Origin of the sequence: Ihubacter massiliensis (assembly GCF_024125305.1) — a bacterium.
Lineage (GTDB): Bacteria > Bacillota > Clostridia > Peptostreptococcales > Anaerovoracaceae > Hominibacterium > Hominibacterium faecale.
In genome coordinates, this window is record NZ_JAMXVH010000001.1 from 4,086,037 (window position 1) to 4,143,707 (window position 57,671).

The 57,671-nt window shown below is 44.4% G+C and carries 53 protein-coding genes, 6 tRNA genes and 2 pseudogenes (2 of these 61 only partly in view); 54 read left to right on the plus strand and 7 right to left on the minus strand.

Features of this window, described 5'->3' with window-relative positions; genetic code table 11:
* The 30 genes and pseudogenes from NIA71_RS18705 to NIA71_RS18845 form a co-directional block, all read left to right on the plus strand.
* Positions 1-211: the 3' portion of a YicC/YloC family endoribonuclease gene (locus NIA71_RS18705; RefSeq protein WP_148395679.1), read on the plus strand. 674 nt of this gene lie to the left of the window's left edge; the window shows 211 of its 885 coding nt (coding positions 675-885); the start codon falls outside the window, past its left edge; the stop codon is at positions 209-211.
* A gap of 105 nt (positions 212-316) precedes the next feature.
* Positions 317-925: a guanylate kinase gene (gene gmk / locus NIA71_RS18710; protein WP_148395680.1), complete on the plus strand. Its 609-nt coding sequence runs from the start codon at positions 317-319 to the stop codon at positions 923-925.
* The gene (gene rpoZ, locus NIA71_RS18715; protein ID WP_148395681.1) at positions 926-1,123 is read left to right on the plus strand and encodes a DNA-directed RNA polymerase subunit omega; all 198 of its coding nucleotides are present in this window, start codon (positions 926-928) and stop codon (positions 1,121-1,123) included. It abuts the gene before it with no gap.
* Positions 1,124-1,418: 295 nt separating this feature from the next.
* A complete protein-coding gene (locus NIA71_RS18720; protein ID WP_253021184.1) occupies positions 1,419-1,778 on the plus strand; it encodes a LytTR family DNA-binding domain-containing protein in 360 nt (119 codons plus the stop codon).
* A 167-nt stretch (positions 1,779-1,945) separates the two neighbouring features.
* On the plus strand, positions 1,946-2,728 hold the full coding sequence (gene rpsB / locus NIA71_RS18725) for a 30S ribosomal protein S2 (protein ID WP_148395683.1): 783 nt from the start codon (positions 1,946-1,948) through the stop codon (positions 2,726-2,728).
* A 17-nt stretch (positions 2,729-2,745) separates the two neighbouring features.
* Positions 2,746-3,672 (plus strand): translation elongation factor Ts, encoded by a 927-nt coding sequence (gene tsf, locus NIA71_RS18730; protein WP_148395684.1) that lies wholly within the window; start codon positions 2,746-2,748, stop codon positions 3,670-3,672.
* Positions 3,673-3,964: 292 nt separating this feature from the next.
* Positions 3,965-4,354: a hypothetical protein gene (locus NIA71_RS18735; RefSeq protein WP_253021185.1), complete on the plus strand. Its 390-nt coding sequence runs from the start codon at positions 3,965-3,967 to the stop codon at positions 4,352-4,354.
* A gap of 329 nt (positions 4,355-4,683) precedes the next feature.
* Entirely contained in the window at positions 4,684-5,109 is a 426-nt protein-coding gene (locus NIA71_RS18740; protein ID WP_253021186.1) for a hypothetical protein, read from the plus strand.
* A gap of 20 nt (positions 5,110-5,129) precedes the next feature.
* A complete protein-coding gene (locus NIA71_RS18745) occupies positions 5,130-5,879 on the plus strand; it encodes a hypothetical protein (RefSeq protein ID WP_253021187.1) in 750 nt (249 codons plus the stop codon).
* 1,188 nt (positions 5,880-7,067) lie between these two features.
* The gene (locus NIA71_RS18750) at positions 7,068-7,724 is read left to right on the plus strand and encodes an HAD family hydrolase (RefSeq protein ID WP_148395693.1); all 657 of its coding nucleotides are present in this window, start codon (positions 7,068-7,070) and stop codon (positions 7,722-7,724) included.
* A 29-nt stretch (positions 7,725-7,753) separates the two neighbouring features.
* Entirely contained in the window at positions 7,754-9,196 is a 1,443-nt protein-coding gene (rlmD, locus tag NIA71_RS18755) for a 23S rRNA (uracil(1939)-C(5))-methyltransferase RlmD (RefSeq protein ID WP_253021188.1), read from the plus strand.
* A gap of 38 nt (positions 9,197-9,234) precedes the next feature.
* Positions 9,235-9,498 (plus strand): RNA methyltransferase, encoded by a 264-nt coding sequence (locus NIA71_RS18760; protein WP_253021189.1) that lies wholly within the window; start codon positions 9,235-9,237, stop codon positions 9,496-9,498.
* A 66-nt stretch (positions 9,499-9,564) separates the two neighbouring features.
* Positions 9,565-10,467, plus strand: coding sequence for a DUF6414 family protein (locus tag NIA71_RS18765; RefSeq protein ID WP_253021190.1), 903 nt, complete (start codon positions 9,565-9,567; stop codon positions 10,465-10,467).
* A gap of 389 nt (positions 10,468-10,856) precedes the next feature.
* Positions 10,857-14,600, plus strand: a complete 3,744-nt coding sequence (locus NIA71_RS18770) for an ATP-binding protein (protein WP_253021191.1) — start codon at positions 10,857-10,859, stop codon at positions 14,598-14,600.
* Between the two features lie 493 nt (positions 14,601-15,093).
* Positions 15,094-17,025, plus strand: coding sequence for a hypothetical protein (locus NIA71_RS18775; RefSeq protein WP_253021192.1), 1,932 nt, complete (start codon positions 15,094-15,096; stop codon positions 17,023-17,025).
* 491 nt (positions 17,026-17,516) lie between these two features.
* A complete protein-coding gene (locus tag NIA71_RS18780) occupies positions 17,517-18,002 on the plus strand; it encodes a GNAT family N-acetyltransferase (protein ID WP_253021333.1) in 486 nt (161 codons plus the stop codon).
* A gap of 7 nt (positions 18,003-18,009) precedes the next feature.
* Positions 18,010-18,192 (plus strand): annotated as a pseudogene (locus NIA71_RS20130) (DUF3795 domain-containing protein); the annotation flags it as partial.
* 51 nt (positions 18,193-18,243) lie between these two features.
* Positions 18,244-18,396 (plus strand): hypothetical protein, encoded by a 153-nt coding sequence (locus tag NIA71_RS20135; protein WP_367177924.1) that lies wholly within the window; start codon positions 18,244-18,246, stop codon positions 18,394-18,396.
* A 206-nt stretch (positions 18,397-18,602) separates the two neighbouring features.
* Positions 18,603-19,193, plus strand: a pseudogene (rhuM, locus tag NIA71_RS18790) (RhuM family protein); the annotation flags it as partial.
* 406 nt (positions 19,194-19,599) lie between these two features.
* A complete protein-coding gene (locus tag NIA71_RS18795) occupies positions 19,600-19,992 on the plus strand; it encodes a VOC family protein (protein ID WP_148395699.1) in 393 nt (130 codons plus the stop codon).
* A gap of 32 nt (positions 19,993-20,024) precedes the next feature.
* Complete coding sequence (locus NIA71_RS18800; protein ID WP_253021194.1) at positions 20,025-20,657, plus strand: GNAT family N-acetyltransferase; 633 nt, start codon at positions 20,025-20,027, stop codon at positions 20,655-20,657.
* A 544-nt stretch (positions 20,658-21,201) separates the two neighbouring features.
* Entirely contained in the window at positions 21,202-21,552 is a 351-nt protein-coding gene (locus NIA71_RS18805) for a DUF2200 domain-containing protein (RefSeq protein ID WP_253021195.1), read from the plus strand.
* Between the two features lie 124 nt (positions 21,553-21,676).
* Positions 21,677-22,033, plus strand: coding sequence for a molecular chaperone Hsp90 (locus tag NIA71_RS18810; protein WP_253021196.1), 357 nt, complete (start codon positions 21,677-21,679; stop codon positions 22,031-22,033).
* Between the two features lie 392 nt (positions 22,034-22,425).
* A complete protein-coding gene (locus NIA71_RS18815) occupies positions 22,426-23,172 on the plus strand; it encodes an alpha/beta fold hydrolase (protein ID WP_148397657.1) in 747 nt (248 codons plus the stop codon).
* A 180-nt stretch (positions 23,173-23,352) separates the two neighbouring features.
* Positions 23,353-24,588: a hypothetical protein gene (locus tag NIA71_RS18820; protein WP_253021197.1), complete on the plus strand. Its 1,236-nt coding sequence runs from the start codon at positions 23,353-23,355 to the stop codon at positions 24,586-24,588.
* Positions 24,589-24,667: 79 nt separating this feature from the next.
* Complete coding sequence (locus NIA71_RS18825; protein ID WP_148397659.1) at positions 24,668-25,492, plus strand: MerR family transcriptional regulator; 825 nt, start codon at positions 24,668-24,670, stop codon at positions 25,490-25,492.
* A 31-nt stretch (positions 25,493-25,523) separates the two neighbouring features.
* On the plus strand, positions 25,524-26,483 hold the full coding sequence (locus tag NIA71_RS18830; protein ID WP_148397660.1) for a serine hydrolase domain-containing protein: 960 nt from the start codon (positions 25,524-25,526) through the stop codon (positions 26,481-26,483).
* Positions 26,484-26,620: 137 nt separating this feature from the next.
* Complete coding sequence (locus NIA71_RS18835) at positions 26,621-27,121, plus strand: MarR family winged helix-turn-helix transcriptional regulator (RefSeq protein ID WP_253021198.1); 501 nt, start codon at positions 26,621-26,623, stop codon at positions 27,119-27,121.
* Positions 27,118-27,672: a flavodoxin domain-containing protein gene (locus NIA71_RS18840; RefSeq protein WP_148397662.1), complete on the plus strand. Its 555-nt coding sequence runs from the start codon at positions 27,118-27,120 to the stop codon at positions 27,670-27,672. Before NIA71_RS18835 ends, NIA71_RS18840 begins: the two co-directional genes overlap by 4 nt.
* Positions 27,673-27,756: 84 nt before the next feature.
* Positions 27,757-29,085: a replication-associated recombination protein A gene (locus NIA71_RS18845; protein ID WP_148397663.1), complete on the plus strand. Its 1,329-nt coding sequence runs from the start codon at positions 27,757-27,759 to the stop codon at positions 29,083-29,085.
* 10 nt (positions 29,086-29,095) lie between these two features.
* Here NIA71_RS18845 and NIA71_RS18850 read toward each other — a convergent pair whose 3' ends face one another.
* A complete protein-coding gene (locus NIA71_RS18850) occupies positions 29,096-30,181 on the minus strand; it encodes a sensor histidine kinase (RefSeq protein ID WP_148397664.1) in 1,086 nt (361 codons plus the stop codon).
* A complete protein-coding gene (locus NIA71_RS18855; RefSeq protein ID WP_148397665.1) occupies positions 30,163-30,876 on the minus strand; it encodes a LytR/AlgR family response regulator transcription factor in 714 nt (237 codons plus the stop codon). The genes NIA71_RS18850 and NIA71_RS18855 overlap by 19 nt, the downstream gene beginning before the upstream one ends.
* Positions 30,877-31,036: 160 nt before the next feature.
* On the opposite strand from NIA71_RS18855, the gene NIA71_RS18860 reads away from it, so the two are divergent.
* Complete coding sequence (locus NIA71_RS18860) at positions 31,037-31,456, plus strand: DUF5391 family protein (protein WP_227754707.1); 420 nt, start codon at positions 31,037-31,039, stop codon at positions 31,454-31,456.
* Between the two features lie 167 nt (positions 31,457-31,623).
* Here NIA71_RS18860 and NIA71_RS18865 read toward each other — a convergent pair whose 3' ends face one another.
* On the minus strand, positions 31,624-32,280 hold the full coding sequence (locus NIA71_RS18865) for a GntR family transcriptional regulator (protein WP_148397667.1): 657 nt from the start codon (positions 32,278-32,280) through the stop codon (positions 31,624-31,626).
* Positions 32,281-32,375: 95 nt separating this feature from the next.
* On the opposite strand from NIA71_RS18865, the gene NIA71_RS18870 reads away from it, so the two are divergent.
* The 8 genes from NIA71_RS18870 to NIA71_RS18905 all read left to right on the plus strand — a co-directional run bounded on the left by NIA71_RS18870 (position 32,376) and on the right by NIA71_RS18905 (position 42,649).
* Complete coding sequence (locus tag NIA71_RS18870) at positions 32,376-33,626, plus strand: M24 family metallopeptidase (RefSeq protein WP_253021199.1); 1,251 nt, start codon at positions 32,376-32,378, stop codon at positions 33,624-33,626.
* 12 nt (positions 33,627-33,638) lie between these two features.
* Positions 33,639-34,928, plus strand: coding sequence for a M24 family metallopeptidase (locus NIA71_RS18875; protein WP_148397669.1), 1,290 nt, complete (start codon positions 33,639-33,641; stop codon positions 34,926-34,928).
* Between the two features lie 13 nt (positions 34,929-34,941).
* The gene (locus tag NIA71_RS18880; protein ID WP_253021200.1) at positions 34,942-36,546 is read left to right on the plus strand and encodes an APC family permease; all 1,605 of its coding nucleotides are present in this window, start codon (positions 34,942-34,944) and stop codon (positions 36,544-36,546) included.
* Positions 36,547-36,594: 48 nt separating this feature from the next.
* Positions 36,595-37,488 (plus strand): NAD(P)-binding domain-containing protein, encoded by an 894-nt coding sequence (locus NIA71_RS18885; protein WP_227754706.1) that lies wholly within the window; start codon positions 36,595-36,597, stop codon positions 37,486-37,488.
* 1 nt (position 37,489) lies between these two features.
* A complete protein-coding gene (locus NIA71_RS18890) occupies positions 37,490-38,899 on the plus strand; it encodes a four-carbon acid sugar kinase family protein (RefSeq protein WP_253021201.1) in 1,410 nt (469 codons plus the stop codon).
* Positions 38,900-38,914: 15 nt separating this feature from the next.
* The gene (locus NIA71_RS18895; RefSeq protein ID WP_253021202.1) at positions 38,915-40,546 is read left to right on the plus strand and encodes an amidohydrolase; all 1,632 of its coding nucleotides are present in this window, start codon (positions 38,915-38,917) and stop codon (positions 40,544-40,546) included.
* Between the two features lie 84 nt (positions 40,547-40,630).
* Positions 40,631-41,626, plus strand: coding sequence for an SPL family radical SAM protein (locus NIA71_RS18900; RefSeq protein ID WP_148397674.1), 996 nt, complete (start codon positions 40,631-40,633; stop codon positions 41,624-41,626).
* Between the two features lie 135 nt (positions 41,627-41,761).
* Positions 41,762-42,649 (plus strand): helix-turn-helix transcriptional regulator, encoded by an 888-nt coding sequence (locus tag NIA71_RS18905; RefSeq protein ID WP_253021203.1) that lies wholly within the window; start codon positions 41,762-41,764, stop codon positions 42,647-42,649.
* A gap of 138 nt (positions 42,650-42,787) precedes the next feature.
* Here NIA71_RS18905 and pyk read toward each other — a convergent pair whose 3' ends face one another.
* Together pyk and NIA71_RS18915 are read right to left on the minus strand one after the other, a co-directional pair.
* Positions 42,788-44,218: a pyruvate kinase gene (gene pyk / locus NIA71_RS18910; RefSeq protein ID WP_336246018.1), complete on the minus strand. Its 1,431-nt coding sequence runs from the start codon at positions 44,216-44,218 to the stop codon at positions 42,788-42,790.
* The gene (locus NIA71_RS18915; protein WP_253021204.1) at positions 44,196-44,801 is read right to left on the minus strand and encodes a tRNA (mnm(5)s(2)U34)-methyltransferase; all 606 of its coding nucleotides are present in this window, start codon (positions 44,799-44,801) and stop codon (positions 44,196-44,198) included. Before NIA71_RS18915 ends, pyk begins: the two co-directional genes overlap by 23 nt.
* A 568-nt stretch (positions 44,802-45,369) precedes the next feature.
* Between NIA71_RS18915 and NIA71_RS18920 the strand changes: the two genes are divergently transcribed.
* The 10 genes from NIA71_RS18920 to NIA71_RS18965 all read left to right on the plus strand — a co-directional run bounded on the left by NIA71_RS18920 (position 45,370) and on the right by NIA71_RS18965 (position 51,687).
* Positions 45,370-45,446, plus strand: a tRNA-Met gene (locus NIA71_RS18920).
* A 5-nt stretch (positions 45,447-45,451) separates the two neighbouring features.
* Positions 45,452-45,527, plus strand: a tRNA-Val gene (locus NIA71_RS18925).
* A 6-nt stretch (positions 45,528-45,533) separates the two neighbouring features.
* Positions 45,534-45,610, plus strand: a tRNA-Asp gene (locus NIA71_RS18930).
* Between the two features lie 63 nt (positions 45,611-45,673).
* A tRNA-His gene (locus tag NIA71_RS18935) sits at positions 45,674-45,749 on the plus strand.
* A 15-nt stretch (positions 45,750-45,764) separates the two neighbouring features.
* Positions 45,765-45,839, plus strand: a tRNA-Gln gene (locus tag NIA71_RS18940).
* A gap of 34 nt (positions 45,840-45,873) precedes the next feature.
* Positions 45,874-45,948 (plus strand) — tRNA-Cys (locus NIA71_RS18945).
* A gap of 235 nt (positions 45,949-46,183) precedes the next feature.
* Positions 46,184-47,122: a DNA/RNA non-specific endonuclease gene (locus NIA71_RS18950; protein WP_148397678.1), complete on the plus strand. Its 939-nt coding sequence runs from the start codon at positions 46,184-46,186 to the stop codon at positions 47,120-47,122.
* A 169-nt stretch (positions 47,123-47,291) separates the two neighbouring features.
* A complete protein-coding gene (locus NIA71_RS18955; RefSeq protein WP_253021205.1) occupies positions 47,292-48,545 on the plus strand; it encodes an MFS transporter in 1,254 nt (417 codons plus the stop codon).
* Between the two features lie 83 nt (positions 48,546-48,628).
* Positions 48,629-50,083, plus strand: coding sequence for a sigma-54 interaction domain-containing protein (locus NIA71_RS18960; RefSeq protein WP_148397680.1), 1,455 nt, complete (start codon positions 48,629-48,631; stop codon positions 50,081-50,083).
* Positions 50,084-50,286: 203 nt separating this feature from the next.
* On the plus strand, positions 50,287-51,687 hold the full coding sequence (locus tag NIA71_RS18965; RefSeq protein WP_253021206.1) for an amidohydrolase: 1,401 nt from the start codon (positions 50,287-50,289) through the stop codon (positions 51,685-51,687).
* A 248-nt stretch (positions 51,688-51,935) separates the two neighbouring features.
* On the opposite strand, the gene spoVG is transcribed toward NIA71_RS18965, so the two are convergent.
* Together spoVG and purR are read right to left on the minus strand one after the other, a co-directional pair.
* Positions 51,936-52,229, minus strand: coding sequence for a septation regulator SpoVG (spoVG, locus tag NIA71_RS18970; protein WP_148397682.1), 294 nt, complete (start codon positions 52,227-52,229; stop codon positions 51,936-51,938).
* Between the two features lie 107 nt (positions 52,230-52,336).
* Positions 52,337-53,146 carry a pur operon repressor gene (gene purR / locus NIA71_RS18975; protein WP_148397683.1) on the minus strand — a complete coding sequence of 270 codons (810 nt, stop codon included), beginning with the start codon at positions 53,144-53,146 and terminating at the stop codon, positions 52,337-52,339.
* Positions 53,147-53,363: 217 nt separating this feature from the next.
* On the opposite strand from purR, the gene murC reads away from it, so the two are divergent.
* The 5 genes in view from murC to mfd are tightly spaced (at most 51 nt apart) and all read left to right on the plus strand, a layout consistent with a single transcriptional unit that may run on beyond the window.
* Positions 53,364-54,752, plus strand: a complete 1,389-nt coding sequence (gene murC, locus NIA71_RS18980; protein ID WP_148397684.1) for a UDP-N-acetylmuramate--L-alanine ligase — start codon at positions 53,364-53,366, stop codon at positions 54,750-54,752.
* 17 nt (positions 54,753-54,769) lie between these two features.
* Positions 54,770-55,471, plus strand: coding sequence for a DapH/DapD/GlmU-related protein (locus tag NIA71_RS18985; RefSeq protein ID WP_148397685.1), 702 nt, complete (start codon positions 54,770-54,772; stop codon positions 55,469-55,471).
* 51 nt (positions 55,472-55,522) lie between these two features.
* Positions 55,523-56,473 (plus strand): ribose-phosphate diphosphokinase, encoded by a 951-nt coding sequence (locus NIA71_RS18990; protein ID WP_148397686.1) that lies wholly within the window; start codon positions 55,523-55,525, stop codon positions 56,471-56,473.
* 20 nt (positions 56,474-56,493) lie between these two features.
* Positions 56,494-57,096, plus strand: a complete 603-nt coding sequence (gene pth / locus NIA71_RS18995; protein ID WP_148397687.1) for an aminoacyl-tRNA hydrolase — start codon at positions 56,494-56,496, stop codon at positions 57,094-57,096.
* A protein-coding gene (gene mfd, locus NIA71_RS19000) for a transcription-repair coupling factor (protein ID WP_148397688.1) crosses the window boundary here: on the plus strand, positions 57,074-57,671 show its 5' end (the start). It continues 2,822 nt past the right edge of the window; 598 of the gene's 3,420 nt are visible here — the first part of the coding sequence; the start codon lies at positions 57,074-57,076; the stop codon falls past the right edge of the window. Before pth ends, mfd begins: the two co-directional genes overlap by 23 nt.

Here is a 57,671-nt window from a genome sequence, read left to right on the forward strand (position 1 = left end):
TCGTCTGGACAGCCATATGATCCAGCTGAAACGGATTTTGGAAAAGAGCGATCAGCCTGCCGGCAAGAAGCTGGACTTTCTGGTTCAGGAAATGAACCGAGAGGCCAACACGATCGGTTCCAAGGCCAATGATATCGAAATCACCAATTTCATGCTGGAGATCAAAAGCGAGATTGAAAAAATTCGCGAACAGGTTCAGAACATCGAATAGCGTACATAGAGGGTTAGAATTTGGAGAAGTTGGCGAAAATTTAAGTTGATAGCCTTTTTCCACCATGTTATAATCAATAGTTGCATAACAAGTAAGGAGAATCAAATGCACAAAGGAAGATTGTTTGTAATTTCCGGGCCTTCCGGTGCGGGAAAAGGGACGATATGTAAAGAAATTCTGGAAAACGAAAACATCCGGCTTTCGGTTTCCATGACTACTAGAGAACCCCGGGCCGGAGAAATGCACGGAGTCAATTATTTTTTCGTTAATGAAGAAGAATTTAAACGGATTATCGAGGAAAGAGGATTCCTGGAATACGCCCAGGTATACGGCAACTATTACGGAACTCCCAAGATGGAAGTTATGGACATGATGAACGACGGCATCGATGTTGTCCTGGAAATCGATATTCAAGGAGCGCTGCAGATCAAGGAAGCGTATCCGGAAGCAGTCTTTATCTTTATTCTGCCGCCGTCAATGGCAGAGCTGAGAAAGCGGATTACCGGCCGGGGATCGGAGACGGAAGAGTCTCTGGAGCGAAGACTGGGCGAGACGCTGAAAGAGATTTCTTACATCGATAAATACGATTACTGTGTTATCAACGGAGAACTCAAGGAAGCGGTCGACCGGGTGGCGGCGATCATCATGGCCGAGCATTCCAGAGTTTCGGAAGATGTATATAAGATCATAGAACGATATAAGGAGGAGATTTGAATGTTATACCCATCCATTAATGAGATAAGAAAAAAAGCGGACAGCAGATATACGCTGGTGATTTTGGCTGCTAAACGGGCAAGGGATATTATTGAAGGCAAGCCCAAACTGACGGAAGTGGATATTGAGAAGCCTGTATCCATCGCCGCCAATGAGATCGCAGAGGATTTGATTACCTACCGAAGAGAAGAACTGTAAAACCGTATGAATGCAGAAAATGAGGCCGCCCAATGAAGACAAGACATTTGCTTCCTTGGGCGGCTCTGTTTTTTTGCGGCGGCTGATGTGCATCTTTTATACGAATCACGATCAAAATATCCTGTTTTATTTATGGTAACTAATGGGCATAAGGGCTCCTTTGCAACGCAGCAAAAAAACAATTTCTTCATTTTGTTGCAAATACAGACAAAATGTTGCAGATTCCGGTCAGACAACGCACTCTTTTTGTGGAAAAATAGATTCAACAAGATATAAGGAAAGGAGTTGTTGCTGAATGAACGGAAAATACATACCTATAAAAACGAGAAAAGAAACAAGTAAAGTCTATTTGGATGAGATCATCTACATTGAAAAAAATTTGAGGAAAACACTTTTGATTACAGAGAGCAGGACTGTTGCGATTTATTGCGATATGGCCTCGATGAAACAATATACCGATGAGCGTTTCATGGACTGCCACAGAAGCTATCTCTTCAATATGGACAAAATTATTCGAATGTCGGACCAAACCATCTACATGGAAAATGGCGATCAAGTGTTTTTAGGGCGGGAAAGTTTCCGCAGAGGCCGCCGTGCCTTCGACCGCTATTTAGAACAACAAAAAAATAGGGGAAATCAAGAAAAAAACTTGTAATTTCAACGCATTTATAGTATAGTTATCTGTGGTCTGGCTAAATAATTGGGACAGACTGAAATCTTTATGAAATACGCACACCGTAATCACCTGGCAGAGGGTGCCGGCCAGTCCGGTTTCTTTCAGGAAAACATACGGTGGAGGCAGAAAACCAGGAGGAAAATGACATGGCAGTAATTTCAATGAAACAATTACTTGAAGCAGGTGTACACTTTGGACACCAGACGAGAAGATGGAACCCGAAAATGGCTCCGTACATCTTCACAGAAAGAAACGGAATTTATATCATCGACCTGCAGAAAACAGTAAAGAAGATCGATGAAGCTTATGAGTTCATGAAGGAAGTTGGAGCATCCGGCAAGCCAGTTCTGTTCGTCGGCACTAAGAAGCAGGCGCAGGCTGCGATCGTAGATGAAGCAAAGAGATGCGGACAGTTCTACGTCAACCAGAGATGGCTGGGCGGCATGCTGACCAACTATAAAACCATTTCCGCCAGAATTAAGAGACTCCGTGACATCCAGGCAATGGAAGAGGATGGAACCTTTGAGAAGCTTTCCAAGAAGGAAGTCGGCAAACTGAGACTGGAGCTGGAAAAGCTGGAGAAATTCCTCGGCGGCATCAAGGATATGAAAGGAATGCCGGGAGCATTATTTATTGTAGATCCGAAGAAGGAAAGAATTGCGGTAAGAGAAGCCAGAATTCTGGGAATTCCGGTTATCGGTATTGTTGACACCAACTGCGACCCGGACGATGTGGACTATATCATTCCGGCCAACGACGACGCCATTCGTGCGGTAAAACTCATTGCAGGAAAAATGGCGGATGCTGTGATTGAAGGCAAACAGGGTGAAAGCTTTGATGAAGGTGAAACAGAAGGTTCGACCGAAGCCGCTGCTCAAGAAGTTCCTGAAGAAGAAGCAGAAGCAAAGGCTGAAGAAACTGCAGAATAATCGAGGAGGATATAAATATGGCTGTAACAGCACAATTAGTAAAACAACTGCGTGAAATGACGGGCGCAGGTATGATGGACTGTAAAAAAGTTCTGGTAGAAACAGACGGCGATATCGACAAGGCTGTTGAACTGCTGAGGGAAAAAGGTCTTGCAAAGGCTGCGAAAAAGGCAGGAAGAATTGCCGCAATGGGTCTGGTTAAGACTGCATTTGCCGCAGACGGAAAAGCAGCGGCGATTGTAGAGGTTAACTCTGAAACCGATTTCGTTGCTAAAAATGAGGATTTTGTAAAATTTGTAGATACTCTGGCTCAGATGGCTCTGGAAAACGATGCGGCTGATCTGGATGCGTTTATGGCTCTGCCCTATGAAGGCGAAGGCACGGTGCAGGACGCTCTGAACAATAAGATCGCTACTATCGGAGAGAATATGAACATCAGAAGGTTCCAGAAGCTGGCTGCACCGGGTGTTGTTTATACCGGATATATCCACGGCGGCGGAACTATTGGTGTCATCGTTGGTCTGGAAACAGAAGCGACAGCTGAAGAAATTGCAGTTACTGGTAAAGACGTTGCAATGCAGGTAGCGTCCATGAATCCGAAATTCCTGGACGAAACTCAGGTTGATCCTGCTTGGCTGGAATCGGAAACTGAAATTGCAAAGCAGCAGCTGCTCAACGAAGGCAAAAAGCCGGAGCTGCTGGATCGAATCATTCCGGGAAAAATTAAAGCCATCCTCAAAGAAGTATGTCTGGTTGACCAGAAATTCGTTAAGAACAGCGATCTGACGGTCGCTCAGTATGTTACGGAAGCTGGAAAAGAGCTGGGCAAGGATATGAAGGTTGCTGAGATGGTTCGTTTTGAAGTAGGCGAAGGCATCGAGAAGAAGGAAGAGGATTTCGCGGCTGAGGTTGCGGCCCAGCAGGCTGCGGCAGCGAAGAAATAGCTAAATCAAGGAACGTAATATAAGCGTTAATCTATTAAAATAGAACACTTGAAGGGCTTTAAAGGCTCCAAGTCATGGATTATACTATGAGTTGGAAATTTTGAAGCCCTTTTTTGTGTTTTAAAATTTCCGTTTAATACCGTCTAATATTGCTTAATACCATATAGTTTTGAGTAAAATGAATTTTTTAATCTGCGGCGAATAATGTACAAATCATGCGTTTTAACACTAAACGTTAATTACTGATATAAATGCAAATTCTGCTTTGGGTTTATATCAGTAATTAACCGAAATGATAGTAGAAAGGGAACAGGCCTATTGTATCAAAGAAAACCTTACGCAGGAGGATTTGATTCGTATCAAGCAAACCTTTGACTTGATGAATCTAACAAAGGAGCAGCGTGAGCGCTATCTTACAGCTGGCAAAATACGTTGTAATGAGAAAACCAAAAAAGAAGAAATTCTATATCCTGACGATATCCTTCGTAATGGATGCATTCTTGACTATGCAAAGACGCTCCTGTCGGTAAAGAATCCGCAGGTGGTCGAAAAGGGATATCAGTTGTTAGAGCTTTTAAACCCGCTGGCGGAGAGGAAAAAGACCAAGAAGGAGCTGCAAGCTGCTGGGAAATACACCGATCTACGAATTGTTTCCGGAAGAAGATTTTCGCGGCACATTTGAGGATGATCGCTGTGATGACATGGCTTGGCGAGAACAATACTATTTCGCAAAACCGGTGACCGGTATGCCGGGTACCTGGGAGGTAGATCGGCAAGGGGCGCTGTATCAAGCGTACCGGCAAATTTTATATCAGAAAACCATTATGCAAATTTGTGAGAAGTATCCGCAGGAACTCTTGCGGGAATTATCCCAGGACGAGAGAAACAGGATAGAGGAACTTGTGCGTAAAGTAGAAAGATATAGGCAAGGTGTTTTAAAGGATAATTGAATCACTTAAAGCACAACAAATTTAAAGTAACAGTCGTTACAATACCGATTAGCAGAATATATTGGGGAGAAAAACGAATAAAAAGAATAAACATTTGATAGCTGTTCCTAATGGTGGTTGGGTAACAATTAATACGTCTACAGGTGTGACAGAAACGTATTCCGATAGTGGTTCTAAACGAAATTTTACTAAACACCATCTAGATGTATTATTTACAAGCCCAAATGCGGCATCAGTAACTAAAAAATTAAGCTATTCAATGGGACAACTGGTTCACTATAATCCCAAAAAAGTGGTGTGCACATCCATTAAACCTATAGACAGCGTAATAGTGCCTACGCCTTATGTTGCTTTTCGACATAGGGATAGTAAGACAAAAGTAACACATAAAAAGAATAGTAGTGGTTATTGTTATTTGGCGTACTCAATAGTCGGGGGAGTTAATCCTGTTAGCAAAGGGTGTAAATTTACAGGAATAACAAAGTAACTTTTAAAGGAGGTGGAATTATGAATATCAAAAAAGTGTGTTTGCCGATATGCGCAGTAACGATTGCATTGATATTAGGAATAAGCATTTGGAGCGTTACCAATCAAAAAGTATTTGGAAGTGATATTACTGCAAATAATGCGGATAACTTGGAATCTTTTGCAGCTTTGCAGGTAGAGAAATCTGATCTTCAAGATAAACTTGGACCTAATAGTATTTATCCGGAATTTCGTATAAATGTTGAGGAAGAGAACCTACTTGATAAGAGTCAAGCTGAAGCTATTAGTGAAACTGAAAACGAGTTGTTGGAAAAAGAGGCGCTATATTGGTATGCAACTAATCACGGAATACAATTGTCCGAAGAGGAGACACAGCAAAGAATTGAAGCTGCGATTACCGACGCAAAGACGGCTGAAAATTACGATGAAGTTGCAGAAGCTTGTAAAGCCGCTGGTACAACTTTTGAAGCTACCATGCGAGAAAATAAAGAAACATACAAAAAGGAATATATTATAAATGACCTGTATAATGCAAAACTAGCTACTTTTAATGAAGGAGAGAAACAACTTTCAGAAGAGAGGCTATCTGCATGGGAAGCTTATTGGGATGATTTTGTCAAGACAACAGTATCGGAGTATAAAAAAACTAAAAATTTTGCTATTCTGGATAAGGCAATAAGCAAAAACAAAGTACTGATTCAAAAAGACATAACAGACATCGATAGAGTCAAGGCGTCGGACATATCTGTATTTAATAAGTTGAATTATTAAAATAAGAGCAAGCGTTATTCTATGACAAACATTGTTAAAAGGAGGTAGTGTTGAGAAAAAATGAAACAATAACAGCAATTAGAGAAATTAAGCGAAAGAGACTTTGTGTGAATATAAATCTATCCATACAAAGTCTCTTGTTTCATGAGCAGAACATAAAACAAATAAAAATAAGTGGCAAAAAAATTTTGTGATAAAGCAATAGATAATTGAAATATAAATAGAACTTATGCGGGGTTCCACCTATGCATCCAACGAGTATATCGAGAAAATGAACGAATATGGGCTGGTCGGAAGCATGAACCGGACCGGGAATTGTTGGAACAATGCACCGATTGAGAGCTTTTGGGGGAGAATGAAAGTGAATGATCGAAGGCTTATACAAAACGCGGCAGGAGGCCACCCAGGACTTATATGAGTACATCTGGGGATACTACAATACAAGGAGGCCACATTCAACAAATGGCTACAAGACGCCAGCAGAAGTATACAAAAAATCGCCGGCGAAAGAGCCACCTGCTGCATAATGGCTGCTATGGTTAGCAGTCCATAAGGAAATCTGATGAGATTTACATACGTTCGCGTCCGTTAATCGGGGGCCACGCCATCAAATGGCTGATACTTTTGGAGCGGACCATTGGAAATAGCATCAGAATTGAAAGGCGTCGAGCTAAATCCTGATATTTTATCCTTTGCGTATCCCTGGTCAGGCACATCACAGGCCGAAAACTGTCTGAAATGAACTCGATCTTTTAAGATTCTGATAGCGAAGGTATTTTTTCCCAGTTTGTGACTCTCGGCCTTGGGACATTGCTTTGATATTTGCCCATATCGAATAAGAATTGACAAAAAACTGAAAATCGAGCCATCAGGAACAGAAAGTGGCCGCATCGGGTAAAAATAGCGAATCTTGCTGCGGTGTAATTTGCAAAGTATATGATTGACTCCATTGAGTACGGCTTTGCCCAGATATGCAAATACTTGGTGTAGGAATTTTCTATCTTACTGATCCTTGCAGCGTATTTAATTGACCAGAGATGGATAGCAGCGTAAATAGCGTGAGCAAAGGCGCTTATTACGCCTGTTGGCCGCAAGGTTATTGATTACACCTTGTGCTAAAAGTTCAAGGAAAATCTGTAATTTATACAGTCTTTATGGTACAATCAATGAGGTGAAGGGAGAAGAAACATGCTTGATGCAGTCATTTTTGATATGGATGGAACTTTGTTGGATACATTGGAAGATTTAACGGATGCTGCCAATGCCGGCCTGGAGGCTGGCGGCTATCCAAATAGAACACTGGAAGAAATTCGCCAGTTTGTAGGTAATGGAGTCAGAACACTGATGAGCCGCGCGGTACCGCAAGGCACTTCAGAGCAGAAAATGGAAGAATGTTTAACGGCTTTTAAGGATTTTTACGCACAGCACTGGCAGGATAAAACAACGCCGTATGAGGGAATTCCGCAGCTTCTTGCCGCGCTGCGTAAAAAGGGCATTAAAACCGCGGTTATTTCAAATAAATATGAGCAGGCTGTCCTTGAGCTTTGCAGGGATTATTTCCCGGGAAGTTTTGACGCTGCCAGAGGGCAGCGTGAGGATGTGCCTCTAAAACCGGCACCGGACAGCGTATTTTCCATTTTGGAGGAATTAGGCATGAGCAAAGAGCGGGCGATTTATGTGGGTGATTCTGAGGTGGATATGGACACGGCGCGCAATGCCGGTTTAAGATCAGCTGGCGTAACCTGGGGGTTCCGCGGACGAGAGCTGCTGAAAGCTAAGGGCGCCGATTTTATCATCGATGAGCCCGGGCAGCTGCTGACGCTGATCGATGAGGGATTAATCTAAGTATTGGGCAGGATTGGAAGGAGACGTTTATGTTTGAAAAAGGGCAGAAATGCCAGATTCGAATTGAAGATATGAGTCATGAAGGCCAGGGCATCGGCAGAGCGGATGGTCTGACTGTTTTTGTACCAGGGGCTGTGATCGGCGATCTGGTGACTGTGGAGCTGACCAAGGTGAAAAAGCGTTTTGCTTTTTCCCGGCTGCTATCTGTGGACGAGGCTTCCTCATATCGAATTGAACCACTGTGCGCAGCAGTCGGCTGCGGCGGCTGTGGTCTGGGAAATTTGGATTACCAGAGACAGCTGGAACTGAAGGAAAAGCAAGTTCGGGACAAGCTTACTCGCCTCGGCGGCCTGGAAGATCCCGTCGTCAGGCCCATTGTTGGCATGGAGGAACCGTTTCGATACCGGAATAAAGCGCAATTTCCTATCAGTACCGGCGGGATTATTACCCGCAAGGGCGGCATCGTAGAAAACTTGGGAGAGCCGGCAGTGGGTTTTTATAAGGTCAAGAGCCACGAAGTTGTCAACTGCATCGACTGCATGCTCCAATCCGAAGCGGCGATGGCTGCGGCGGATGCGCTGCGGCGTTTTATGGCGGAGGATAATATCACGGCCTGGGACGAACGCTGGGAAAAGGGCCTGCTGCGCCACCTAATCGTGAAAACTGCCTTTGGAACCGGAGAAGTTATGGTAATCCTGGTAATCAACGGCAAGGGAATTCCCAACGGGCAGAAGCTGGTGGAAATGTTGGACGAGGCCATCTACGAGGCCGGCTTTTCTTTGGAGAGCGTGGTGCTGAATATTAAAAAAGATAAAACCTCCCGGATTATGGGGGAAGAATGCATCACTTTGGCTGGAAAACCGACGATTTTGGAACAAGTAGGAAAGATGTCTTTCGAGATTTCGCCCCAGTCTTTTTATCAGGTGAATCCTGTGCAAATGAAAGTGCTGTATGATCAAGCCCTGGAATATGCTGGTTTGACAGGAACGGAAAATGTGCTGGATTTATATTGCGGCGTGGGGACCATCGGCCTGTACTGCGCGGAGCGGGCGGGAACTGTGGTTGGCATTGAATCTGTGAAAAATGCCGTTTTAGACGCCAACCGAAACGCAGTGATCAATGGAATCGTCAATGCCAGGTTTGTGTGCGGCAGGGCGGAGGAAGAACTGCCCAGGCTGCTGGCGGAAGGCGACAGTGACGATGTGATTGCAGACTGTGTGCAGAATGCGGATGTGGCGATTTTGGACCCGCCGCGGGCCGGGTGCGATCCGCGGCTTCTGGAAGCGGTTGCTGATGTTGGGGTGAAGCGGATCGTTTATGTTTCCTGCGACCCGGCGACGCTGGCCCGGGATGTGAAGGTGCTGGCGGGGCTGGGGTATGAGTTTGTGGAGGCTGCGCCGGTGGATATGTTTCCGTGGACGGTGAGTGTGGAGACTGTGTGTTTGCTTTCCCAGAAAAACCTGACAATGTAATCAATGTAAAAGTCGAGTTTGGCGAGGGAGAAGGCAAAGTGTCGCTTGATAATATTGCCAAGAGAGCCGCAGCATACAAGCCGAAAGAACGAGTGACCTACAAGATGATTAAGGAGTACATGGAAGCGAAATATGGCTTCAAGGTACATACCGCATACATCGCAGAGGTGAAGCGAGAGTTGGGTTTGCCGATGTATAATGCTCCTAATACGGTAGAAGAATTGAAACAGCCGAGGAAATATCCGACGACAGAGAAAGTGGAAGCGATAAAGAATGTTTTGAAGCATTCTGGCCTGATTTGAGTTTTAAAACTATTGTTTTTCTAAATATGACAAGAAATCTTTTTTGAATTTAAAAGGAGGAAATATATGAAACAATTTTTATATCTTGATATAGATATAGTAAATTCTATTATTGCGCAGTCCGAACAAGGACTAATACAGTCATTATCTAATGAGCAAGTATCTAGCGATACAGAATCGGATAATTCGAAAAAGGCAGCAAATATTAGTGCCAAATTAGGAGGATCGCTTGTAAAACTTGCGAAAGCAGAAGCTAATTTGTCAGGAAGTTTAGAATCAGTGGAAAGTAGCTCATCAACATCAACTTCTCGTGAAATCATTTCTAAGACAATGCATGATGCAGCTTTTGATATTGCATATAGTCATATTAGTCCGATAAAAATTGTAAATGGAGATCAGGGTGCTGATGATACTGGTAATTATATTGAAATGACACGAGTATTTGATTTTGTTGATTTTGACTACCTTGAGGGTTTATTCGAAAAAGAGGGGATTATAGATTTCATTAAAAAAAATACAGCTGAGCAAATTGAAGCTGAGGCAGAAAAAATAAAAGAGGAATATAATAGAGAGCAATTACGTAAATCAGGAATTAATTTTAAAGCTGAAATAAAGAAAGCTATAGCTGTTAGTGATAAGCAGTTTGATGATATTGCGATAATCATTAGGGCATTAAGAGGATTGATACCATATAATCGTATGCTTATTTCAAATGATGGATATTTAATTCCACTAAATACAAAGTACTTTAGAGTTGACCCGATAGATTTAGGATTTAAATATGGTGGTGAAATTACTTGTGTTGGTATGGTTACTAATATAATAGGAGAAGATACCAATCCAAACGATGATAAAAACATTTTTGCTACATTGCAATTTACAGCAAATGAAGTGCTGAGAAGTATGCTTCCGACAAATCAAAATAATCTTTGTGTTGTCCACCCTATTGCAATTTATTATGGAAGCTAATAAGTAAGGCTATTTATAAACCCATATTTGGTTTTGTGGGGATATGTTCTAATTTGGTATGAATGTGGAAACGGTTGTACTGCTTTCCAAACTTCATCCAGACCAACATACTTAGGTAGAACTGAAGATGGATGGGATGGATTTGGCATAGGCAGAAAGTGGGCCAACATATGCTGAAATAAAGCAATATGTGTTAGATAAGACAGGACTCAAAGTATTTCAATTATATAGCACTAGTTAAAATATGGACTGACAGAATGAGTCAATTATAATTTAGGTGAAAAGAAATCAAAAGTTCCACAAGTACCGCCAGAAAAGGAACAGGTAATTGAAGATGCGTTATGATCACTTAGTGGAAAAAAGGGTTTCAAATAGTAGAGGCGTTGATTATGGCTAATATTGAAAGTATCAAACAGAAAATACTCCAACTGGATGCAGGGTCGTTTCAAAATCTTTGTGATTCTTATTTATATAAAATAGGCTATCCGAATATAGTATCTCTTGGTGGAGAGGCGGGTACACGAAAGACCACTTTGGGTACACCGGATACTTATTTTATTGCATCAAATGGAAAGTATGTTTTTGTGGAATATACAACTCAAAAGACGAGCTTATTTGCAAAAATTAAGGATGATCTAGAAAAATGTCTTGATACGTCAAAGACAGGCGTTCCGCATGATAAAATTTCTGAGATTATTTATTGCCATACTTCATCAAATCTTACACCTCGTCAAGATAGTGAGATAAAAGCTTTATGTGAAGATATTGGAATTAAGCTTACAGTTATCGGGATTGATAAGCTTGCGGTAGATATATATCTTTTCCATCATAATCTTTCACGTGATTTTTTAGGAATATCAATAAGTACGGGGCAAATTCAATCGTATGACGATTTTATCAATAGTTATAATTCAAATAGAATGGCGGCTCGAATTGATACCCAATTTTTATTTAGAGAAAAGGAATTTAAAGATATTGGCGACGCTTATCTGAAAGTGGATGTTGTTATACTCAACGGCTCAGCAGGTACGGGAAAAACTCGTTTAGCTCTGCATTATGTGAAAAATCATCCAGATGCTAATAATGAGGAGGTTTACTGCATTCACAGTAACGCGTTACCAATATATGAGGATTTGAAACTTTTTATAGACAGGCCCGGAAACTATTTTCTTTTTATCGATGATGCAAATCAATTGTCAGGATTGCAGCATATTATTCGTTATGTCTCCATGAAACCACAGGGGTATAACGTAAAAATACTAATTACGGTGAGGGATTATGCACTACAGAAAGTAATAAAGGAAGTTCGAGAAATTACTTCGTATGAAATCATAAACATTAATGTATTTACCGATGAGGAGATTAAGAAATTACTCGAAACTTCATTGGGTATTCTAAATCAAAACTATCACGAAAGAATCACAAGAATTGCAGAGGGAAATGCCCGTATTGCGATACTTGCAGGGAAAGTAGCGTGCAATTCAAATCGCTTGGATTCTATTAATGATGTGTCGCAATTATATGAAGATTATTATGGCTCTTATTTAGAGGATAATCGATTACTTGTCAACAAAAACACGTGTATAACTGCTGGTATAGTTGCTTTTCTAGAAGCAATCCATTTGGAACACATTGATGCGTTTTTGCCGATTTTACAGGAAAAAGGATTAAATCGAGATGGTTTTATCGAAAACGTACGTATACTTCACGACCAGGAAATTCTCGATATTTACAATGATAAAGCCGTTCGTTTTTCTGAGCAATGCTTATCTAATTATTTGTTAAAATATGTTTTCTTTGATAAAAAACTACTCAGTTTGTCGGAAATGATGAAAGCTTGTTTTAAAAGTTATAAAGAACGAACCATTTCTTCGATTAATACATTACTTAATATATTCATGAATGAAACTCTTTTCAATTTTGTTGAGAAAGAAATAAAAATATTATGGAATGAATTATCAAAAGAAAAATCTCCAGTATTCTTTGAATTTGTTAAAGTGTTTTTTCGTATTAATCCCACTGAAACTCTTCTGATTTTGAAACATAAAATTGAATTAGAAGAAGACGTGAATTGTGAATGGTGTGATATTGATACTGAGAAAGGAAAAAACTATCAGAATGTAACTAACGATATTATCGAAATCCTTGGTGGTTTTGCAGATACGGATGATTTGCCAACAGCCTGTGATTTATTTTTTCAGTATTATTTAAAACGACCAGATTTATATATGGAATTTTATCATGCAGTTAATCTATATTTTGGTATTAATAAAGATTCTGCAGGCTATGGCTTTTGCACACAAATAATTTTTTTTGAAAAGATAAAAGAGTATTCAGATAATTGGAAACAAGAATTTGTTACTACTCTCTTTTTAGAAATAGCAGAAGAATTTTTAAAATTGCATTTTTTACCAGCGGAGGGAGGGCGAAAGAATACAATTACTATATATCAAATCCCATTAGTCATATCTGATGGTGTTGAAAAATATCGTAAGCTAATTTGGGAATCTTTATCCTCTTTATGTGGGATTGAAAAGTATAAGGCAAAAGTTACAAAAATCCTCAGCTCTTATGGCGGCACTGTCGAGAATACAAGTATTTCAGTTTTACAATTTGACTTAAAATATATCACTTCAATTTTAAACTCAAATTTTCCGCCGGATGAATTGGAAAACTGCATCTTAGCAAATAAAATAGCACGTGTTTTCAATGGTATGAATCATTCTTGTGAATCGCTATTTGCTGAATATTTTGAAGGGGAAGACATTCAATTATATCATCTTCTTAAAGGACCAGATTACAAAAAAGAAATTGATTATAAAGATTGTGAAAACCAAAAACGACAAACGATTGAACAATACGTTTCTGATTGTGATTTGAAAATGTTCAAGAGATTAATCGATGTTTGTAATGATATTCCAGAACTCGATGGCCATTCATCTTGGAAGGTTGGGGAAGGGTTAAGAATTGCCTTCGATGCTATTTATCTTAAAAAAGATTGCTACGTTGATGCGATCAAGTATTATTTAGAAAAAGATACCCCAAACAATTTAAACCCAGATCATTTGCTGGACATGTTCTTTTCATTATTGCCTGATTCAGAAGTGTATCAAATTGTTGTTAATGGAGAATATAGTCAGAAAAATGCTTGGCTGTATGCTTATTATCACCAATTACCGCCAGAGTTGATTACCGAAAATCATCTATATAGGATTTATGACTTTTTGAAAGACACTTCTGACGGGGATATTACTTCATCATCAATGCGTGATGTGGATTTCCTTGAGAAGTATAATATAATAGACGAGCAAGCATTGATAAAGGGATGTAAAATTATTGTACATAAAATGGAGTATTCGCCTTTTATAGTGCACATTTATTTTAACTTACTATTTAATATCCATCATAATACACCGCAAGAAGTAATTAAAAAATTTAATTGTAATCTGGAATTGCTTGAACAAATTTATTATGCCATACTGTCGTATGATAATTACTTTGATTATAACGGACAATTTTTGAAAGAGATTTATTTGGTTAGACCTTCTATGTTGGACAAGTATATAGATTATTTAATAAATAAAAATAAAGGCTCTTTTAGAGATCATCAAGAAAGGCATCGTTGTTTTTTTGATTTGGATGATTTCATAGAAATATATAATAAGATTTTTGAACAGCTATTGGGGAATTGCCGGTTTCCCAAGATGTCAGTACCATATTTTTTGGAGTCTTTATTATTACCAACCCCAAATGATCAAAATCTATTGGGAAGACAAGACAAGTGGATTCGGCAATGCATTCAACTGTTTTCCAATGATGAAACAAAAATGTACTGCCTATTTTCAGTTATATCAAAATTTGAAATCGAAAGAAAAAGGGAATATGTTTTATTGTTCCTTAAGAATAATCCATTGTTTGAAAACTTTGAAAGGATACCATTAACACCTACTTCTTGGAGTTGGTCAGGTAGTGCCGTACCTATGTATTCTGCTTGGATTGAATATCTTAAATCATTGCTTCCAAGTTTTATGGGTTTAAAATGGATAAAGCATAAAAAACATATCGAAACACAAATCGGTTATTTAAAAAGGGAAATTGAATCTGAACAAATTGATGAAATCTTAAGAGGATGATTTGCAAACACAAGATAAGATTGAAAATAGAATGAGGACCTGTTAGTAATAGCCGTTTCTTTACATCTTAAATGGAAGACGCTCAAAAAATTCATATTTTTTAGATGCAGCAAATTTGTTAAAGTCTATTCCATTTAAACTTTCAATTATTGGAGGTGATATGGAACTGAGTTTGGACAGCGTTAATTATGTCGAGATTGCGGTACTGCTTTCTTCCCACAACAAACCGACAGCATAATCAACGTAAAGTAGAGTTTGGTCAAGGCGAGGGGAAAGTGCCTTTGGATGCGATAGCAGAGCAGATAGTTCATTAAAACCAAAAGACATATGAAATTTATTTGCTGTTAGCTGAAAATGTGTGTAGCAGAGTTGTGGCCTTTAACAGACATTGCAAAATATCGTAATGAGGATGATCTAAGATTTGTAAATCAAAATTGGATGCGAAATTTTGAATAATATACATGCTCCTGAATAAGAAAGGATTGAGATAGATATGGTTTCAAATGAACGTTTAAGAGTAAAATACTATTCTGTAAATGATTTAAGTATGGGATTTTATGTAAATAGGATAGAAAAAATAATTTGTGATTTTGTGATTGAGGCAAAAAGAATGGATATTAACGAAATTATTGAATTATATAATATACAACAGTTTTTTCAAAATAGAATATACTCCAGATATTGGACTAAAAAACAACTGAATGATTATAGCAGAATTGTAGAAAGCTTTTCGAAAGTAATAGGTAAATATTTTTCTGAAATTAATATAGATGTGCTGGAAGGTATATTTGAAACTATTAATTATAATTACAGGGATGATTTTTGGAAACTTATAGAAAAGTATAAGGTTTTTGAGAGAATTCCAGTTGAGATATTTAGAAATATAACTAAAAACAAGCATTTTATTTTAAGAGATGTTTTGAAATGTAAAAATCTAGCAAAAAAATTTTCACATGAAATAATTACCTATATGGAAGAAAATCCATTCTGTGCAGAAATATTATTAAGCCATTACTTGGAAAAGCATGACAGAGATATAGAACCTTTATATTTCCCATCTGAATTATCAAATGATAAAAAAATCTTAATATTGGATAATTACATATTAAGTGACTCGGCTAATAGTAATTATATAAAATTAATTTTTGAATCTAATAGTACAAATAACTTGTGTTTACCAGACCGATTAAAATTAAGAGCCAAACGAAGATATGATGAACAAATGGAAATTTTATTTAAAAATAGCGCTGGCTTCGAATATGGTGTACAAGTCATGTTTTCTGATAAACAAGACGAAGAACAGAAATTTGAAATTGGGAGAAATAGAATTCTATCAGTTTCGTATAGTAAAAAATGGATAAAAGAAAATTTAGATTATCCTACATTATTAAACAATTTTGTATATTTATTTGGTTATACTGATATGCAATTTAGATCTCTTCATGTTCTTAGGGAATCGCAATTGGGTATTTTAGAGAAGACTTTAGGAATTAAAGGGAAAAAAGAATATCATACTGGAATTGCATTTCAACAGATGCAGATGTTGGCACAACTTCAAATGGTTGGATACTGTAATGAACTAGAGAAATATCATATTTATTTAGAAGAGATTATTAATTGGTTTTTTTGTAATTATTTAAAGGATGAATTCAATGTAAAGGGTTTTAATTTCAATGTATCCTCAAGAACGGCATCATATCTTGAAAAATGTAGGAATATTGCAGCTGAAATGGATAGTGTTTTAAAACAATTTAAGCTTTGGTGTGAAGATGGGGAGATTGACAATGAATTATTACATATATCTACAGAGCATATGTTTATTAAAGATATTCCAAGTATGATAGATAATAAATATATTTACCCATGTGGGAAGGACTATCAAACAATAACTCATTTATTGTTTTCGGATCAATCAATAATTTATTATATTCCAGGATTATCAAAAAACTACAATTCGTTTTATGATTTATTAGAAAAACAAGATGTTTATTACGATATATTTCAGGAATATCAAACGTCAAGCATTAATTGGCTAGTTGAGCATGGTATAATAAAGATGGATGAAGAAAAAAGAATAATCCCTTATAAGGAAAAAATAAATATATTGAATGAGTTGTATGAACAAAATGTAGCATGCTGGAATTATATGAAAAAATATCAAGATATTATTGTAGAATTAAAAGAATTTGGAATGCTGCAGTTTTCATCATCCCTGTTTTCAAAACCAGAACAGGATTACTATAATTATTTATTTAATAAGTCCGAATTTGACAATGGACTAGATATTCGTAACCGTTATAGTCATGGGACGCAAAGGGTAAATGAAGAACAAAATAAACAGGATTATTATATTTTTCTTCGGATTATGATTCTTATAGTTATAAAGATAAACGAGGAGTTTTGTCTAAAATATCCTGAAAAGTAAGAACGTTAAGTGTGGATATTAATTTGTGCTAGCTTATAGTGGATCTGAGTGTAAAGATGTTTCTTGAGTAAAATTAATTGTTTTAATATTTTAAATCATTGCTTCCAGACTTTATAGATTTAGTTTTTTATGTGATCAATTCTTCTCATTAACTGATACTTTCCATATAAATTCCAGTTATGCCCATTGAAAATTCCATTTAAAACGCGTGTGCAGGTCACTTGGGCGAAAATAAACAGATTAGGAAATATTATGAGTATGCAAAAGCGCATCCCATCACGGAATGGCGTTGCCGGACGGATATTCTATATGCCGGCAACGACAATATGACAGCCCGCAAGACCGTGGATGAATTTATAGATCACTGCCATGCATCCCTTACGGTTATGGAAAACGGTGAGCATTGGTTCCACACGCCGGAGCAATTAGCGATACTGAATCAGTGGACGAAAGAGCGTGTAGAATACCTGGGTGAGGAAAACAAGGGAAACGTGGAAATCGTTGAGATCAAAGAGCGAACGCCGCTGTTATTATTGCAGCTGTTAGAACTATGGGAGAAATCGGTGAGGGCAACCCATTTGTTTTTATCAGATGAAGAAATTGGCGCGATTAAGGGAGCTGTTCCTGCGGCATTAAAAGGGATCCCTCATTTGATTGTAGCGGAAAACGAAAAGATACCCGCAGCCTTTATGGGAATTGATGGGCAGAAACTGGAAATGCTGTTTGTATCTGCCGAAGAGAGAGGAAAGGGCATTGGAAAAAAACTGCTGGAATACGGTATTGAGAAGTTTGCCATTCGGGAACTTGCCGTGAACGAGGACAATCCCCTCGCCAAAGAGTTTTATGAGCACATGGGATTCGAAGTCTTTAAAAGAACAGACCATGATGAACAAGGAAACCCATATCCACTTTTATATATGAAGCTTCATACTTGCAAAGGAGTAATGGACCATGAAAATGCCGGCAAAAAATATTGATCCCATAATGTTCGCCCCTTGCGGGATGAATTGCAAGGTCTGTTATAAACATTGCCATCACAAAAAACCATGTGCCGGATGTCTAAACAGCGATAATGGCAAGCCGGAACATTGCCGCAAATGCAAGATCAAAGATTGTATCAAAGAAAAAGGATTATCCTATTGCTTCGAGTGTTTTGACTATCCGTGTAAGCTGATAAAGAATCTTGAAAAAAGCTATAAGAGGTATCAGGCAAGCCTTATGGAAAATAGCAAGTTTGTTCGTAAATATGGGTTAGAAACGTTTATGGAACAGCAGAAAGAAAAATATATCTGTTCAAAATGCGGTGGTATTATTTCAATTCATGACAGGGAATGTAGCGAGTGCCAGGAAAAGATGGATGATGAAACTTAAATTTTACGATTCATATTTGGATAAGGAAAATGGCGATTATTACTTATATCATGTGATAGGTTTAATAATTTTACATGTTGTATGTGATTTTGTATATGTGTTTTTTAAAGATAATGTTTGAAAAATACAAAATGCTTATAAGTAGTACAAATAAAAAATAATCCTGGTAACGAAAGGAGGACAACTAAGTGGATACTCATGGTGAAATGCTGATTTATCAGACTGAAGATGGGTTGACCAAAATAGATGTTAGTATGGTTGATGAAACTGTATGGCTTACGCAAGAGCAAATGGCAGAATTACTTCAAAGAGACAAATCGACTATTTCACGCCACATTAAAAACATCTTTGCTGAGGGAGAATTAGATGAAAAAGTGGTTGTTGCAGAATTTGCAACAACCAGTCAGCATGGTGCGATGGAAGGAAAAACACAAAGCAATATAACAAGATTCTACAATCTCGATGTTATCATCTCCGTGGGTTATCGTGTGAAATCTCAGCGTGGTGTGCAGTTTCGTATCTGGGCAACGAATATTTTAAAAGAATACATCAAAAAAGGTTTTGCGATGGACGATGATCGTTTAAAGGAACTGGGCGGAGATGAATACTTCAAAGAACTGCTGGAACGGATTCGTGATATCCGGGCATCGGAGAAGGTGTTTTATCGTCAGGTTCTGGAAATCTATGCAACAAGCATAGACTATGATCCCAAAGCGGAAGTTTCTGTTCAGTTTTTCAAGAGGGTGCAGAATAAAATTCACTATGCTGTCTCCGGAGAAACGGTGGCAGATGTGATTTAACATCGTTGGAAGGATTGTATCTTTAATTTTTGTGGTATGTCTGTATTTAATAGGTTAATGTTTAGGATTGTTGCAGACAGTAACCATGCTGAAAGGGAAAAATGGTTAAATCAAACTAAGGATATGGTGAAGCACTACTTCCCGTAAAGTAACTCCCAGTTTGTCAGAGAGTTAAAAACAGGAAAAAGGCAATAATTTATGGAAAAGCAGAAAGTACGCCCCCCTATGTAACGGCTATGGGGCCGATCGTTATTGGAACCATTTGCGCCCTGGAAGTTCAGGCAAAGCCGATGTGACAGCAGATTTACGGTTGCTTTATGGGGGCGGATTCTATTGATAAAATATTGCGTTTGGGATAGAATTTAGATTGAGACTCTTAATAAAAGAATGGAGGTATTATATTATGGCGCTGAATCTTGTGGGATGGAATGTTGTGCTGGATTCGGATAATGCACACGAGTTGGCTGTATTTTACGAAAGATTACTTGGCTGGACGCGGTTCGATGGTGAAGAATATACGGTCTTGACGAATGTAGATCAAGAGGGCACTCCAACTTGGATCACCTTCCAGCAAGTAGATGACTATGTACCGCCCGTTTGGCCTGCGACACCGGATGAGCAGCAGCAAATGGAGCATTTGGATTTCCATGTTAAAGATGTGGAAGAGGGGGTAAAGCATGCTCTGTCATGTGGCGCAACCATGTCGGAATTCCAATACGATGATCGCTGGCGAGTAATGATCGACCCTGCGGGACATCCGTTCTGTATACTGCCTCCAATTATGCCCTGGCCGTAAATTTGGCAGCAAAATGAAAGGGAAAACTGAAAATGGTCATTAGAAATGAAGAAAAAAAAGATTATCAAGAAGTAGAATCCATCACCAGAAAGGCTTTTTATAATTTATATGTTCCAGGCTGCACAGAGCATTATCTGGTTCATATCATGCGTGAACATGAGGACTTTGTGCGGGAACTGGATTTTGTTATTGAAGTGGACGGCCGCGTGATTGGGAATATTATGTATACAAAAGCAAGGCTGATCGACGAAACGAAGAAGGAAAAACAGATTTTGACGTTTGGTCCGGTCAGCATTTTACCGGAATACCAGCGAATGGGTTATGGAAAAATGCTGATAGAGCATTCCTTTGAAAAAGCGATGGCCCTTGGGTATGATGCAGTTGTAATCTTTGGAAATCCGGGTAATTATGTCGGCCGTGGGTTCAAGAGCTGTAAAAAGTACAATGTCTGCATCGAAAACGGGACATATCCGGCGGCAATGATGGTAAAAGAACTGGGCTCAGATATTTTTGACGGAAGAAAATGGGTTTATTATGACAGCCCGGTCATGCAGATTGATGAGGCAGCGGCGCAGCGTTTTGACGATACCTTAGAAAAAATGGAAAAACGGCATCAGCCAAGCCAGGAAGAATTTTATATACTCAGCAATTCGTGTGTGCAGTGATTTGACAAAGCTATTCGACAAAAGCCTAAAATGATAATACGATTGAATTATAAACAAAGGAGCAAATTGTGAGTACAATTATTGGTTTAATGTTGGCGGTGAGAGAGCGAGAACCGATTTTTTACCATAAGGATACGAATCAGTTTGATCATTATCCTGTTTCCGAAATAGAACGAGAGAACCTGTCCCCGGATAAACTTAAACGAATGGCATGAGCAAAATCTATGCAGACAGTGCCGCTGCCATTGATACTGGGATTCCCGAGGCTGTCGGCATAGAAATAGTTATTACTCCCCGGAACTTAAAAAAAGAAATCTATTTCTATGGGAACGACTTGATGCGAGGTAACTGGCTGTTCCGAACGTTTCTATTAAAGCCGGATATTCGAAATGGAATCAAGTTGTACGAAGAAAATCGAAAATGATGGAGTAAATATAAGCCCCAGTGATATCTGTCCTGCTGCTCAGGATTGATACAAAATCTAACTGCAACTGCCATCAACAACACGAAAAGTACAAAACTGCAATAAGAACGGAAAACCACAATGGAAAATCATAAAATATATGCAATGAAATTTTCAAAAATTTATTCCCTGCTTGTTCAGAAAGCAGATAAGAAAAAGCGGACAAAGCAAGAGGTCGACGAAATTATTTGCTGGCTTACAGGATACGATGAAGTCGGCCTGACCCAGCAGCTGCGAAATGACGTTGACTATAAAACCTTTTTCGAGCAGGCCCCTTGCATAAATCCCAACAGTGAAAAAATAAAGGGGACTGTGTGCGGTGTTCGTGTTGAAGAAATTAAGGATCCAATCATGAAACAGATTCGATATTTGGACAAATTGATTGATGAATTGGCAAAAGGAAAGGCAATGGAAAAAATTTTACGGGCATAGATTGATCTGCAGCGCCACGTCCCATCCAGCCTTCCATAATACGACCCGCACCATGCCCCATTGCAAAAACAGCCGGATCATGGTAACATATAGAAAAATTAAGAGAAAAGAGGGGAGTTAAACTATGGATAAAACGATTTTGAATTATGTAGTAGAAAAAACGAACGAACTCATCAATGCGCCGACCTGCAGCAGCGAAACCAAGGAAGCGGCTCAGGCCTGGCTGGACGCTGTTGGAACCGACCGGGAAGCTAGTGAAACCAAAGCGTATATTGCTGAACTGGAGGCAGATATAATGCCCATCGACACTTTAATCGCTTTTGCAGAATCGGATGCTGGTGCGGAAGTCTTTGGCGATGATGCGAAAAATGTGGCAGCCCATGCAAAAGAAATCAAGGCCGCTGGAGCGGAATACTGCGACTGCCCAGCTTGCATGGTCGTTGCGGAAATTCTTGAGAAAAAGGATGATATGCTGAAATAAAAAGTTTTCTAAAGTAGGGGCTGGTGCATTGATTGGGATCAATGCACCAGCCTTGTTTGCGAGAATGCGCCCGAAAGCGCATGCGCCTCTCAAAATCAGCCAGAAGCAGCAAAGTCTGCTTCTTTTCAATATCAGGCCCCGCAAACCCACAACTTTTTGAAAAAAACGATACCTTCCAATAAAATTTTCCCGGTCCAAACATCTAACGCATCGCGCATTCGAAGCAACAGCCACTATTTCTCAGACCGCAATTCTGTTATACTATAAGCAGATAAAAGAAAGGAGGCCCTTCAACATGGGAATTCGGATAACAAAGCATTAACAGCAAGGCGTTGATGTTAACATGCCTTGCTAATCGGAAAGTTATAACAGCGAAAGATTAGGAGGCAAAAATGTCCTATTTTAATTATCAATCTCAAAGAATTTATTATACAGAGTCCGGCAGCGGAAGTCCGGTGCTGTTTCTTCACGGAAACACCGCATCCTCCAAAATGTTTGAACCGCTGCTGCCCTTGTACGAGGAAACGTTTCACGTGATCCTCATTGATTTTCTGGGCCATGGAAAATCCGACCGCCTGGAAAAATTTCCGGCAGAATTGTGGATCGAAGAGGCGAGGCAGACCGTTTCACTATTGGAACATCTGGGGCGAAAAAAGGTCCATCTTGTGGGGACCAGCGGCGGCGCATGGGTGGCAATCAATGCTGCACTGGAACGTCCGGATCTGGTTGGAAAAGTCGTTGCCGACAGCTTCGACGGCCGCATGCTGGCGGATGATTTTTCTCAAAACCTGATCCAGGAACGAAAAAGCGCCAGGGAAGATGAACTGGCCGCCGGCTTTTATCAATGGTGCCAAGGTGAGGACTGGGAAAAGGTGGTCGATCTGGACACCCAGGCCCTGCTCAAATGCGCCAGGGAAAAGCTGCCGCTGTTTGTCAAACCTTTGAGGGAGCTGCGGGTGCCTCTTTTGCTTATGGGGAGTGCGGAGGATCAAATGTCCAGAGCGGATTTCCAGAAAGAATACCAAGCCATGGCCCAAGAGACGGGCGCCCAAGTTGAAATCTTTCCAAGAGGTGTTCATCCGGCCATACTTTCCAGTGCAGAACGAGCCGCGGAAAGGATCAGTGAATTTTTAGGATAACCACATAAATACAAAACAGTGAAAAATGGCATAGCGCTGTTACAGCCGCAATACGAAGCAGCAAAAAGCATGAACGAATATCTGACATAGGAGTTCATGCTTTTTATCGTTAAAGAACTGGATATCCCTATGAATGTGCCCAGTCTCACACCGGATTGTGAGCGTTGTGGAGAAGCTTGAATGGAAAAGGAGGGAAAAATGATTGGAGTTCCCAAAGAAAAAGAACCGGCTCTGTACGCAATATTAACAGAGCCCAATCCAATAGCTGTATACCAAAAATACTATCATTGCTTAAGCGACTGTAATATTGTTTTGTTCGATGGTAAAAAAGATACGAATATTTCACAACACTGTATCGATAAAGCCATTGGGAATTATTACATTATGGGAATCGGCAATTATCGCAATGCGGTCATCCTTAATAAACAATTTTGGGAGGCGGCAGCAACAAACAGAGCAAAACAAGCTCCGGTGAAAATCGGATTTTGTATTGATTTTGATTCGAACATTATGTCTTATTTGCCGAAAGCACTGAAAGACGGCAGACAAGACGATGATTTTTGTAAATTGCTTTGGTATATAAAAAGCAACCATTATGCACTGACATGCTTGCCTTATTCCATTGAAGACAGCTTGAACAAAAAAGGAATGAAGTCAACAGAAAAAGTATATCAAGCATTATTATATTTCTACGCCTTCAGCAGACTGACCATTGATCCGTTGGGAGAACAAGATTTTAAAAATCTCGCACTGGACATAGATATCGAAGATTATCAGCAGGCGGATGATACATGGAATGAAATGATACGATTAAGAGAGCACGAACGAGATAAGGAAAAACGGACAAAGTCAATTTACTGTTTGTTATTAGAAACGATGATATTAAAACATGGAGTTAAAAAGCCTTACAAAAAGAAAATGGAAACAATGATTCGTTTCGTAAATGAGCAGCTGGGCGTTTACCTGGAGAATGCCCTTTATTTATGCGGGCTATATCTTTTGGATAGTAATCATGAAGGAATTCGACGCTTTTTTTCAAAAATGCAGCCGGCTGCTAAAAATTTGACCGATAAAATTGCGGGAATGGCATGGGATTTATTCCATATATCCAATTTACCGGAAGAGATGAGGATCAACAGCATGGAGAAGCAGGCCACGGTTTTGAATTATTTCATAACAAGAGACCAGGGACTAAAGGACATCATTCAATGGAATCCCGTTCAAAGAATGGTATTTGATAAAGACATTTCGATTGCAAAGTATAAACATTCAATATTGGAGCTTCCCATTGATGAAAAGACCCTGAGAAGTATTCCTCAATCACAAAGCGCCAGAGAAAGATTATGTATGGAAGGGGACTTGGAAACCTTAATAACTGTGAAAGAAAAAGAGTTGATGAATTTACGCAATGGATAATCGGACTTTTCCAGAAAAGAATCCGGTTGACTTTTCCCCTGCGGTAAAGTCTATACTAAGAGTGAAAAGGAGGGGACCTATGCTATCAATCGGCGAATTCTCAAAAATCTGCAAGGTATCAGCAAAGACCCTGCGTTATTATGCGGAAATCGGGCTTATTCTGCCTGATCAAATCAACCCGGAAAGCGGCTACCGCTATTATTCGATCGAGCAGCTTAAAACCATGCTCTTCATCGACCGTCTGAAAGCCTACCAATTTTCCCTGGAAGAAATCAAGGAGATTCTTCATGCGGGACCTTCCCAAGAAGAAATCCTCTATGAAGCGCTGCGAAAAAAGAAACGGCAGCTGGAAAGACAAGTACAGGAATTCCAAAACAACCTGGAGCAAATGGACAGAGACCTGACCAATTTGGAGGAAGGCAAGTCCATGATGTCGTATCTGGAAGGCATCGATGTGGAGCTTGTGGAAGTCTCTAAAATGAATTTGCTGTGGATCCGAAAAACGGTTGGCGAAGACGAGTTTGCCGAAGCGTATGGTCAGTGCTTCAGCAAATTGTTCAGGCGCATCGCAGCAGATCAACTGACAATGGCCGCTCCGCCAATGGTGCTTTTCCACAGCCCGGAGTTTACTCCCATCGGTCTTGACACGGAATTTGCCGTACCAGTGAAAGAATATGCCACCGGTACGAGGGATTTTTGCCCGGGACTATGCTTAAAGACCGTTTTGGCAGGCCCATACTCCGGCCTGCCATCGGTTTATGCAAAGCAGCTGGAGTGGGCGGAAAAAGAAGGCTATGAAAATGCCGGCCCGCTCTACGAAGTCTATGTAACGGACCCTTCGCAAGTTTCCCGTGAAGAGGATCTTATTACAGAAATTTTTTGCCCAGTGAAAAAAAGCCGTTGAAACTTTTGAAGGCAGGAAAGGATAGTAACCTATGAAAGAAGCAAAAGAACTGGAAGCGGTCATCCGCAGAGATTACGATAATATGGCAGGTATCGTCGTTCGAAAAGATGGAAAGCTGCTGTATGAGCAGTATTTTCATGGATGCACAGATTCCAGCCGGATCCATGTCTATTCCGTAACCAAAAGCATCGTTTCCATCCTCATTGGAATTGCCATTGATAAAGGATATATCCGAAATGTTCAGCAGAAAGTTCTGGAATTCTTTCCCGACTACACGGTAAAAAGAAGAGAAACCACCATACAGCATATTACCCTCGAGCATCTGTTGACGATGACGGCGCCCTACAAGTATCGGTCCGCGCCCTACACGAACTTTTTTTCCAGCGACGATTGGGTAAAGGCAGCCCTCGACTTATTGGGAGGCAAGGGGCAGATCGGTCAGTTCCGATACGCGCCCCTCATTGGACCGGACATTATGACCGGGATATTGGTAAAAGCGACAGGTCAATCCGTGCTGGATTTTGCGGCGGAAAACTTATTTACACCGCTGGGAATTGCCGCGCCGCCCAATGTGGTGTTTGACAGCAAAGAAGAGCAGCTGGCCTTTAATCGGGCTAAGTGTGTAAACGGTTGGGTGGCTGACCCGAAGGGCGTCAATACGGCAGGATGGGGACTCACCCTTTCTCCGATGGAAATGGCTAAGATTGGCCAGCTCTGTTTGAACGGCGGAACGTGGCAGGGAAAACAGATTGTGTCGCCGAAATGGATTGAAACGAGTACAAAGGAGCATAGCAGATGGGAAGAACAGGGGCTGCCATACGGATATTTATGGTGGGTCGATGAGGATGGCTATGCGGCCATGGGCGATGGCGGAAATGTCATCTTCATCCATACGAAAAAGAAGATGGTGGCAGCCATAACCTCCTTCTTCAAGCCGAAAGTAAAAGACCGGATCGAGTTTATCAAGGCTTATATATCGGCCGCTGAATAGGCCCCAAAAAATGATCGCTGGCGCAAAAGTTTCAACGCTCCAGCGATCATTTTGCCTCAGCAGCGGCTATCACGATTGACATATAGGTAACTAGTTGCTATAATATAGGAAACAAGTTACCTATATGAGGAGATACAATGGAACTGAACGATTTAATACAAAAATTTTCACATTCAAGCGGAAATCAGATCAAAGCCATCTTCAGCACGCTGTTCATCGCCGGAAACAGGCTGCAAACCCTGTTTGACCACCATATACCGGAGATTACCTTAAAGCAGTTCATGCTGCTGACCATGATCCGCCAATCCGAAGAACAGCTGACCTTCACCAAATTGGGAGAGCTGCTGGGATGTTCCAGGCAAAATGTCAAAAAGCTTGCTCAGGCTTTAGAGAAAAAAGGCTTTGTAGCCATCCGACAAAGCAGCGCCGATGTCCGTGCATCGACCATCGAACCTACAGATAAGATGAAGGACTATTTTGACAACATCTTCGCATCCTATCAAACTCAGCTGAAATACTTGTTTGAAGACTACAGTGAAGAAGAGATTAAGCAGCTATTCCAGCTATTGATGAGACTGTATGGCGGCATCGACCATCTGGAAAAAAAGCTGGAGCTTGCAGAAAAGGGGTCATTATGAAACAGACAGTCGTTTTATACAAATCAAAATACGGGGCAGCCAAAAAATATGCCGGCTGGATCCAAGAAGCGCTCTCCTGCGATGCTTACCAAGTTGGAGAGTTTCAGTGGGAGGCGATCACAAAATACGATCTGGTTATCCTTGCGGGAGGGATTTATGCAGGGGGAATTTCAATCGTCAAGGATCTGAAGAAGCATCTGACCGCTTTGGCCGACAAAGAACTCATTCTCTTTGCAGCAGGCGCAAGCCCTTTTGATCAAAAGATGCTGGAGGAGCTGAAGCTTCGGAATACAGAGACACTTCACAGGGAAATACCGATTTTTTATGGACGAGGCGCCTTCGATGAAGAGAAAATGACTGTGATAGACCGGATGCTGTGCCGAATGCTAAAGAAATCACTGAGCAAAAAAGAGCCCAAGGATTTTGAACCCTGGATGAAGGAACTGTTTGAATGGGACGGAAAAGGCTGCGATTGGACTGATCCAAAATACTTGGAAGAACTGCTGGCGTATACGAAAGCTTTCGAATCTGCCGGAAAAGATAACCGCTAAATTACCTCCCCAAACAACTGTTCGCAGTCTGTCTTTTGTGATAAAATAGAGAAAACAGGCGTAGATGGGAAGAAAGGGGAGAAGATGGAACAGCTCACACTCTTTGAAAATAATCAGGCCCAGCCGCTGGCAGCAAGGCTGCGGCCCCGGTCCCTGGACGAATTTGTGGGACAAAGCCACTTGCTGGGAAAGGGAAAGGTACTCTACCGGCTGATCGAAAGTGACCAAATCTCCTCCATGATTTTTTGGGGGCCGCCGGGCGTGGGAAAAACCACTCTGGCCCGGATTATTGCCAATCGAACAAAGGCTTCTTTTATCGACTTTTCCGCAGTGACCAGCGGCATTAAAGAGATTCGGGGCGTGATGCAGCAGGCGGAAGAAAACAGGCGTTTCGGAGAAAAGACCATTGTCTTTGTCGATGAGATCCACCGTTTCAACAAAGCCCAGCAGGACGCGTTCCTTCCTTTTGTGGAGAAGGGAAGTATCGTATTAATCGGCGCAACTACAGAGAATCCTTCTTTTGAGGTCAACGGCGCTCTGCTTTCACGATGTAAAGTGTTCGTATTGCAGGCGCTGAAAATCGAAGAATTAAAAGATTTATTGGATCGGGCCCTGAAAAATCCCCTGGGATTCGGCGGCCAAAAGATCACAATGGCCGATCACATGCTGGAGGTGATCGCAAACTTCGCAAACGGTGATGCCAGGACGGCTCTCTCCACGCTGGAAATGGTTGTGCTTAACGGAGAGATGGACGGAGATTCCGTAGTCGTCACCGAAGAAACGCTGGAACAGTGCATCTCCAAGAAGTCTCTGCTCTACGATAAAACCGGCGAAGAGCATTACAATATCATTTCAGCCCTGCACAAATCCATGCGCAACTCCGACCCGGACGCGGCTGTTTACTGGCTGGCCCGGATGCTGGAAGCCGGGGAAGATCCCTTGTATGTGGCGCGCCGCGTTACCCGCTTTGCCAGCGAGGATGTGGGACTGGCAGATCCCCGAGCTTTGGAAATCGCAGTGGCCGCATATCAGGCATGTCATTTTATCGGCATGCCGGAGTGCAGCGTTCATCTAACCCAGGCAGTCGTTTATTTGTCGCTGGCGCCAAAGTCCAACGCCCTCTACATGGCATACGAACAGGCCAAAAAGGATGCGCTGACCCAGCTCAGCGAACCGGTGCCCCTTGTGATCCGCAATGCCCCAACCCGGCTGATGAAGGATTTGAAATATGGGGAAGGGTATCAATATGCCCATGATACAGAGGAAAAGCTGACCAATATGCAATGCCTGCCGGACTCCCTCTTAGGCAGGCAATATTACCAGCCGACCCAGCAAGGGCTGGAAGCCAAATATAAAACCAGGCTGGACCAGATTAAAGCCTGGAAACGGGAGCACGAAAAACCGATAAAATAAAAAGCGGCCATCATGCCATCCCGCGGGGCTCCCCGATATATAAAATCAGATCTACGGAAAAAATGTGATCCTGCGCCGAATAGGCCAGGGTCCCATTGTATTTTTGTACCGTTTTTTCAATGTTTTTCAGGCCCAGTCCATGAGACAGCCGGTCCTGCTTCTTGGTGACAGTAGAAAAAACATCATAAGGATTTTTCATATTGATCCATAAACAGCCTTCCGTATAACGCATGGTAAAAGAGACATGCCGCTGTGCGGCTGGCAGAGTTTCACAAGCTTCTCCGGCATTGTCAAAAAGATTGCCTAGAATTACCACCATATCGGTAAAAGGAAGCGCCAAATCGGAAGGAATCAGGATGTCCGCGCTGCATGAAGCGCCTGTTTCTTCCAATTCCCGTAGCTTGATATTGAGCAGGGCATCGATTTCCAGATGGCCGGTGGTAATCACTTGATCGATGTCTGTCAGGCGATCCAGCGTTTCCTGCAGATAATCGGCCAGCTCTGATTGGGAACCTTGCTTGTAGAGATAGGCAGCCGTTTTCAAATGGTTTTTCATTTCATGGCGCAGTTCCCGGACTTCCTTGTTTGCTGCCTCTAAATCCTTATAGCGGCGCTTCTGATAGGCCACTTGTTGCTGCAGCAATGCGTTTTCCCAGGACCTGGAATAGAACTTGGTAAATTCGCTGAAAAGGACAAAAACGATCAAATTAATCAACAAAAAGATCAGCTGAAGGGGTAAATGATACAATGCGGCTTCACGCAGGGGACCGCTGTAATAACCGCTCAGCAAAAGCGTAAAAGTGATTAAAGCAATGCTGAATAAAAGCTTTTTCTTGAAGCTGGAGGGATAAAAACCCAGCAGGCATAAATAGACCGCCAGGTCAAAAAAGGGATTGACGTATTCGCCGGTGTAGTGATACCAGGAAACGCAAAGGAAGGTCAGCCCGATCATAATACCATAAAGCAGGCTCCGCCGGGCGGGTATTTTCCCGTAAGACCGGTTCATAAGCTCGAAAATTAAAAGCACATCCAGCAAGCATAGCAGCAGGTCGAGAAGATATTCAAACATGGATATAATCACTTTCCGCACCGCCATTTCACAAAATCCAAATGCTTTGACCGGACCTCTTGCCGGTATTTCTTGCTGATGGGAATCTGCTCACCATTTTTTAAGATGACCAGTCGGTCGCTGATGGAGTGGATCTGTTCCATATTGACCAGATAAGACACATGACACTGGACAAAGAGGGTATTGTCTACTTGGCGGCCAATCTCCCGGATCTTCATGTAAAACAAAAACTCCTTTTCCTCCATTTTTAAACGGACCCTGCGCCCTTGTGCTTCAAAATAAAGAATCTCTCCGTAAGGGATCTGAAAGCGTTCCCTGCCGATTTTGAAGAAAAAAAGGCTGCTAAACGTCTGCAAATGTTCCAGGGCCTGCATGAAAATATCCGCAAAAGCGGGCTGATCCAGAGGCTTTCTAAGAAAGCGGAATGGCAGCACCTCAAACACCTGATACACAAATTCCTTGTAATCTGTGAGAAAAATAATGACGCAGTGCCTGTCCTGGCTTCGAATAGTCTCCGCCGTACGGATGCCATCAATGCCAGGCATGGATATATCTAGAAAATAGATGTGAAACGGTTCCTTTGTCTTTTCCATATAGGTTAATAATTCCTGGCCGGAATAGAAAAAACTGCAATCCACATAAGAAAGCGGGATTGCGGCCATATATTCTTCCAGCTGGGCAATGACGGCCTTGCTGTCATCAACAAAAGCGACTCGCACCATATTCTCCACCTGCCTTCCCTGACCATTATAATCGCTGAAAACTATTTTTTCAATGTCCGAAGCCGTTCAAAAATGACAGATTGCCCTGCAATTTATGACAGCAAATAAATAGCGGACGCTTTCATCGTGTACAGTAGAGGAAAAGGAGGTAAAAGCTGATATGGAACAAAAAAGGTTTGTAGTGATGACAATTTTTTCCGCATTATTATTCATGGCTATCACAGTGACGGCCACCCTGACGCCGTATGCCCAAGTGGGGCATGCCAACCAGTTTGCCAGTCCGGAAATGTACAATGCCCTTTTGGTGATCAGCCTGATGTACTTCATTCCGCTGCTGATATACGGACTGCATGTAAAGAGCATGAAATATGTGCTGGCCTTTGTGGTCGGAATTTATACGGTTGGGGCTTTTGGGATTTTACTGGCTTCCAGCGGTTTTGTACGTTCGCTTTTGAATCTGCTGCCCAGAGCGCAAATCCCCCTTGAAAGCACGCCTGCGGCCGCGGTGCTTAATGGATTGTGCGTGATCACAGTCATCTATAATGGGGTTTGGTATTGGGCTGCCTTTCGGAGAAGGTAAAAAGGGATCAGACCGGCAGCAGCAGTTCCTTTCATATGAGAGCAAACAAAAATTCTGTATGTTTTTTGCACAACAAAAAAATATACAGAATTTTTTGTCATTGGGGCTTGCCTGTCGAAATCAGTTGAAGTATAATACCGGTATACCGGTATGCTGATTAATCAAAATTACAGAACATCTTCCAGGTTGAGTATTTTTGGATTTTCCATATGGAGCATGGTAATGTCATAAATATTCGCCAGATCGCCGGATTTCATAGCGTTCAGCATAGCTTCATGCTCTTTGATGGTGGCTTCCATCCGGCCTTCGTGTTTCAGCGAAAGGATTGCCAGCCGCTTGATTTGGTAGATAAAGCTTGCGAATAATTGATCAAAGGCTGAATTGCCCGCATAGGCGACCGTTTCAATATGAAACTGATTGTCATAATCGACGAACTGATTGATATCCCCGGAGTTTTCCGCGATCTCCTTTTGCAGCTGCAGATAGCCGCCCAGTTTGTCGAAAAGGAGACGGGCCTTATCGCTGCTGTAATTCTGGGTGATTTGGTAAGTACAGTAGCCCTCGATGGCGGAACGCACCTGAAAGGTTTCGATGATATCCTGAGGCGTCAGCTGATGAAGGCAGAACCCCTTGCTGGGGATGATATCGATATACTTTTCCTGCGCCAGACGAAGAAGCGCATCCCGCACGGGCGTGCGCGAGATTCCGATTTCTTTGGATAATTTGGTTTCCGAATAAATCTGATCGTATTGAAACTGATCGTCCAAGATTAAAGCCTGGATATAGTCATAAGCCGTTTGTTGTAAAGGTTTTGTGTTTTGCATGATGAATTCCTCTTTTCCGGATTCATTGTACACTATGCAAAAAACCTTCGCAATACCAATATTCAGTTAATGTATGAAAATGAAAGGAGTTGAACATGTCGAATCAAAAAGTCAAAGTACTGCCGGAAATGGATGTGGTCTACGAAAATGCCCGGCTGCCTTTTCCTCTGGCGGAATATCAGGTAAGGCTCAGAAAAATCCGCAGAGAAATGGCTGCCCGGGAGATCGATTTGCTCTATCTGACTTCTCCCGAAAGCATGTATTATATCAGCGGCCTGAACCTGGCCTGGTACAGGAATGGGTCGCCGTCGGCGCGGGACGAAGAAAAAGCGGCCGGAATCGCAGTCCATGTGGATCATGACTATTTTATCCTGTTTGAAACAAAGGACGAATATGGGCTGGTATCCGGTTCAACCTGCGCATCCGATATTCGGATCATGGATGAAACGCAGTCACAATCCGCAGAAAACGGATCCGATCTTTATGATTTTGTCGCAGACAACCTGAAAGCAGAGGGCTGGATTACAGGCAGTGCCGCTTTGGAGATGAGATGCCCAAGAACACCCAGAACTGTCGGCGACAGGATGAAGGCCAAGCTGGAAGAGCATGGATGCCGGGTTGTAGATGGGACGGACTTGTTAGTAAAGATCCGCAGAAAAAAATCACCTATGGAACTCAACTATATCAGAAAGGCCAGCGCCATCGCCGATATCGGCCATGAAGCTGCGGCTGCACAGCTTTGCGCCGGCATGACAGAACTGGAGCTGGCGGGCATCTATACCTGCGCGATGATGAAAGCAGGGGGCGAAAGCGGAGCTGTCGCCGATCTGGTTCAAAGCGGAAGGGGAAAGCTGTGGTGCGGCCATGCTCCCGCCGGCAGAAAGCTCATTATGCCCGGCGAGCCGGTCCGGATCGATCTGGCAGGCGTTTATAACCGTTACCATGCTCCGATGGGACGGTGCTGCTATATCGGAAAACCGGATCCGGACTTTGCCGATCTCTATCACAGAGCCAATGGACTGGTCATGGAGGAAGTGATACGCATATTAAAACCTAATATGCCAGTGAGAGAATTCTACGAAAAACTGATGAAGACCTGCAAAGAGCTGGGCCTGGAAGAGTCCCAAAAGCGGATGGGCGGCTATGAAATCGGCATTGGGTTTGCGCCCGACTGGTGCGGCCAATTTGTCCACGGTCCCAATAGGGAGCATCAAGACGAATGTTTTGAGCCCGGTATGGCCGTTACCTTTAAGACTGGCATGGGCGGGATGGATACGATTCTTTTCACAGAAGACGAAGTTGAAATTCTGGGAAATACAACCCGTGAACTGATGATAACCGATTAGGAGGTAAGGAGAATGAGGAAACTGATTGAGCCGATGAAAGACTTGAGTCTGATCAGCGAGGATATGGAGCTGCCTTTCCCGCTGTATGAATATAAAAACCGATTGAATAAAATAAGAAAGAAAATGGAGGAAAAAGGCATCGATACCCTTTATCTGACTCTCCCCGAAAACGTTTACTACGTCAGCGGCCTCAAGTTGATCTGGTACAGAGCCAATTCCTCTCCTGTGTGGAACGATACAAAGATTACAGGAGCCGCCATCCACGTCAATTCGGATAAGTTCATGATCTTTGACTGTGTGGATGAAGAGGGCGCGGTTTATGGAAGCACCTGCTGCACGGATCCGAGAATCAAGAACGATATCCCCCAGGACGTGATGATGGGAGAAGCGCGGGAGTGTCCGGGCCCAGGCGAAGATTTCATGGACCTGGTGGTCAAAGACCTTTATAACGAAGGCTGGCTTAAAGGCGTGGTGGCCCTGGAAATGGGGAGCTACCGCCCTCCGAGAACCGTGAGCGAAATCTTTCAGGCAAAGCTGGAAGCAAAAGGCGCAAAAATCGTTGATGGAACGGACATTGTTCTCGACATTCGAACGATCAAGTCACCTCTGGAGATCAACTGCATCGAAAAAGCGGCCCACATTGCCGATATTGGGCATAAAGCCATCCGGGATAATCTCCATGAAGGAATGACCGAGCTGGAGCTGGTGGCTGAGTATACCTCGGCCATGATGAGAGCGGGCGGCGAGAGCATGTCGCTGGTGGATATGTGCCGATTTGGAACGGGAAAATACTGGTGGGTTCATTCGCCTGCGGGAAGAAAAAAACTGATTCGCAATAATCCGGTAGCAGTGGATCTGTGCGGTGTCTATAACCGATACCATGCTGATCAGGTGCGGGCCTACTCCCTGGGAGAACCGCCCAACGAAATCGCGGAATCTTATACGATGGCAGGAAAAATTATGAAACAAGTAGCAAAGATCATCAAGCCCAATTTGTCCATCGATGATTTTTACGACGAGATCACGCGATTTATTAAAGAGGAAGGCGCTTGGGATGAACAATACTGGCTCGGCGGCTATGAGCTGGGCATCTCCTTTCCGCCCGATTGGGTAGGCAACTTTGTTTACGATCCATATATTGATTCCAATGGCGCCAGGTTCGAACCGGGGATGGTGGTGAACTTTGAAACCGGATTCGGTATAGTGGACACGCTTGTTTTTACGGAAAAGGAAGCCAGAATTCTGGGAACGACACCGTGGGAGCTGCAAATCGTGGACCCGGATTCTCCTCTGGCGGAATGAATGGAGGAAAACAATGAAAAAATTCGAAACAGGCGGGGAGATCAAACAATATCACGTGGGCCTTTTGGCCGCTATTACGATGGTCTTTTCGCTGGTGGCCGCCGGTGCGTACGGCGTGGAAGAAATGGTTCCGGCCTGCGGGCCGGGAATGACCATTGTCCTGCTGCTGGTGATCCCGTTTATCTGGGGACTGCCCATGGGCTTTGTTTCCGCGGAGCTGGGAGGCGCCCGGCCGGTGGAAGGCGGCTATTATAAGTGGGTACAGGAAGGTCTGGGCGAATTTTGGGGCTTTCAGTCCAACTGGTGGCGGACCTGTTCCTGCTATATAGGCAACGCCGAATCAATCGTTCTTGCCAGCGGATATATCGGAATGGCACTTGAACTCAATCAGACTGAGACCTATATTTTGCGGGTTGCGCTGGTCATCCTTCTGATCGGCCTCAACATTCGCGGAATTGGTGATGTCAGCGTTGTTACCCGGTTTTTCATCCTGTTAGTTCTGACCGCTTTTGGGCTGATTGCCATCCTGGGGTTTGTACATTGGAACAACAACCCCTTCGATCCTTTCGTGCCCGAGGGCATGGGCCTCTTGGAAGCCGCGGCGTCCGGGATCATCATTGGCATGTGGATGTATTCGGGTTACGAAAGTCTGTCCACCGTTGCAGGGGAGATCAAACAGCCCCAGGTAATTCCCAAGGCGCTGGTAATCGCCATACCGCTGATCGTCGCAACCTATGTGCTGCCCATTACCGGAGGCCTGGCATCCATCGGCCAGTGGGAGAACTGGAGCACGGATCCTTCCGCACCAGTCGGCTACCATACCGTATTGACCAATTATCTGGGTTCCTGGACCGGTATTGTTTTCCTATTTATCTCGGCAGGGGCAATGGCAGCTTTATGCAACGCTTATATTGCCACCAGTTCAAGAGGCTTTTTCACCCTGTCCCATGACAGGCTGGCGCCTCCGATCCTGGTGAAGGTTTCTAAGAAAAGAGGCGTACCGTATGTTCCAATCTTAATCATGGGCGCAGTGGATATCATTATGTGCCAGTTTGACTTCACGGCGATTGTAGTCATCGATGTATTTTTCTTCATGACCTCGTATATCGTCATTTACATTGCTGCTATCCGGCTGAGAAAAACAATCCCCGATGAGGAACGGACCTTCAAGCTTCCTGTCAGCGACGGTGTCTTTACCGTTATCTGCATTGTTCCCATCATCCTGGCCGTGTGCGCTTTATTTGTCAATGGCGCCGATTACTTTATCGGCGGCGTCATAGGACTTGTCAGCGGGCCGGTGGTATATGTGTTCTGGAAGAGAAGATACGGCGGTCTGGCCGTGATTGACCCTGACCATTATCCGCTCAATCCAAGGACAAAACTGGGACAAGGAGATCTGAGACGGATCGGAAATTTGTGCTTGATGCTGGCCACCGTTGGACTGGCGGGACGGTTCTTCCTTCCGTGGTACGAGGCTGGCGGAGAAAGCTATTATGATGAAACTTACGGAATGAATCAAATGTTCGACACCTTCATGTGGGTGCTCACAGCAGCGACGATCATCTTATATGCAGCAGCGATTATCCTTCTTCGCGTTGGGAAAAAAATTGACCGGTAGCGCCTATATAAAACAGGCAACAATGGATTGTCGAAAGAAAGGATACATATGAAAAAAATTGGTTTTATTGGATTGGGAATCATGGGTAGGCCGATGGCGTTAAATCTTTATCATGCCGGCGAGGATATCCTGGTAAACGATGTTGACGATGGTGTGCTTGAGAGCATAAAGCAGCAAGGGCTGCCTGTTGGCACAGTATCGGAAATCGGCAGAGAATGCGACTTGGTTTTCATGATTTTACCCAATGGGGACATTGTAAAGGAGGTTATCTTTGGAGAGGGAGGACTTACTTTCTCCCCAAAGAAACCACGGATCATCTGCGACATGAGTTCGGTCACACCGGACCAATCCCGCGACTGCCATAAGAGGCTGGAAAAAATGGGCGTTGCCTTTGTGGATGCTCCCGTCAGCGGCGGCGAGCCGAAGGCAGTTGACGGCACGTTGTCCTTTATGGCCGGCGGCGATGAACAAAACTGCCAGACGCTGAAGCCGTATTTTGAAATCATGGGCAGCAGCTCCGTGCGCATCGGAGGACCGGGCAGCGGGAGCATCGCCAAACTGGCCAATCAAATTATCGTCAATCTGTCCATTGCCGCAGTTTCCGAAGCCTTCGTTTTTGTGAAAAAAGCTGGCGCGGATCCGGAAAAGGTATACCAGGCGATCCGGGGAGGTTTGGCCGGAAGTGAAGTGCTGGATGCCAAACTGCCCATGATCCTGAAACGGGATTTTACCCCTGGAGGAAAGATTGCCGTCAATCATAAGGATATTAAAAACGTTTTGGAAACAGCGAAGGATCAAAAAATCCCGCTTCCGTTTACAGCGCAGCTTTTTCAGGTGATGCAGGCGTTGGATGTCAGCGGGAACATGGAAGATGACCACAGCGGGATCATTCAGTATTTTGAAAGGCTGGCAGGAGTGGAAGTCAGCTGCGAGGGGGAATAAGATGGAAAAATCAGCATTTGAAAGACAAAGGATTCAGGACGATTCCGCGATAGAGCGCATCTTGAAGAATGAAATTGAGCAAAATGAAAAAAAGCTGATCGTGCTGGACGACGATCCTACGGGGACCCAGACCGTTCGTGGAGTTTCGGTCTATACCGATTGGAGCAAAAGCAGCATTGAAGCAGGTTTTGACGAAGAAAATAAGCTGTTTTATATTTTGACCAATTCCAGATCCATGACAGAATCGGAAACCAGGGCGCTGCACGAAGAAATCGCCGAAACGATTTTAGCGGTTTCCCAGGAAAAAAACAAGGACTTTCTGATCATAAGCAGGAGCGATTCCACCCTCCGGGGGCATTATCCTTTGGAAACCAGCACCCTGCGATCTGTACTTGAGCAGGCATTTCCCGTTGACGGGGAGATCTTATGCCCCTTTTTCCAGGAAGGAGGAAGATTGACCATTGGGGATGTTCACTATGTGAAAGAAGGGGAAGCTTTGATTCCCGCAGGGGATACGGAATTTGCAAAGGACAAAACCTTCGGCTACTGCTCCTCAAATTTAAAAGACTACATTGCAGAAAAGACGGGCGGAGCATTCCCAGCCGAAACTATAAGCTCCGTTTCTTTGGAGATGCTCCGCAGCGGTGAACTGGATAAAATTGAAAAGCTGCTTCTGGATGTAAAGGATTTCAATAAAGTGATTGTCAATGGGGAAACGTATCAGGATTTAAAGGTGTTTTGCGCGGCCTTTTACCGGGCAATGGACAAAGGAAAACGCTTTCTGATCCGGTCGGCGGCATCCATTGTGAAAGTTCTTGGCGGAATCAGCGATGCTCCGCTGCTGGACAGACAACAGCTGCTTGACGGCAGGTCAGCATCTGGAGGGCTCATTATCGTCGGTTCATACGCAGAGAAAACAACCAGGCAGCTCAATGAACTAAGGGGGCTGAAAAACGCTGTTTTTCTCCAATTCGATTCCGACTGTGTTTTGGACGAAGCAGCCCTTGCAGCAGAACAGGACCGTGTTATACAAGCGGCCGAACAGGCCATAAGGGAGGGTAAAACAGCTGTGATCTTTACCAGACGGCGGCCTCTGCATGTGGAAGGGGATACCAGGGAAGCTGTTCTGGTCCGCTCTGTGAAAATATCGGATGCGGTTTCATCCATTGTCACCAGCATTCGTATCATTCCCAGGTTTATCATCGCCAAAGGCGGCATTACTTCCAGCGATATCGCCACTAAGGCGCTGCAGATCAGGCGGGCAGAAGTGCTGGGTCAGATCAAGCCGGGTATCCCTGTCTGGAAGAGCCAATCTTCGGGAGCATATCAAGATGTGCCTTATATCATCTTTCCGGGAAATGTGGGGGAGGACGATACCTTAATGGAAGTGGCGGAGCTGCTGGCGGAGTAGAAAGAAGGTGCGGTAATGAGAAAAGTATTTTACAACGGAACGATTTATACAGGAGAAAAGAAGCTTTATGCGGACTATGTTATAATTGAAGATAATTTTATCGTGGAAGTGGGAGATGGGTTTGATGAGGAACGGTACTGCAAAGAAGGCGCGGAGCTGATCGATCTTAAAGGACGGATGCTGCTGCCAGGGTTTATCGATGCCCACGCCCATCCGTTTACCTCCGCATTTCAGATGTCGCAGATGGTCCTATCCTTTGACATGGGCAAGGATGAAATTCTGCGAACGGTAAAAACTTATATAGAAGAAAATCCCGAAAATGACAGCTATTTTGGCATCGGTTACGGGGAGCACGTCTTTGGTGATGCGGGGCCGAACAAGGGGATGCTGGACCGGATTTGCGCAGATAAACCGGTTATCCTGGTGGGAGCATCGGGCCATGAGGCCTGGGTCAATTCAAAAGCTTTGGAAAGGGCGGGCGTGGACCGGAGTACGCCCGATCCGATCCCGGACGTGCAGTTTTATAAACGGGACGATGAAGGGAATCCCAGCGGTCATTTGATTGAGAGCGCACCCATTACCAATGTGATCAAAGCGGTTGACCCTTTTGTGATGGAAAAGGCGGAGCAGACCTTGCTGAAAATTTTGCGGGATTTCAGCAGTTACGGAATCACGACCATTGTGGATTGCGGATTTATCCCTTATATAAAGGAGCGGGCTGAACAGCTGCTGGACAAGTTTATCCAAAAGGGACTCCTGCCTCAGCGAATCTTTGGCAGCAACCACATTAACGAGCTGGCGGAGCTGGAGGGATGGCAGGATTATCTGTATCATATGCGATGCAAATATAATACTGATTATGTGCGCTTCAACACATGGAAGGTGATCAATGACGGTATTGTTGAGGCACGCAGCGCCAGCATGACAGAGCCCTTTTCCGGCATGGAAAAAACCAGTCCGCCGCTTTTATACGGTGAAACGCTGCACAGCTTGTGTGTCGAGGCTGCATCCTTGGGTTATGACATTCATCTGCACGGAATCGGCGATCATACGGTGCATGAGAATTTGATGGCTGCGAAAGCTGTGCGGGATGCGGGGTATGAAGATACGATTATTACAAACGCCCATACCCAGTGCGTCTTAAAAAGCGATATCCCCCTCTTTGCCAGGCTGAAGGTAATCGCCAATACCACAGGGGTGTGGCATTACGGCGATTTGAATGCTGTAGAACTGCTGGGCAAGAGGGCAGATGAAACCTTCCCTTTATATAGCATCGTTAAGGCCGGTGCCAGGATGAGCCTGGGCAGTGATTTCCCCGGCGACGAATATGGGCCGCAGCCGCTCAATTCCATAGAGACCGGCGCTACCAGACAGCTGTGCGGACAGCCGGATTCTCCCGTTTTGCAGCCAGAAGAGGAACGGTTGCCAATAAGCGAGCTGATTAAGGGATTTACAGAAACGGCGGCTTTCCAGGTCAGGATGGATAAAAAAATAGGGACTATTAAAGCCGGAAAATATGCGGATCTGGTTGTGCTGGACCAAAATCTGTTTGATGTAAACCCTTATGATATCCACAAAATAAAAGTTTGTATGACCATCATGGACGGCAACATCACATACCAGGATGGGGACTTTTGCCTGAAATAGAGATAACAGCTGCGCCTTGTATTTTTCCATTAACTGCGCAAACTAATCATAGTTATTTTCACTTTGATTAGGAAAGGTAAATATATGAAATTTGACGCAGTTTATTATGAACCGGACAGCTTGAACTACCCTTTGGGCAAACAGCTGAAAGAGAACTATGGCAGTCTGCCCTGGATAGCGATTGAAAATCACAATGCAATTCAAGAGATGCGGGAGAAGCCAAATGCTGAGTTCGCCAGGATGAAGCGGAATTTGATCGTCGGAACCCGGAAAACTCATAAATACACAGAAAATCATAAGGTATCGGATTATCTGGTGCCTTATACATCCTCGGGCTGTACCGCCATGTGCCTGTACTGCTATTTGGTTTGCAACTATAACAAATGCGCATATCTCCGTCTCTTTGTCAACCGTGAACAGATGCTGGACCGGCTCATTAAACGGAGCAAAACGGCTGGGCGGGAGCTGACCTTCGAAATTGGCAGCAATAGCGACCTGGTGCTGGAAAACACCATTACGGAAAATCTGCTATATACCATTCCAAGGTTTGCAAAAGAGGGCTCCGGCCGCCTTACGTTTCCAACTAAATTTCATATGGTTGATTCTTTGCTGGATTTGCCCCATGAAGGGAAAGTCATTTTTCGAATGAGCGTTAATCCGCAGCCACTGATTAAGCGAGTTGAATTGGGGACCTCCGATTTGAAGCAGCGAATTACGGCAGTGAACAACATGTGTCAAGCAGGATACCCATGCGGAATTTTGATTGCCCCGGTTATTTTATGCGAGAATTGGAAGGAACTGTATACAGAGCTTTTCGAAGAATTGAAAGAAGGTTTGACTGAGAAAGCACGAAGTCAGCTGTTTTTGGAAATTATCCTGATGACTTATTCTTACGTCCATCGAGCGATCAACGGTGAGGCATTTCCCGGGCTGCCGGATTTGTACGATAAGGAAATGATGACTGGCCGCGGACGAGGACGTTATTGCTATCGGATAGAGGAACGAGATAAAGCTGAATCTTATTTAAGGACTGAAATAAAACGGATTCTTGGAGATGTACCCATTCTTTATATCAGTTAGAAATAAGATGAGTTTGAGAGACAAGGGTCATGGGGCGGTTCTTTTTCTAATTGTCCGCAGATAACAAAAAAAGTCGAGAGACTTTCGAGATTCATGTGATATCATATGAACGAACAAAGGACAGGAGGCAGAAAGATGGAAGAGCAGCTGAAAGCCGTGCAGTGTATGCAGGATTATATTGAAACCCATATTGAAGAAACCATTACGCTGGCTGATCTGGCAAAGGTATCGTTCTTTTCCCCATGGTATGCCTATCGATTATTTAAAGCCTATACAAACTACACGCCAGCGGACTATATCAGGCGGCTCAGGCTATCCAAGTCGGCTTTAAGACTTCGGGACGGAAATTTCCGGGTGATCGACGTGGCATTTGATTTGGGGTTTCAAAGCGCTGATGGATATCAGAGGGCCTTTTATCGGGAGTTTGGATGCAACCCGGGTGAGTATGCCAAAAATCCGGTGCCGCTGTACTTGTTCACGCCGTATGGAGTCATCTACAAGCAAGCAGGAAAGGAAGGCAGGAACATGGGAGAAGTAAAAAATGTATTCATTCAAGCCGTGAAAAAACCCGAAAGAAAGGTAATCATCAAACGGGGAAAAGAGGCGGAGGATTATTTTCAGTATTGTGAAGAAGTGGGATGCGATGTATGGGGGCTGTTGACCAGCATACGCTCCATCAGCGGCGAGCCGGTCTGCATGTGGCTGCCGGATAAATATCGAAACCCAGAAACGTCTAAATATGTCCAGGGAGTAGAAGTGTCCGCCGGCTATCAGGAGTCGGTTCCTGACGGCTTTGAGCTGATCAGTCTGCCGGAAGCGGATTATCTGCTCTTCCAGGGCGAACCCTTTTTGGAAGAAGATTATTGTCAGGCCATCGAAGATGTGCAACAGGCGATTCAAAAGTTTGACCCAAGCACCCGCGGATATGAATGGGATGACGAAAATCCCCGCATACAGCTGGAACCAATCGGCAGCAGAGGGTATATGGAATTAATGCCCGTAAGCCCTGTCGGGAAAAAATAATAAACCAAAGTGCCTGCGTTGTTCAGGCGGATAAAGCAGGATTATGACGCAAAAAGAGGCGGCTCCAGGGAGGAAATCGTTCCTCCTCGCTGGGCCGCCTTTTTTAGCTGTAGCAGCTTGTTGAAAACTGATTTAATCTTATCTTACTGTTTCTACGCGGATGAGATTGGTTCTTCCGGTACTCTGCAGTGGCAGACCGGCGCTGATGACGATGGTATCGCCTTCCTTGACAACCTTCATTTTTTTTGCGCCGCCTTCCGCTTGATCCAGCAGCATGTCCCATTGATCCTCGTATTGGGTCAGAACCGGATATACGCCCCAGGACAGGGCCAGCTGGTGATACGTCTTTTCTCTCGGCGTGGCAGCTACGATGGGCTGTATCGGCCGGAACTTGGACATCTTTTCCGCCGTGTAGCCGGACCGGGTAATGGCGATGATGGCCTTGGCTTTTAAGTCATGGGCGGTTGTGCAGGCCGCATGACCGATGGCGTTGGATTTGTCCTTAGCATCCATTTCATAATCCATGATTTTGTACAGATTGACATCGAAGGCGTCTCTTTCCGCCTGTTTGACGATTTTAGACATGACCTTTACGGTTTCAACTGGGTACTTGCCCATGGCGCTTTCCCCTGAAAGCATGACTGCCGAAGTTCCATCAAAGACCGCATTGGCTACGTCTGTGATTTCTGCTCTTGTAGGCGTAGGGCTTGCGACCATGGATTCCAGCATTTGCGTGGCGGTGATGACGATTTTTCCAGCCTGGCAGCATTCTTTTATAAACTTTTTCTGGATACCGGGAAGCTTGGCAAAATTCACTTCCACGCCCATATCCCCTCTGGCGACCATGATGCCGTCGGAGTGGGCCAGGATCTGCTTGAAGTTATCGATCCCTTCCATATTTTCGATCTTGGAGATGATTTTGATCTTCTCGCCGCCGTTTTCCTTGAGGAAATTCCGCAGGTCGATCACATCCTGCTGGGTACGCACAAATGATGCGGCTATATAGTCCACATCGTGTTCAATGCCGAAAAGCAAATCCTGTTTGTCCGCTTCGCTCAGGTATTCCAAATCCAGATGTGTCTTTGGCACATTGACGCCTTTGCGATTGCTGATTTTTCCACCGTTTGTTACCCGGCACACGACCTGATCGCCTTCTGTATGCTGCACCTTGAGCGCCACTCTGCCGTCGTCGATCAAAATCGCGGTTCCGGGGCTGACTTGCCGGGGAAGGTCTTTATAAGTAATGGAACTCTGTTCTTGATTTCCCTTTATATCGGCCGCGGTGAGGGTAAAGGTTTGTCCATTCTTTAAGATGACGCTGTTTTCAGCGAAGTCGCCGAGACGAATTTCCGGCCCTTTGGTATCCAGCAGAACTGCGGCTGGAATTCCAATCCGGTCTCTTACCTTTCGAAATCTGCGGATCATTTCGCTATGTCCCTGATGATCCCCATGGGAGAAATTGAGACGTGCCACATTCATGCCGGCTAAGAGCATTTTTTCCAAAACCTCTTCGCTGGAGCTGGCAGGTCCCAACGTACATACAATTTTAGTCTTTTTCAATTTCAACACCTCTTTTCAATGATATCAATAAAATTTCAGGCGGATGGTTTCGCTGGTTGAGCATATTGATATATGCGACGTGATACGCTTGCTGGTCCAAATTACGGGCCAGCTCCAGAACCTGCTGCTTTTCTTCTTCACCGCCGGGATGGCCGCTGTACATGGTAATACAGATCAGTCCATTGACAGCAAGAAGCCGGAGCGCTGCTTTTACGGCCTTTACGGTCGTTTCCCCGCAAGTAGCGATCTCCTTGGACGCAGCAGGCAAATATCCCAAGTTAAAGACAACTGCCTGAACCTTTTTCTTTATATATGCGCCCATATATTCGTGGCTGTCCTGTATCAAATGAACCTGGTCAGAATATAAGCCTTCTTTTATAAGGGCGTCTTTTGTCCGCTCGATTGCTGCTTGTTGAATATCGAACGCATAAATCTCCTTTGCACCAGATCGGAGCAGAGCGATGGTATCGTTTCCATTGCCGCAGGTGGCATCGATGGCTGTCCCGCCGTCCCGCAGGTAGAGGGATACGAAATGCATCGCCAGCTGCGTGGTGCTGCGTATTAGATTTTTCATGGACTTATTATAGCACAAGCGTTTTCTTTTCGCATTATAAACATGGAAGGGTTTTTCCTTTGCAGTCGGCCCTCTGCATATCCCGATTTTAAGTTTTTTTTCGGATTTCTATTCGATATAGGCAAAATCAAAGGCGATGTCCATAGAAAATTATCAGATATTTATATTTTATCGCTTGCGTTGAAACTAATTTGCTCCGATTTTCGGAGCCACATATATAAGCTTGCACTAACTCGACTTACGAGATCAACTATTTGGTTGATTCTGGCCGCCAAAGGCCGGATTTATATGGACATTGCCTGCAATAATCCCTATTTCGAATAGAAATGGGATTATTTTACATTTGAGTCTGCCTGATTTTGTTATCGACAGAGCTTGCTGCGAAGTGTGGGCCAATTCCCCAGAATAAGAATTGGCCCATGGGGAATGATAGTATTAATTATGAAGATAAGCAGGATTACGCTGGGCAAATACACGGCTGCAAAAGAATAAATCATTTTATCTGATTTTATCTAAAAAAATATGTTGACAGATGGACCATGAAATGGTAATATAACTCTTGCAGTTACTTCGAAAGTACTGATGTGGCGGTGTAGCTTAGTTGGCTAGAGCGTCCGGTTCATACCCGGAAGGTCGGAGGTTCGACTCCTCTCGCCGCTACCACTTTCGGGCGTTTAGCTCAGCTGGGAGAGCACCTGCCTTACAAGCAGGGGGTCATAGGTTCGAGCCCTATAACGCCCACCAAATTGCGGTCCGGTAGTTCAGTTGGTTAGAATGCCAGCCTGTCACGCTGGAGGTCGACGGTTCGAGCCCGTTCCGGATCGCCAATTTTTAGAAATTCAGTATTGCATAAGTGGCTTGCCGCATATATAATATATATGCGATATGTGGTGGGTATCGTCAAGTGGTTAAGACAATGGGTTGTGGCTCCATTATGCGTGGGTTCGAATCCCACTATCCACCCCAATTTAATAACAGCGATGGGGTATCGCCAAGCGGTAAGGCAATGGATTCTGATTCCATCATGCGCAGGTTCGAATCCTGCTACCCTAGCCAATAGATGCGGCAGAGCAATCGCTTTGCCGGATGCGGCGACATAGCCAAGTGGTAAGGCAGAGGTCTGCAAAACCTTTATTCCCCAGTTCAAATCTGGGTGTCGCCTCCAAGAGTGAGACTTCAATGTTTATAACGTTGAAGTCTTTTTAATTTGAAAAAGCGCATTGCGGTGCACAGCTGCGAAAAATGGATTTTCTTAGAGATTTTTTTGCAGACGTCTGTGTACGCCTGGCTGCTCTCGGTTGTTGTTTCTGCCGCCAAGCTACGCACAGCCGTATCCCTGCTTCAACCCATAAGGACAACAAACGTATTAAAAGATAAAGAATATGAAAGAGGAGTACAGCATGAACAAGACATTTTATTTCAAAGACTGCTATCAGCCAAATCACAAGAACTTACGGCGCTGGACACTCATTATACTAGCGCTGGCAATTTGCCTGATTGCAGCCGGATGCACAGATGACGGCCGGCAAGGGACAGGGGCTGCGGCTATATCGCCAGAGGATATTCCGGAATATTCCCAGCAGCCATACATCGAGATCAACGGAAACGAACCGTATTTTGACCAGGCCGATTTGACGACAACGGCCTTTGAAACCTACAGCGACCTGGACGATCTCGGCCGGTGCGGCGAGGCCTATGCCTGCGTGGGAAAAGAAGTGATGCCCACCGAGAAGCGGGGTTCCATCGGAATGATCAAGCCCGCAGGCTGGCATACTGCCAAATACCAAAACGTGGATGGAAAGTATTTATACAATCGCTGCCACCTGATCGGCTACCAGCTGACAGCGGAAAACGCCAATGAAAAGAACCTGATTACAGGCACCCGCTATCTCAATGTGGAAGGGATGCTGCCCTTTGAGAACGAAGTGGCGGAATATGTGAAAGAAACCAATAACCATGTACTGTACCGGGTTACTCCCGTCTATGACGGCGATAACCTGCTGGCGGACGGCGTGCTGATGGAAGCCTTATCGGTGGAAGATCAGGGGGAAGGTGTGAAATTCAACGTATTTGCCTACAACGTACAGCCGGATATTGCCATCGACTATCAGACTGGGGAGAGCCATATGAAGGACCAGACCGGGACAAAGGCAGAAACGACTGCTGCCTCGCAAGAAAGCACACAGGAATATATTGTGAATCGAAACTCGGACATTTTCCATAAACCCACTTGCGCAAGCGTCAAGAAAATGGCGGATAAAAATAAGGAACCTTTCAAAGGAAGGAGAAGCGTGCTCATCGATCAAGGGCTGAAGCCCTGCGGAAACTGCCATCCATAAACGATCTACCATCCAGCCGTATTGACTCAAAACAGGGCTGCTGCATAAAAGCGATTTGCTCCATGCGGCAGTCCTGTTTTTATTTTTGGCACCAAAATTGCATAAAATAATAGCGTGAAATTGATTTATCCCATTCGCAATTCATTCTTGGATGTTGAAGGAGGAAATTATGAAAGACATTCAGTTTAAGCAAAATGGGAGATTCTTCTACGGATGGATCATTGTGATCGTCGGACTTTTTCTGATGACCTTTGCCTACGTTGGTTTTGTTTCGTTAACAAGCGTGTTCGTGCTGCCGGTTACGGAAGATTTGAATTTTGAACGGGGAGAGTGGATGACCTACCTGACGATTCTTTCCCTGGCTTGTGTAATTTGTTCGCCTCTGCTGGGCAAACTGATGGGAAAGGGCAGATTGAAAATCTGGGTTGCCGTCTGCTGCCTGCTGGGATTCATCGGATATTTCGGTTTTTCAAGAGCGGATTCTCTGACGGCCTTTTATCTATTCGCTCTCATCTTAGGCGTGGGCTTTGCGGGAACAGCGCCCATGCCGGTATCCATTCTCATTAACAAATGGTTCGGAGGAAAAGTCAGAGGAACGGCCACAGGCATCGCCTTTTTAGGAAGCGGATTGGGAGGTATGATTCTCTCGCCTATTCTCAATGGGGTTATCTCCGCTTACGGATGGAGAACTGGATATATTGCTCTGGGGATTGTATTCCTGGTTTTAATGGTGATTGTACTAGCTTTTGCCAACGATAATCCCCAGTCTAAGGGATTTGTCAGAATGGGAGAGGATGAAAGCGAAGCTGCCGCCGCAGCTATAGAAAAGCAAGGTAAAACACTTTCTGAGGCCATGCGCACGCCGGAATTTTATTTTGCTGTCTTATCGACCATTCTGGTGGTCCTGGCATCCAGCGCCATCTTGGCAAACTCGGTAGCCTACTTTGTGGGATGCGGTATCGGTGAAGCCAAAGCCGCATCGCTCCATGGACTGCTGCTGGGTTCTCTCATTATCGGAAAGCCGGTTATGGGGGCCGTTACTGACCGATTCGGCATTCGGACAAGCTCAGTGCTGACCACCATCATCTTTGCCGCTACCTTTGCTTCGCTGTTCATCATGCCCAACGCCGCAGGCGTGCTGGTATTCCTGGTAATCGCTTGCTACGGCCTGGGCGGACCGACCATTACAGTGATTCCGCCGCTGATGGTAAACGGTCTCTTCGGAGACAAGGATTACGGGACTTTGGTAGGTGTTATGAACATGGCCACAAGTATCGGCGGGGCCTTCGGCGGTATGGTTGCTGCCAGAGTTTACGACATGACAGGCAGCTACGCCAGCTTTTGGGTTGTGGCTTGCATCGCAGTCATCTGCGCCGCCGTACTCAGGTTCATTGCCTTCAGACTGCATGACTCCCGGCTATAATAAAGATTTGTCAAGGTCTGGTTAGCGGTTTTGAAAATGCCGGCATCTGATATATAATAAAAGGATAGCAGGAGGAAACGCGTATGAGTGATCAGAACATGGACTGCCGCCAGCTGCTTGACAAGCTGGCGCAGCTGCTGGAAATGGAAAAAGACGCGCAGCCGGAAGACATTTACCGGACGTGCGAAAAGATCAAGCAGGAAAGGGATACCTATTTTCTGGCCATGGATAATTGCCTGGACAGCTTCCACGTTACGGACCGGGACGGAAACATCATCTTTGTCAATAAGACCTTTGAGAGGCGTTCCAAAACTTCTAAAGATTTTATCCTTGGAAAAAGTGTGACGGAGATGGAGGAGCTGGGATTTTACCGGCCTTCCGCCGTCCGCATCGCTCTGCGTGAAGGAAGGCCGATCACAATGGTGCAGGCCGGTCCGGGCGGGGATGCCATTGTAACGGCTACCCCTATCAAAGATGCGGACGGGCAGGCGGTTATGTGCGTCAGCAACGCCAGGTTTACTGATGAGTTGGAACTGCTGGATAAGTATTATCGCGGCAGAAACAAGCAGCCGGATTATGATGAAAAATCCATAGTTACCAAGAACGCAGAAGTGGCAAAGCTCTACGAATCGGCTCGGCAGGTAGCAAAGGCGGATTCCAGCATTTTAATAACAGGAGAGACGGGAACCGGCAAAAGTATGCTGGCAAAATATATTCATGACAACAGTCAAAGGGCGAAAGGAAAATTCATTGAGCTCAATTGCGCTGCAATTCCGGAAAACCTGATCGAATCCGAACTCTTCGGCTACGAGTCGGGAGCTTTTACGGGAGCGAAAAAAGGAGGGAAGCCCGGCCTTTTTGAAATGGCGGACGGCGGAAGTCTTTTCCTGGATGAAATCGGTGACATGCCGCTGAACTTACAGGTCAAATTGCTCCATGCCATTCAAAACCGCATAATTACAAGAATCGGCGGAACGGCAGAAAAGCCTGTGAATGTGAGGATTATTACGGCAACCAATAAAAACTTAGAAAAGCTGGTGGAAGAAGGGCTGTTCCGCAGCGACTTATATTATCGCATCCATGTAGTTCCTTTGCATATGCCGGCTCTGCGTCAGCGAAAGGAAGATATCGATGAACTGGTGAAATCGTTTCTACAGCTGTTCAACAACCGCTACGGGAGCCAGGTGGAAATCGTCGATGAGGCCCTGGAAATGCTCAATGAATATCGCTGGCCGGGCAATATCCGGGAGCTGGAAAATCTAATCGAGCGTCTTGTGGTCACTAATCGTACCGGCGTCATTGATGAAGAAACGCTGCCCAATCATATTAAGATTATGACCGACGGGCCTCAGGCGGATGTGCAGGTAAACCGGATTATACCGCTGCGGCAGGCACTGGAACAAGTGGAAGCTCAGCTGATCCATATGACCTTCCAAGAATACCCCAGTACCTATAAGGCCGCCAAAGCCTTAGGCATCAGTCAGTCGGGGGCCAGCAGAAAATTTTTAAAATACCAAAATCAGGAGCCTCATAAATAACCCAAAATTGGATTGGCGACCCATCTGCGGGTTGCTGGAAAAAAGGTTGTGTTTTCAGACAATTTGAAAGCACAGAGCAAAAAAACAAAGAAAAGTGACCCTTTTTTGGGTTGCTTTTTCTGTTTTTTGCTTGGCACGAGACTTGCTCTATATATAAGCGGGATAAACAATTTCACAAATTTATCTGAATTAGAGGAAATCTTATGGAAACAAAAAAAACAATATGTGATTGGATTGATGAAAACAAGGATGAAGTATTTGCCATTTCCGATTATTTGTGGGAGCATCCGGAATTATCTATGCAGGAATATGAGGCCAGTCAAAAAGTTGCCGATCTACTGGAAAAATACGGATTCTTAGTAAACAGAGGCGTAGCCGGGCTGCCTACTGCTTTTGCGGCTGAATACGGGAGCGGTAAACCGGTGCTGGCTTTCAGCTCCGAATATGATGCTCTGCCGGCCTTATCGCAGAATAAGGATTCCGTTGTCCGCGATCCGGTTATTGACATGGCGCCGGGCCATGGCTGCGGACATAATCTGATGGCGGTCGGCGGAGTGCTGGCAGCTATCGCTTTGCAGCGCTGTATGATTGAGCAGGGCCTTGCGGGAACGATTAAGGTCTTTGGAACCCCGGCGGAGGAACTGTGCATCGGCAAGCCTTTTATGGCGCGTGGGGGCCTTTTTGAAGAGGTGGATGCCTTTCTCGATTGGCATCCCAGCCATCGAAACAGGGCTGCCGCCTGCGATACAAACGCCTACTTTAATGTAAAATACCATTTTTCAGGGGTCAGCGCCCACGGCAACGCCCCTTGGAATGGGCGCAGCTCTCTCGACGGCGCCATGCTGATGGGACATGCGGTGGAAATGCTGCGGGAGCATATCGAGCCGGGGAGCAAGGATTCACCGACAACCCTTAATTACGCCTTTCCCGATGTGGGAAACAGCTTCCCCAACGTGGTGCCCGCCAATACGGTTATCTGGTGCGTAGGACGAATGAAAAACGCAGAAATGGCGGCAGATGTTCTGTCCAGGCTGGATGCCTGCGCAAAAGGGTGCGCCCAGGCCACAGGAACCACAGTAAAAGAAGAAGTGATTACCGCGACCCACGATATGATCCCTAATTTATGTTTGGGGCAGCTGATAGAAGAAAATCTGCGTTATGTTGGTGCGCCTGCCTATTCGTCCGAAGATCAAGAGGATGCGAAGAAAATTCAAAAGGCAATGAATGCAAAGGAGACTGGGTACAGCGGCAAGATTGAGCATACGGTACTCAGCAGTCAGCCGGTCACCGATTCTTCCGAATACAGTTGGTTCGCGCCGATCGCCTTTTTAAATGTAGCGTTGGCTCCATCTGAGGATGCCGGATGGCACAGCTGGACATCCTGTAAATTCGCCGGAAGTTCGGTGGGAAAACGGGTTTTGGAAACCGCAGGGAAAATATTGGCTCTCGCGGGGTATGATCTGCTTACAAAACCGGAGATTTTGCAGGAGGCAAAGGCAGAATTAAAAGAGCGTTTGTGCGGCAAACCTTATCAAAGTCTGCTGCCGGAGAACGCCAAGCCGGATTTGACTACCAATAAGGCAGTTATGGAGAGGTTCCGATAATTCTTCAAGGAAAACGAGGCTGCCGCGTGAGGGTGTGCATTGAAAAATTGCACTAACCATAATAAAAGCTGCAAAATTAGTGCAATCATAGATGCCGGGCTGCGCTGCGAAACGCTTTTCACAGGGCAGCCCCCGTTTTCATTTAATAAATCGTTTGTTCGCTCTTATGCGGCGCTATCAGCCCCGCAGCGATTACATATTGAACGCTTTAATAATCCAATAAAACGTATGTATAATTCAGAATTGCGCTATTCTTCCCTGGAACTTTCTTCCATTGCGTGCTTTTCCGCTAAAACGCGTTCATACTCCGCAAAAATCGCTTCCTTAATCTTATTCCTTGTTTCAGAGACCAGAGGGTGGGCAATATCGCGGAAGTCTCCTTCTCCCATCTTTCTGCTGGGCATCGCGATGAACAATCCGTTCTGTCCTTCGATGATTTTGATATCATGCACCACAAATTCATCATCAAAGGTAATCGATACGACCGCTTTCATTTTTCCTTCGTCATTGACTTTTCTTACTCTTACATCAGTAATATTCATTCTTTGTTACCACCCTTTCATGCTCAAACTCATTCTGACAAACGCTGTGCACATAAATACACTTAGTAATATTATACATGAAATGGAATACGTTTACAAGGAACTATTTAAAAAATCTGACTATTTGGAAAAACTTCTACGGTTTTATGCTCTTCATCCACATGTCCCAGGTAGACCAGGGGGATGTAATCAGCAATCTTTTTCTTTTCCGGCGCGATGTTGGCAATGGCGACGCCGATCCCCACTACCTGGGTTTCAAATTCAGATAAAATATCACTGATTCCTTTTACGCTGCCGCCGCCCCGCATAAAATCGTCGATGATCAATGCCCGGCATCCGCTGAGAGCTGCCCGCTTGGATATGGACATTTTCTGCATGCGCTCCGAAGAACCGGAGAGGTAATTGATGCTCATGGTGGCACCTTCGGAAATTTTTGCTTCCCGCCGGACAACGACAGAAGGGAGGTTAAGAAATTCAGCTGTTTTCAGAGCAAGAGGGATACCTTTCGTCTCGATAGTCACAATGTAGTCGGCTCCGCAGTTTCTGAATTTACGGGCGAAAATCTGAGCCATTTCTTTGACCATCACCGGATCGAACATGATATCCGATGTATATAAAAAACCGCCGCCAAGCACCCGGTTTTCTTCTCCCAGCTTCCGGCAGAGCTTTTCTTGAAATTGCAGTCCTTTTTCTTTTGAAATAAAAGGAACATAACGGACTCCACCCGCGGCTCCCGAGATTGTTTCCACCAGGCCAAGCCCGGTGAACTCTGCAATTTCCCGTGCGGCTGCGATGTCCTCGCTGATGCTGGACTTGGCGGCGGAGAACAAATCACAGAACTCATTAAGAGAGAAAATTTTGTTAGGCGAATTGGAAATAATCTCCATCAGCGCGCCTACTCTCTGGCTTCTTTTCATTAGGCTTTCCTCCTGAAATTCGAACGTATATGGCGTATATATTAGATAATATTCGTTTTTTATTTTTTTGTCAATTATAACGCATTTTTTTGTACAATTATGGTATACTATATTCACCATTTTGATACAATGCTGCGTAGCGGGTGTATCTTGGGAAAGATACTCGCTGAGGCCTGTATCAAACAATCAGCTTATCATGACTAGGGAGGAAAAGACAATGGTGAGATTATCTGACTGTAGGCAGATACATTGCATTGGGATTGGGGGCATTGGCCTTTCCGCCATTGCTGAAATTTTAATATCCAGAGGGTACAAAGTCACTGGATCGGATATGCGGGAAAGTGACATTACCGAAAGGCTCATGAAAGATGGAGCCAATATATTTTTAGGCCATAGAGAAAAGAACGTAGAAGGAGCGGACCTGGTCGTCTACTCCGCCGCAGTAGGAGCAGAGAATCCTGAGCTGGCAAAAGCCAGGGAACTGGGCATTCCTACCGCATCCAGGGCGGAAATCCTGGGACTTCTCATGAGTGAGTATGAAAACAGCATCGCTATTTCAGGAACTCACGGGAAAACTACGACAACCTCTATGGTTTCTTTAATTCTAAAAAATGCCGATGAGGATCCGACGATCCTGGTAGGCGGCAACCTGCCGGAAATCGGCGGCAACGTCCAGGTCGGCGCCAGTGAGCATTTCGTAACGGAAGCCTGCGAATATATGGACAGTTTTCTATCCCTGCGGCCCAAGATCGAAATCATTCTCAACATCGACTCCGATCACTTGGATTACTTTAAAGATATTGAGCACATTGCCAATTCCTTTGAAAAATTCGCATCTCTGGTGCCGGAGAACGGAACCATCATCGCATATGATGCCAACCCGTTTGTAAAAAGCGTTGTCAAGGATATGCCCAATGTGCTGACCTTCGGCTTTAACGAAAGCTGCGATTACTATGTCAGCGATATTACTTTCAACGCTGACGGTATGCCGGATTTCAATGTCAATCACGGCGGTAAAGTGCTCTGCCGCATCCAGTTGTCCATTCCGGGAGAACACAATATTTTAAATGCGCTGGCCGCTTTTGCATGCTGCCACATTTTGGGCGTAAAGGCGGATCAGATCGCCGCCACCCTGGAAAACTTCACCGGAACTCAGCGGCGGTTCGATGTTCTGGGAATCACCAGCCATGGCATCAAGATCATCGATGATTACGCGCACCATCCCACCGAGATCAAAGCCACGCTTTCTGCGGTGAAAAATATGCGGCACAATCATATGTGGTGTCTCTTTCAGCCCCACACCTATACCAGAACTATGGCCCTCTTCGACGAATTCGCCCAATCCTTTGAAGCGGCCGATAAAGTCGTACTGGCGGAAATCTATGCCGCACGAGAAAAGAACATTTACAAGATCAGTTCAAAAGGATTGGTGGGCAAGATCAAAGAAGCTTACCCGGAGAAAGATGCCTATTTCTTCGAAGACTTTGAAGAAATCGCCAACTTTGTTTATAATAACGCCGAACCCGGCGATCTGGTCATCACCATGGGAGCCGGTGACATTTATAAGGTGGGCGAACTGATTTTGGAAAAGGATCAGAAATTCTAAAGCGTTTAGGGGGATTTATGAATTTACAAGAATATGAAGCAATGGAGAAAAAACGCCTTGAAATCAATCTCAGGCATATGGAGAACGGTGTCAACTTCGTTGACCTTAAGGCGGCCTATATCGACGAAACAGTAGAAATCGGAACCGGAACCACCATTTACCCTTGCGTTGTGCTGGAGGGAAATGTTAAAATCGGTGAGGATTGTACCATCGGCCAGAATACCCGAATCGTGGACTCGGAAATCGGAAAGGGAACGGTGATTCAAAGTTCCGTGATCATGGAGAGCAAGGTGGGCAATGAGACAAAGGTCGGTCCTTTTGCTTATCTGAGACCGGGAAGCGATATCGGCAGCAACTGTAAAGTCGGCGATTTCGTAGAAATTAAAAATTCATCCATGGGGGACGGAGCAAAAGCCTCCCATCTTACTTATGTGGGCGATTCGGATGTGGGAAAGAACGTAAATCTGGGCTGCGGCGTGGTATTTGTCAATTATGACGGCAGTCAGAAATACCGCTCCACGGTAAAAGACGGAGCTTTCATTGGCTGCAACAGCAATCTGGTTTCGCCGGTGACGATTGAAGAAGGCGCCTATGTAGCGGCAGGAAGCACGGTTACCCATGATGTGCCCGGCGGCGCACTTTACGTAGCCAGGCCCAAACCCAGAACACTGGAAGGCTGGGTCGAAAAAAGAGGAATACTGAATAAGAAGAAAAAATAGAAAACATATTGCCAAACGATTAGTAGGAGAAAGAAGAGGTAAAAAGTACAGATGAAGAATGGAGCGTTTTCAGATTACAAAGTATTTGCAGGAAATTCACACTTGGAACTGGCGGAAGAAATTGCATCGATTATGGGCAAACCCCTTGGAAAAGCTACTGTAACCAAATTCAGCGACGGTGAGATTTCCGTAAACCTGTGGGAGACAGTTAGAGGCATCGATACTTACATCGTCCAGTCTACTTGCGATCCGGTCAACAACAACCTGATGGAGATCCTGATCATGATCGATGCCATGAAGCGGGCTTCCGCAGGAAGAATCAATGCGGTTATCCCTTATTACGGCTATGCCAGACAAGACCGCAAAGCAAAGGCCAGAGATCCGATCACGGCAAAGCTGGTAGCTAACCTTCTCATGGCAGCCGGCGCAGACCGTGTTTTGACCATGGACCTTCATGCGGCGCAGATTCAGGGATATTTTGACATCCCAGTGGACCATCTGGTGGGTCTTCCGATCCTCATCAAGTATTTTAAAGAAAAAGCAATGGATGATATTGTAATCGTATCTCCGGACCACGGCAGTGTAACCAGAGCCAGAAGTATGGCAGAGCCCCTCAATGCTCCCATCGCCATCGTCGATAAACGGCGTCCGGAACCCAACAAGAGTGAAATCATGAATATTATCGGAGATATTGAAGGCAAGAACTGTATTCTGGTAGACGACATGATCGATACTGCCGGCACCATCACCAACGCTGCCAACGCCCTCAAAGATCTGGGCGCCAAGAGCGTGGTCGCCTGCGCTACCCACCCGATTCTTTCCGGTCCGGCAAAGGAGAGACTGGAATCCTCCGCCATCGAGGAATTGGTACTCCTCAATACCGTTCCCATTCCAGAGGAAAGAAGAATCAGCAAAATGAAGATGCTGTCGGTCGCGCCGCTCTTTGCAGAGGCGATGACGAGGGTATTCACCAACGACTCCATCAGCCGGCTCTTCGACTAAGACAAAGGAGCAGCAGATCCATGTACATCATTGCAGGCCTTGGAAATCCGGGAAAGCGCTATGAGAATACGAGACACAACATCGGATTCATCGCCCTGGATCTCCTGGCAGAACGAAACGACATTAAAATCAACAAAATAAAACATAAAGCTTTGGTCGGAGAAGGACGTATCTCCGGCCAAAAGGTTTTATTGGTCAAACCGCAGACTTACATGAACCTTTCCGGCCAGTCCGTCCGGGAAGTGATGGAATACTACAAAGAGGAGATCGACCGCCTGGTGGTGATCTACGATGATATCGATATTCCGTCGGGAACCGTCCGCATCCGTAAAAAGGGGAGCGCCGGAACGCATAACGGCATGCGTTCCATTATCTACGACCTGAAATCGGATCAGTTCCCCAGGATTCGCATTGGAATCGGAAACAACCGCAAAGGCGATTTGCGGGACTTTGTAATCGGCGGGTTTTCCAAAGAAGAAAAAGAGCCGCTTGCGGAAGCGGTGAGACGAGCAGTACTGGCGGCGGAATGTATTGTTGAAAAGGGCATAGATAAGGCTATGAATGAATACAATATAAGACAAAAGGCCGCAGGAGAAAACGATGATAAAAAAGGGAATGATTAATATAACAGGAGCTGCCGAAAGCCGGGTAGCTCCTGTTATTGGGAAGATTTTAAAGGAAGAAGCAAAGGGCCAGTGCCTGGTGGTGGTATCCTCATATATAAGAGCGAAGCGCCTGGCTACAGACCTTTCTTTTTTTGTTGACAAAAATATCTATGTTTTGCCGCCGGAAGAAGAAGGGTTCATCCGCTACGAAGCGAAAAACCACGATCAAATGCTCCAGAGGCTGAAGATCCTCAAAGCCTTGAGAACGGGAGAGGACTGCCTGGTCGTAGCGCCGGCTACCGGGGCCATACGCAAGCTGCCGCCCCATCAAACCTTTGACGACAGCGCAATCAAGCTGACTTTGGGCGAGGAGATCGACCTGGAGCTGGTGAAGGAAAAACTGGTCCGCATGGGCTATGAGCGGGTGCCTCTGGTGGAAGCCAAGGGAGAGTTCAGCATCAGGGGCTCGATCATCGATATTTTCACAGCCGACGGGGAGGCTCCGTACCGGGTGGAACTCTTTGATACGGAGATCGATTCTATCAGAAGCTTTGACCTGGACACGCAAAGGTCCATTGAAAGCTTAAAATTCG

Coding starts and splice junctions, on each gene's coding strand:
- gmk (WP_148395680.1), top strand. CDS start 317: ATGCACAAAGGAAGATTGTTTGTAATTTCCGGGCCTTCCGGTGCGGGA.
- rpoZ (WP_148395681.1), top strand. CDS start 926: ATGTTATACCCATCCATTAATGAGATAAGAAAAAAAGCGGACAGCAGA.
- NIA71_RS18720 (WP_253021184.1), top strand. CDS start 1,419: ATGAACGGAAAATACATACCTATAAAAACGAGAAAAGAAACAAGTAAA.
- rpsB (WP_148395683.1), top strand. CDS start 1,946: ATGGCAGTAATTTCAATGAAACAATTACTTGAAGCAGGTGTACACTTT.
- tsf (WP_148395684.1), top strand. CDS start 2,746: ATGGCTGTAACAGCACAATTAGTAAAACAACTGCGTGAAATGACGGGC.
- NIA71_RS18735 (WP_253021185.1), top strand. CDS start 3,965: ATGATAGTAGAAAGGGAACAGGCCTATTGTATCAAAGAAAACCTTACG.
- NIA71_RS18745 (WP_253021187.1), top strand. CDS start 5,130: ATGAATATCAAAAAAGTGTGTTTGCCGATATGCGCAGTAACGATTGCA.
- NIA71_RS18750 (WP_148395693.1), top strand. CDS start 7,068: ATGCTTGATGCAGTCATTTTTGATATGGATGGAACTTTGTTGGATACA.
- rlmD (WP_253021188.1), top strand. CDS start 7,754: ATGTTTGAAAAAGGGCAGAAATGCCAGATTCGAATTGAAGATATGAGT.
- NIA71_RS18765 (WP_253021190.1), top strand. CDS start 9,565: ATGAAACAATTTTTATATCTTGATATAGATATAGTAAATTCTATTATT.
- NIA71_RS18770 (WP_253021191.1), top strand. CDS start 10,857: ATGGCTAATATTGAAAGTATCAAACAGAAAATACTCCAACTGGATGCA.
- NIA71_RS18775 (WP_253021192.1), top strand. CDS start 15,094: ATGGTTTCAAATGAACGTTTAAGAGTAAAATACTATTCTGTAAATGAT.
- NIA71_RS20135 (WP_367177924.1), top strand. CDS start 18,244: ATGGAAAATAGCAAGTTTGTTCGTAAATATGGGTTAGAAACGTTTATG.
- NIA71_RS18795 (WP_148395699.1), top strand. CDS start 19,600: ATGGCGCTGAATCTTGTGGGATGGAATGTTGTGCTGGATTCGGATAAT.
- NIA71_RS18800 (WP_253021194.1), top strand. CDS start 20,025: ATGGTCATTAGAAATGAAGAAAAAAAAGATTATCAAGAAGTAGAATCC.
- NIA71_RS18805 (WP_253021195.1), top strand. CDS start 21,202: ATGGAAAATCATAAAATATATGCAATGAAATTTTCAAAAATTTATTCC.
- NIA71_RS18810 (WP_253021196.1), top strand. CDS start 21,677: ATGGATAAAACGATTTTGAATTATGTAGTAGAAAAAACGAACGAACTC.
- NIA71_RS18815 (WP_148397657.1), top strand. CDS start 22,426: ATGTCCTATTTTAATTATCAATCTCAAAGAATTTATTATACAGAGTCC.
- NIA71_RS18820 (WP_253021197.1), top strand. CDS start 23,353: ATGGAAAAGGAGGGAAAAATGATTGGAGTTCCCAAAGAAAAAGAACCG.
- NIA71_RS18825 (WP_148397659.1), top strand. CDS start 24,668: ATGCTATCAATCGGCGAATTCTCAAAAATCTGCAAGGTATCAGCAAAG.
- NIA71_RS18830 (WP_148397660.1), top strand. CDS start 25,524: ATGAAAGAAGCAAAAGAACTGGAAGCGGTCATCCGCAGAGATTACGAT.
- NIA71_RS18835 (WP_253021198.1), top strand. CDS start 26,621: ATGGAACTGAACGATTTAATACAAAAATTTTCACATTCAAGCGGAAAT.
- NIA71_RS18840 (WP_148397662.1), top strand. CDS start 27,118: ATGAAACAGACAGTCGTTTTATACAAATCAAAATACGGGGCAGCCAAA.
- NIA71_RS18845 (WP_148397663.1), top strand. CDS start 27,757: ATGGAACAGCTCACACTCTTTGAAAATAATCAGGCCCAGCCGCTGGCA.
- NIA71_RS18850 (WP_148397664.1), bottom strand. CDS start 30,181: ATGGCGGTGCGGAAAGTGATTATATCCATGTTTGAATATCTTCTCGAC.
- NIA71_RS18855 (WP_148397665.1), bottom strand. CDS start 30,876: ATGGTGCGAGTCGCTTTTGTTGATGACAGCAAGGCCGTCATTGCCCAG.
- NIA71_RS18860 (WP_227754707.1), top strand. CDS start 31,037: ATGGAACAAAAAAGGTTTGTAGTGATGACAATTTTTTCCGCATTATTA.
- NIA71_RS18865 (WP_148397667.1), bottom strand. CDS start 32,280: ATGCAAAACACAAAACCTTTACAACAAACGGCTTATGACTATATCCAG.
- NIA71_RS18870 (WP_253021199.1), top strand. CDS start 32,376: ATGTCGAATCAAAAAGTCAAAGTACTGCCGGAAATGGATGTGGTCTAC.
- NIA71_RS18875 (WP_148397669.1), top strand. CDS start 33,639: ATGAGGAAACTGATTGAGCCGATGAAAGACTTGAGTCTGATCAGCGAG.
- NIA71_RS18880 (WP_253021200.1), top strand. CDS start 34,942: ATGAAAAAATTCGAAACAGGCGGGGAGATCAAACAATATCACGTGGGC.
- NIA71_RS18885 (WP_227754706.1), top strand. CDS start 36,595: ATGAAAAAAATTGGTTTTATTGGATTGGGAATCATGGGTAGGCCGATG.
- NIA71_RS18890 (WP_253021201.1), top strand. CDS start 37,490: ATGGAAAAATCAGCATTTGAAAGACAAAGGATTCAGGACGATTCCGCG.
- NIA71_RS18895 (WP_253021202.1), top strand. CDS start 38,915: ATGAGAAAAGTATTTTACAACGGAACGATTTATACAGGAGAAAAGAAG.
- NIA71_RS18900 (WP_148397674.1), top strand. CDS start 40,631: ATGAAATTTGACGCAGTTTATTATGAACCGGACAGCTTGAACTACCCT.
- NIA71_RS18905 (WP_253021203.1), top strand. CDS start 41,762: ATGGAAGAGCAGCTGAAAGCCGTGCAGTGTATGCAGGATTATATTGAA.
- NIA71_RS18950 (WP_148397678.1), top strand. CDS start 46,184: ATGAACAAGACATTTTATTTCAAAGACTGCTATCAGCCAAATCACAAG.
- NIA71_RS18955 (WP_253021205.1), top strand. CDS start 47,292: ATGAAAGACATTCAGTTTAAGCAAAATGGGAGATTCTTCTACGGATGG.
- NIA71_RS18960 (WP_148397680.1), top strand. CDS start 48,629: ATGAGTGATCAGAACATGGACTGCCGCCAGCTGCTTGACAAGCTGGCG.
- NIA71_RS18965 (WP_253021206.1), top strand. CDS start 50,287: ATGGAAACAAAAAAAACAATATGTGATTGGATTGATGAAAACAAGGAT.
- spoVG (WP_148397682.1), bottom strand. CDS start 52,229: ATGAATATTACTGATGTAAGAGTAAGAAAAGTCAATGACGAAGGAAAA.
- purR (WP_148397683.1), bottom strand. CDS start 53,146: ATGAAAAGAAGCCAGAGAGTAGGCGCGCTGATGGAGATTATTTCCAAT.
- murC (WP_148397684.1), top strand. CDS start 53,364: ATGGTGAGATTATCTGACTGTAGGCAGATACATTGCATTGGGATTGGG.
- NIA71_RS18985 (WP_148397685.1), top strand. CDS start 54,770: ATGAATTTACAAGAATATGAAGCAATGGAGAAAAAACGCCTTGAAATC.
- NIA71_RS18990 (WP_148397686.1), top strand. CDS start 55,523: ATGAAGAATGGAGCGTTTTCAGATTACAAAGTATTTGCAGGAAATTCA.
- pth (WP_148397687.1), top strand. CDS start 56,494: ATGTACATCATTGCAGGCCTTGGAAATCCGGGAAAGCGCTATGAGAAT.